The sequence below is a fragment of the Methylomonas sp. Uni0011 genome (assembly GCF_056850255.1).
In genome coordinates, this window is record NZ_JBVVNO010000018.1 from 1 (window position 1) to 57,671 (window position 57,671).

The 57,671-nt window shown below is 54.0% G+C and carries 49 protein-coding genes and 2 tRNA genes (1 of these 51 running past the window's edge); 27 read left to right on the forward strand and 24 right to left on the reverse strand.

Annotation, left to right across the window (positions count from 1 at the left end; genetic code table 11):
- The 3 genes from AC0IM9_RS16495 to AC0IM9_RS16505 form a co-directional block, all read right to left on the reverse strand.
- On the reverse strand, positions 1–820 hold an 820-nt coding region (locus AC0IM9_RS16495; protein ID WP_482804722.1), incomplete at its 3' end, for a cysteine peptidase family C39 domain-containing protein.
- Between the two features lie 598 nt (positions 821–1,418).
- Positions 1,419–2,546, reverse strand: coding sequence for a sigma-54 interaction domain-containing protein (locus tag AC0IM9_RS16500; protein WP_482804723.1), 1,128 nt, complete (start codon positions 2,544–2,546; stop codon positions 1,419–1,421).
- Between the two features lie 58 nt (positions 2,547–2,604).
- On the reverse strand, positions 2,605–2,835 hold the full coding sequence (locus AC0IM9_RS16505; protein WP_482804724.1) for a hypothetical protein: 231 nt from the start codon (positions 2,833–2,835) through the stop codon (positions 2,605–2,607).
- A gap of 856 nt (positions 2,836–3,691) precedes the next feature.
- Between AC0IM9_RS16505 and AC0IM9_RS16510 the strand changes: the two genes are divergently transcribed.
- The 3 genes from AC0IM9_RS16510 to AC0IM9_RS16520 are packed head-to-tail and all read left to right on the forward strand — an operon-like array spanning position 3,692 to position 5,392.
- Complete coding sequence (locus AC0IM9_RS16510) at positions 3,692–4,285, forward strand: recombinase family protein (protein ID WP_482804725.1); 594 nt, start codon at positions 3,692–3,694, stop codon at positions 4,283–4,285.
- Positions 4,286–4,342: 57 nt separating this feature from the next.
- Positions 4,343–4,513, forward strand: a complete 171-nt coding sequence (locus tag AC0IM9_RS16515; RefSeq protein ID WP_310750823.1) for a hypothetical protein — start codon at positions 4,343–4,345, stop codon at positions 4,511–4,513.
- 27 nt (positions 4,514–4,540) lie between these two features.
- Entirely contained in the window at positions 4,541–5,392 is an 852-nt protein-coding gene (locus AC0IM9_RS16520) for a ParB/RepB/Spo0J family partition protein (protein WP_482804726.1), read from the forward strand.
- A 160-nt stretch (positions 5,393–5,552) separates the two neighbouring features.
- Here the strand turns inward: AC0IM9_RS16520 and AC0IM9_RS16525 are convergent, their stop codons facing one another.
- From AC0IM9_RS16525 to metG, 5 genes are all read right to left on the reverse strand, one after another.
- Positions 5,553–6,020 (reverse strand): hypothetical protein, encoded by a 468-nt coding sequence (locus AC0IM9_RS16525; RefSeq protein ID WP_482804727.1) that lies wholly within the window; start codon positions 6,018–6,020, stop codon positions 5,553–5,555.
- Positions 6,021–6,638: 618 nt separating this feature from the next.
- Positions 6,639–7,943 carry a DUF6538 domain-containing protein gene (locus AC0IM9_RS16530; protein ID WP_482804728.1) on the reverse strand — a complete coding sequence of 435 codons (1,305 nt, stop codon included), beginning with the start codon at positions 7,941–7,943 and terminating at the stop codon, positions 6,639–6,641.
- Positions 7,944–8,049: 106 nt separating this feature from the next.
- A tRNA-Arg gene (locus tag AC0IM9_RS16535) sits at positions 8,050–8,126 on the reverse strand.
- 183 nt (positions 8,127–8,309) lie between these two features.
- Positions 8,310–8,882 carry an electron transport complex subunit RsxB gene (gene rsxB, locus AC0IM9_RS16540; protein ID WP_482804729.1) on the reverse strand — a complete coding sequence of 191 codons (573 nt, stop codon included), beginning with the start codon at positions 8,880–8,882 and terminating at the stop codon, positions 8,310–8,312.
- 10 nt (positions 8,883–8,892) lie between these two features.
- The gene (metG, locus tag AC0IM9_RS16545; protein WP_482804730.1) at positions 8,893–10,941 is read right to left on the reverse strand and encodes a methionine--tRNA ligase; all 2,049 of its coding nucleotides are present in this window, start codon (positions 10,939–10,941) and stop codon (positions 8,893–8,895) included.
- A 256-nt stretch (positions 10,942–11,197) separates the two neighbouring features.
- Between metG and AC0IM9_RS16550 the strand changes: the two genes are divergently transcribed.
- The 11 genes from AC0IM9_RS16550 (at position 11,198) to AC0IM9_RS16600 (ending at position 25,583) form a co-directional block, all read left to right on the forward strand.
- The gene (locus AC0IM9_RS16550) at positions 11,198–11,599 is read left to right on the forward strand and encodes a hypothetical protein (protein ID WP_482804731.1); all 402 of its coding nucleotides are present in this window, start codon (positions 11,198–11,200) and stop codon (positions 11,597–11,599) included.
- Between the two features lie 206 nt (positions 11,600–11,805).
- Positions 11,806–12,096 carry an EexN family lipoprotein gene (locus AC0IM9_RS16555; RefSeq protein WP_278210097.1) on the forward strand — a complete coding sequence of 97 codons (291 nt, stop codon included), beginning with the start codon at positions 11,806–11,808 and terminating at the stop codon, positions 12,094–12,096.
- Positions 12,097–12,495: 399 nt separating this feature from the next.
- Positions 12,496–12,571 (forward strand) — tRNA-Thr (locus AC0IM9_RS16560).
- A 137-nt stretch (positions 12,572–12,708) separates the two neighbouring features.
- A complete protein-coding gene (locus tag AC0IM9_RS16565) occupies positions 12,709–14,877 on the forward strand; it encodes a type I restriction-modification system subunit M (RefSeq protein WP_482804732.1) in 2,169 nt (722 codons plus the stop codon).
- Positions 14,878–14,882: 5 nt separating this feature from the next.
- Positions 14,883–15,209 (forward strand): RhuM family protein, encoded by a 327-nt coding sequence (gene rhuM, locus AC0IM9_RS16570; protein ID WP_482804768.1) that lies wholly within the window; start codon positions 14,883–14,885, stop codon positions 15,207–15,209.
- Complete coding sequence (locus AC0IM9_RS16575) at positions 15,206–16,579, forward strand: restriction endonuclease subunit S (protein ID WP_482804733.1); 1,374 nt, start codon at positions 15,206–15,208, stop codon at positions 16,577–16,579. Before rhuM ends, AC0IM9_RS16575 begins: the two co-directional genes overlap by 4 nt.
- Positions 16,576–18,045: an ATP-binding protein gene (locus AC0IM9_RS16580; RefSeq protein ID WP_482804734.1), complete on the forward strand. Its 1,470-nt coding sequence runs from the start codon at positions 16,576–16,578 to the stop codon at positions 18,043–18,045. Before AC0IM9_RS16575 ends, AC0IM9_RS16580 begins: the two co-directional genes overlap by 4 nt.
- A gap of 234 nt (positions 18,046–18,279) precedes the next feature.
- The gene (locus tag AC0IM9_RS16585) at positions 18,280–21,525 is read left to right on the forward strand and encodes a type I restriction endonuclease subunit R (protein WP_482804735.1); all 3,246 of its coding nucleotides are present in this window, start codon (positions 18,280–18,282) and stop codon (positions 21,523–21,525) included.
- A 153-nt stretch (positions 21,526–21,678) separates the two neighbouring features.
- Positions 21,679–22,659 (forward strand): ABC transporter ATP-binding protein, encoded by a 981-nt coding sequence (locus AC0IM9_RS16590; protein WP_482804736.1) that lies wholly within the window; start codon positions 21,679–21,681, stop codon positions 22,657–22,659.
- Positions 22,656–23,417 carry an ABC transporter permease gene (locus AC0IM9_RS16595; RefSeq protein WP_140911951.1) on the forward strand — a complete coding sequence of 254 codons (762 nt, stop codon included), beginning with the start codon at positions 22,656–22,658 and terminating at the stop codon, positions 23,415–23,417. The genes AC0IM9_RS16590 and AC0IM9_RS16595 overlap by 4 nt, the downstream gene beginning before the upstream one ends.
- 18 nt (positions 23,418–23,435) lie before the next feature.
- Positions 23,436–25,583 carry a hypothetical protein gene (locus AC0IM9_RS16600; protein WP_482804737.1) on the forward strand — a complete coding sequence of 716 codons (2,148 nt, stop codon included), beginning with the start codon at positions 23,436–23,438 and terminating at the stop codon, positions 25,581–25,583.
- A gap of 45 nt (positions 25,584–25,628) precedes the next feature.
- On the opposite strand, the gene AC0IM9_RS16605 is transcribed toward AC0IM9_RS16600, so the two are convergent.
- Complete coding sequence (locus tag AC0IM9_RS16605) at positions 25,629–27,263, reverse strand: alpha-D-glucose phosphate-specific phosphoglucomutase (protein ID WP_482804738.1); 1,635 nt, start codon at positions 27,261–27,263, stop codon at positions 25,629–25,631.
- 72 nt (positions 27,264–27,335) lie between these two features.
- Here AC0IM9_RS16605 and AC0IM9_RS16610 point away from each other — a divergent pair, with 72 nt between their 5' ends.
- Both AC0IM9_RS16610 and AC0IM9_RS16615 read left to right on the forward strand, forming a co-directional pair.
- A complete protein-coding gene (locus AC0IM9_RS16610) occupies positions 27,336–27,890 on the forward strand; it encodes a L,D-transpeptidase family protein (protein ID WP_313901407.1) in 555 nt (184 codons plus the stop codon).
- Positions 27,891–27,977: 87 nt separating this feature from the next.
- Positions 27,978–28,256, forward strand: a complete 279-nt coding sequence (locus tag AC0IM9_RS16615; protein WP_082409752.1) for an Lpp/OprI family alanine-zipper lipoprotein — start codon at positions 27,978–27,980, stop codon at positions 28,254–28,256.
- A 65-nt stretch (positions 28,257–28,321) separates the two neighbouring features.
- Here AC0IM9_RS16615 and AC0IM9_RS16620 read toward each other — a convergent pair whose 3' ends face one another.
- The 3 genes from AC0IM9_RS16620 to AC0IM9_RS16630 form a co-directional block, all read right to left on the reverse strand.
- Positions 28,322–29,284 (reverse strand): L,D-transpeptidase family protein, encoded by a 963-nt coding sequence (locus AC0IM9_RS16620; RefSeq protein WP_482804739.1) that lies wholly within the window; start codon positions 29,282–29,284, stop codon positions 28,322–28,324.
- Positions 29,284–30,192: a recombination-associated protein RdgC gene (gene rdgC / locus AC0IM9_RS16625; protein WP_140911954.1), complete on the reverse strand. Its 909-nt coding sequence runs from the start codon at positions 30,190–30,192 to the stop codon at positions 29,284–29,286. Before rdgC ends, AC0IM9_RS16620 begins: the two co-directional genes overlap by 1 nt.
- 401 nt (positions 30,193–30,593) lie before the next feature.
- Positions 30,594–31,157 (reverse strand): YceI family protein, encoded by a 564-nt coding sequence (locus AC0IM9_RS16630; protein ID WP_482804740.1) that lies wholly within the window; start codon positions 31,155–31,157, stop codon positions 30,594–30,596.
- Between the two features lie 98 nt (positions 31,158–31,255).
- Here AC0IM9_RS16630 and AC0IM9_RS16635 point away from each other — a divergent pair, with 98 nt between their 5' ends.
- The 5 genes from AC0IM9_RS16635 (at position 31,256) to fdxA (ending at position 36,043) form a co-directional block, all read left to right on the forward strand.
- Positions 31,256–31,600 carry a DUF2069 domain-containing protein gene (locus AC0IM9_RS16635; RefSeq protein WP_140912020.1) on the forward strand — a complete coding sequence of 115 codons (345 nt, stop codon included), beginning with the start codon at positions 31,256–31,258 and terminating at the stop codon, positions 31,598–31,600.
- A 10-nt stretch (positions 31,601–31,610) separates the two neighbouring features.
- Positions 31,611–32,303 (forward strand): DnaA regulatory inactivator Hda, encoded by a 693-nt coding sequence (gene hda / locus AC0IM9_RS16640; protein WP_482804741.1) that lies wholly within the window; start codon positions 31,611–31,613, stop codon positions 32,301–32,303.
- Positions 32,300–33,238 carry a ketopantoate reductase family protein gene (locus AC0IM9_RS16645; protein ID WP_482804742.1) on the forward strand — a complete coding sequence of 313 codons (939 nt, stop codon included), beginning with the start codon at positions 32,300–32,302 and terminating at the stop codon, positions 33,236–33,238. The genes hda and AC0IM9_RS16645 overlap by 4 nt, the downstream gene beginning before the upstream one ends.
- 220 nt (positions 33,239–33,458) lie before the next feature.
- Positions 33,459–35,570: an elongation factor G gene (gene fusA / locus AC0IM9_RS16650; protein WP_140911958.1), complete on the forward strand. Its 2,112-nt coding sequence runs from the start codon at positions 33,459–33,461 to the stop codon at positions 35,568–35,570.
- A gap of 149 nt (positions 35,571–35,719) precedes the next feature.
- Complete coding sequence (gene fdxA, locus AC0IM9_RS16655; RefSeq protein ID WP_140911959.1) at positions 35,720–36,043, forward strand: ferredoxin FdxA; 324 nt, start codon at positions 35,720–35,722, stop codon at positions 36,041–36,043.
- A gap of 125 nt (positions 36,044–36,168) precedes the next feature.
- Here the strand turns inward: fdxA and AC0IM9_RS16660 are convergent, their stop codons facing one another.
- From AC0IM9_RS16660 to AC0IM9_RS16685, 6 genes are all read right to left on the reverse strand, one after another.
- On the reverse strand, positions 36,169–36,876 hold the full coding sequence (locus AC0IM9_RS16660) for a DUF3240 family protein (RefSeq protein ID WP_140911960.1): 708 nt from the start codon (positions 36,874–36,876) through the stop codon (positions 36,169–36,171).
- A gap of 96 nt (positions 36,877–36,972) precedes the next feature.
- Complete coding sequence (locus AC0IM9_RS16665; protein WP_278210080.1) at positions 36,973–37,278, reverse strand: DUF3240 family protein; 306 nt, start codon at positions 37,276–37,278, stop codon at positions 36,973–36,975.
- Positions 37,275–40,337 carry an efflux RND transporter permease subunit gene (locus AC0IM9_RS16670; RefSeq protein ID WP_482804743.1) on the reverse strand — a complete coding sequence of 1,021 codons (3,063 nt, stop codon included), beginning with the start codon at positions 40,335–40,337 and terminating at the stop codon, positions 37,275–37,277. Before AC0IM9_RS16670 ends, AC0IM9_RS16665 begins: the two co-directional genes overlap by 4 nt.
- Positions 40,337–41,422 (reverse strand): efflux RND transporter periplasmic adaptor subunit, encoded by a 1,086-nt coding sequence (locus tag AC0IM9_RS16675; RefSeq protein WP_482804744.1) that lies wholly within the window; start codon positions 41,420–41,422, stop codon positions 40,337–40,339. Before AC0IM9_RS16675 ends, AC0IM9_RS16670 begins: the two co-directional genes overlap by 1 nt.
- Positions 41,423–41,424: 2 nt before the next feature.
- On the reverse strand, positions 41,425–42,729 hold the full coding sequence (locus tag AC0IM9_RS16680; protein ID WP_482804745.1) for a TolC family protein: 1,305 nt from the start codon (positions 42,727–42,729) through the stop codon (positions 41,425–41,427).
- Positions 42,730–42,837: 108 nt separating this feature from the next.
- Positions 42,838–43,230, reverse strand: a complete 393-nt coding sequence (locus tag AC0IM9_RS16685) for a hypothetical protein (RefSeq protein WP_278210076.1) — start codon at positions 43,228–43,230, stop codon at positions 42,838–42,840.
- Between the two features lie 140 nt (positions 43,231–43,370).
- Here AC0IM9_RS16685 and AC0IM9_RS16690 point away from each other — a divergent pair, with 140 nt between their 5' ends.
- The 5 genes from AC0IM9_RS16690 (at position 43,371) to AC0IM9_RS16710 (ending at position 49,365) form a co-directional block, all read left to right on the forward strand.
- Positions 43,371–44,324, forward strand: coding sequence for a Tim44 domain-containing protein (locus AC0IM9_RS16690; RefSeq protein WP_482804746.1), 954 nt, complete (start codon positions 43,371–43,373; stop codon positions 44,322–44,324).
- Positions 44,324–44,947, forward strand: a complete 624-nt coding sequence (locus AC0IM9_RS16695; protein WP_482804747.1) for a class I SAM-dependent methyltransferase — start codon at positions 44,324–44,326, stop codon at positions 44,945–44,947. The genes AC0IM9_RS16690 and AC0IM9_RS16695 overlap by 1 nt, the downstream gene beginning before the upstream one ends.
- Positions 44,948–45,298: 351 nt before the next feature.
- Positions 45,299–47,263, forward strand: a complete 1,965-nt coding sequence (locus tag AC0IM9_RS16700; RefSeq protein WP_482804748.1) for a TOL_0244 family TonB-dependent receptor — start codon at positions 45,299–45,301, stop codon at positions 47,261–47,263.
- A gap of 42 nt (positions 47,264–47,305) precedes the next feature.
- Complete coding sequence (locus tag AC0IM9_RS16705) at positions 47,306–47,836, forward strand: YfiR family protein (RefSeq protein WP_482804749.1); 531 nt, start codon at positions 47,306–47,308, stop codon at positions 47,834–47,836.
- A 2-nt stretch (positions 47,837–47,838) separates the two neighbouring features.
- A complete protein-coding gene (locus AC0IM9_RS16710) occupies positions 47,839–49,365 on the forward strand; it encodes an ATP-binding protein (RefSeq protein WP_482804750.1) in 1,527 nt (508 codons plus the stop codon).
- A 72-nt stretch (positions 49,366–49,437) separates the two neighbouring features.
- On the opposite strand, the gene phoU is transcribed toward AC0IM9_RS16710, so the two are convergent.
- The 6 genes from phoU to AC0IM9_RS16740 form a co-directional block, all read right to left on the reverse strand.
- Positions 49,438–50,157, reverse strand: coding sequence for a phosphate signaling complex protein PhoU (gene phoU / locus AC0IM9_RS16715; protein WP_256609202.1), 720 nt, complete (start codon positions 50,155–50,157; stop codon positions 49,438–49,440).
- Positions 50,158–50,167: 10 nt separating this feature from the next.
- Complete coding sequence (gene pstB, locus AC0IM9_RS16720) at positions 50,168–51,001, reverse strand: phosphate ABC transporter ATP-binding protein PstB (RefSeq protein WP_140911971.1); 834 nt, start codon at positions 50,999–51,001, stop codon at positions 50,168–50,170.
- Positions 51,002–51,030: 29 nt separating this feature from the next.
- On the reverse strand, positions 51,031–52,683 hold the full coding sequence (pstA, locus tag AC0IM9_RS16725; RefSeq protein WP_482804751.1) for a phosphate ABC transporter permease PstA: 1,653 nt from the start codon (positions 52,681–52,683) through the stop codon (positions 51,031–51,033).
- Positions 52,680–54,962 carry an ABC transporter permease subunit gene (locus tag AC0IM9_RS16730; RefSeq protein ID WP_482804752.1) on the reverse strand — a complete coding sequence of 761 codons (2,283 nt, stop codon included), beginning with the start codon at positions 54,960–54,962 and terminating at the stop codon, positions 52,680–52,682. Before AC0IM9_RS16730 ends, pstA begins: the two co-directional genes overlap by 4 nt.
- A gap of 215 nt (positions 54,963–55,177) precedes the next feature.
- Complete coding sequence (locus tag AC0IM9_RS16735; protein WP_482804753.1) at positions 55,178–56,167, reverse strand: PstS family phosphate ABC transporter substrate-binding protein; 990 nt, start codon at positions 56,165–56,167, stop codon at positions 55,178–55,180.
- A gap of 119 nt (positions 56,168–56,286) precedes the next feature.
- Positions 56,287–56,802: a dihydrofolate reductase gene (locus AC0IM9_RS16740; RefSeq protein WP_445372015.1), complete on the reverse strand. Its 516-nt coding sequence runs from the start codon at positions 56,800–56,802 to the stop codon at positions 56,287–56,289.
- Positions 56,803–56,862: 60 nt separating this feature from the next.
- On the opposite strand from AC0IM9_RS16740, the gene AC0IM9_RS16745 reads away from it, so the two are divergent.
- Positions 56,863–57,671: the 5' portion of an asparaginase gene (locus AC0IM9_RS16745; protein ID WP_482804754.1), read on the forward strand. The gene runs 217 nt beyond the window's last position; 809 of the gene's 1,026 nt are visible here — the first part of the coding sequence; its start codon is at positions 56,863–56,865; its stop codon lies beyond the right edge, outside the window.

A 57,671-nucleotide genomic window follows, 5' to 3' on the forward strand; every position in this document is an offset into this window, starting at 1 on the left:
AATAGGCGGTGGGCAAGGCCAACAAATGCTTGAACAAGCGGGCGCCCAACTCCACGTCGATCTTGCTGCTGGTATGAGCGAACACCCAAGTGCGGATACCGGACAAGGCGGCTTCGAACAGCATCGCCCCGATCAGGCCGATCGCGATCACATTCAAGGTCTTCATCGCGTGGTTGACCAGCACCTTGTCCATCACCACCTGAAAAAACAACGGCGTGACCAGGCCGATCAGCTGCAACACCAGCGAAATCAACAAGACTTCGCCGAACAGTTTGCGGTACTTGATCAAGGCGGGAATGAACCAGGTAAAGTCGAACTGGGCCGCCTCGCCGGCATAGCTGGCCTTGGATGTGAAAAACAACAATTCGCCGGTCCAACTCGCCAGCAGTTCGGCCAGGGTCATCACCGCCGGCGGCTCGCCGGGGCGCTGGATCAAGACTTTGCCGGCGGGGTTGGGCAAGCCGCCATGGGTGGGCGGCCCGCCTTGGTCGGGGCCGGCAGGTGCGGGCGGCCCGGCATCGTATTTGGCCAGGATGAAATAACGGCCGTCCTTGCCCAACGCGATCGCCGGCAACGGCGCTAACGCCAAACGTTTCGGATCCTGCCGGCGCGGCTTGGCGGTCAAGCCCAAGCGTTGCGCGGCCAGCTGCAGTGCTCGGTTATCGAAGCGACAGCGCCCTTCGCGATCCGGCACCAACGCCGGCCCGAACTCGTGGCGCAAGGCGGCTTCGTCGGCGGCCACGCCGTGGAAGGCGGCCATCATCAACAACGCGGCCAGACCGGTATCCAGGTCGGCGGAGGATGGGGCGGTGGAGTTCATTTAGAACAGCTGTTCGAAGCTAAAAAGACTTGAGAGTGAAAACAATGTCAACCCACCGTTTAAGCGGGGAAATCGCGAGTCAAGCACGGGCATCCTTGGCAAATGGCGCATAGGAGTATGATTTAGTAAATTCGATTCTCGCTGCTAACGGCAAACGCGATCGGCTAAGAGACCGGGCAAATCTAGCTTGCGATACGGTGTTTGTCCAGCGAAAGCGGTTTGGCGGCAACAAATTTGACGCTTTGAACAACAAAATACGCCACCTGGGATGGGTGATCGGAAGATATTGCGTGTGACTTCATCTGGTACGAGAACTGAAGGTTATCGGATATCTCAAGCCTTTTCCGTTGCTTGAACCGGCAAAAGTCATTGCCCGTTTCGAGTAAATCGCAATGATGATGCATTTGATTAGGTGGCCAATACATGTCGAAAGCCAAAAAGTCGAACGCGCCAGTTGTGCCGAATCTTCTGTTTTGAATTGTTCGTAGTCGAGTTTCTCTTACACTGCTGTGGTACTCCCCTATGGAAATCACTTTTCAATAAATCTTTGACTACTGTTAGCGTATAGCCTAATCAGTGTTGACAATAAATAGTTGCTTCACCGTCTATCCAACTTTACCAAAGAACTACGTTTGGCAAGATTTTGCAGCATGCCGTAATTCTCCAGTTTATGCCGCAATACATTCCTGCTGATATCTAGTAATTTGGCGGTCTGAACTTGGTTGCGCTCGCAAAACTCAAATGCAATACGGATGATCGATTCCTCGATAATCTCATATAACTTCGGTGGCGCACGTTCGCACAAGCGCTGCAAAGCTACTTCTAATGAACTTGTTGATACCGCTGGCAAACTCTCAATTGATCTGACGCCCGATAACTTAAAATCTTCCGGGCGCAATCGATTGCCAGGGCAAACTAACAGTGCCCTATGTATTGCATTCTCCAATTCTCGGATATTACCCGGCCAATCATAGTTCAGCAGTGTCAGTTCAGTGCCTGGTAGTAGCTTTATTTCATCGTGCCCCAGACGCTCTCCATACACTTTGAGAAAATGGCGGGCCAACGGCAAAATATCTCCAGGACGTTCCCGTAGCGGTGCCAAATGCAAAGTAGCAACATTGAACCGGTAATATAAATCCGCCCTAAAATGCTGGGCCGCGACAGCATCTTCCAAGTTGACGTTGGTTGCGGCTATGATTCGCACATCAACCTGCCGTACTTGTCGGGAACCGATTCGGACCACTTCGCGCTCCTGCAAGACTCTCAGCAATTTGGCCTGTAAACCTAATGGCAAGTCGCCCACCTCATCTAGGAACAGACTGCCTTTATCGGCAATCTCAAACCAACCGTCTTTGCTGCTGACTGCACCAGTAAACGCCCCCTTTTCGTGCCCAAACAATTCGCTTTCGATCAGACTTTCGCTCAAGGCGGCACAATTCAAAGCCCCAAATTTTTGCTGGCTACGCTTGCTCAATGCGTGAATGTGCCGTGCTATCAATTCCTTACCGGTACCGGTCTCGCCAATAATCAAGACGGTAGCGTCACTGGGCGCAATTCGTTCAATCTGTTCTAACAAGCGACGTGAGGCGGGATCTTCGAATACCAATGCGGTAGCCTGCATTGAGTTGGATAAGGAACGGGTTTGCAGGTCGTCGAAAGCCAATACTGGCCCCGAAGGTTCTAAGTGATGAAACCCTGCATATTCTCGTTTGAAAACTCTGTCCATATTGACCCTTGTGACTGTGGCAAATGTCTGATCTATGCGGAGCGCGATCGCGACACGATTAGTAGTTTTGCTTATTGTTTACGCTGGAATCCGCAAAGCCCAAAATATTTGATTCGGATAAGAATTGTGAAACAAATCCGCCGCTTCGCGCGGCCACTGTGCTTCGATACATATTCGAAAATCCCATTGAACACAGCACATTTCGTTCCAAAACCGCCACAGCCTTATCGTCGCGCTTACGACAGCCGAAAATCGAGTCGAGAATATCCATTTCTACTAAAAGCTTCATATAGCTGTGTCTCTCAGTAAAAAACCTTCATTGATCAAAATACATGTAATGCTTAAATACTGTCTAGATCGAAACAATGAATGCACGATAGCTGTTGCCACATCACCCCAGCAGCAGTTATTGCCAAAGTCGAACGGATTGATCTGATTGATGCGGTTTCATTAGAAAATGGGATTTTGGTGGGTATCCTCAGCTTGGGGAATATCTAGTTTATTCGAGATGAATTTTCGAATTGATGCCTCATGTCTTATCGGGCTGAATATTCAAAATTTTAAATTTCTACCGATTTGAGGGCGAAGGTCGTTTAGCGTCAATGCGCGTAATGGACTTTAAATGTGTGGCACAGTTAAGGCACATCCAGGGCACAGAGCCAAAAATGCGGTTTGGGGGGAAGATGTCAAAATGGCGCGCCCGAGAAGCACGACATAATGATTTCTATTCAAGCTAGGCGATTGAAAGATAAAGGTATTTTAAACATACCAGCCAGTAAGTCAACGCGCTATGTGTATACCGTTGTGTTACCTTTAAACTAAAGAGGCAACAGCCGAAAGTATCGTAAATTTCCGCGCGGTCTTCTGAATATCGAGGATCGCAGAAAGCCCCCCATAGCCCCGCCCGCGGTCCCACCCAAGATCGAAAGGCTCGATAACGGCACACCAAATCGAGATAAAGCGCCAAGCGCGCCCGATGGAGATACCTTCACCAGCAGCAAGCCGCACCAAGCGTATTCTTTAACGTTCGTTTTTGACTACGTGGATCGGTACACTCAAACCGTGTTCATTAATGGGGTATTGACACAGATACACCGTACCGAGATAATCCACCCCGTTTTCAGTACATAACGGGAGCACCCACTATGCCGACCTTTGCTTATCTCAGGGTATCAACTAAGGACCAGACCACCGAGCAACAATTAACCCAGATCGCCGGAGCCGGCTACACGGTAGAACCGGATCGCGTCTTTACGGAACAAGGCGTGAGCGGCAAAGTCCCAGCTCTGCAACGGGAGCAATTCCAGCGGTTAAACGATAGGCTCAGCGCAGGGGATACGCTGGTAGTCACTAAGCTTGATCGCCTGGGACGGGATATACTGGACGTGATCGCGACCGTTAGGGCCTTGATTGATCGCGGCGTGGTCCTTGTTGTACTCGGCTTGGGTACACTGGATAACTCCGCGCAAGCCAACCTCACACTCAACATGCTCGCCGCCATCTCTGAGTTCGAGCGGCAAATTATCAGCGAGCGCACCAAGGCGAAACTGGCTCAGAAGAAAGCAGACGGCGCTAAGCTGGGGCGCCCTGTGAAGGTGGATAATGCCGAACTAAAAGCCAGAGCCAAGGAGTTACTCGCGTCCGGTTCATCCTGGAGAAACACAGCCAAGGCGCTGGATATTTCGCTATCCACGCTGCAACGAATGATGAAGGCAGCAACCACAGAAACAAAGACTTGAAACGGCTCCTCTAGCAGTAGAATACCTTTTTTTCAATATGTTACATGGAAATGCAGAATGAGCCAGCAACCTAAAATTTATCGAGCCTTTGCGCTACCGCTTGCCGCCTTCGATTACCTGAAGGACTTCCAGCGGGAATACGAAAGGACCCACCGGGTACACCTGAACAACAATCAGTGCCTTACCTTGATACTGGAGCAGCACAAGGCCGGCAACCAAGCCCGATAGTTGGACCAATTGAAGCCACTGAAGCAGATGAACACACATCAAGCCGCAATCGCCAAGCTTAAGGCAGACATTCAAAACGGGAAGTCCCGTCCCGAGAAAGCACCTACATCGTTACCTTTGGACAGCATCGAAACCCGTGAAGACGTGTTTCAGTACCGAATAGCTTTAAATTATTCGAGCCGGTCACATATCGCTCAGCTTAAACAAGTGCTTACAATGGGCGCGCCTAACAAACGTCTAACCAAGATTGCGGTCATGTGGGACGGTCGCGGCTATGTTTGTATTGATGGACACCACAGGCTACAAGCCTACTGCGCCGCCGGGGTTACTACTAAAATCCCGGTTACAGTCCACACAGGGTCAGTAGAGGAAGCACTATTGATCGCGCTACGGACTAACACACGGAACAAGTTAGACATGACAGCCAAGGACCGAACAAGCGCCGCTTGGAGACTAACAGTAACCATGCCGAAGCTATCAAAGGAAGAGGTTAGCGCCAACACCGGGGTGAGTGATCGAACAGTAGGCTACATGCGGAGCACACTAAGACGATTTAAGGAAATGTTCCCCGGTGAGCCGATACCGGAGACGCACCACGAAGCCAACAAGCTACTTGAGGGAAAACCTGTAAACACTGAGCGCTCGCCTGATTGGCTGGAAGTCGAAGCACAAAAAGTCGCTGATAAACTCCATAAGCTTTTCGGTGAAAAACCTCACGAGAGTCCCGCGGTATTCGCTCGGGGCATAGAGCTATACAGTGACCCAGTCGTTAAGTACATCTTGGAGGTATGGGAGTTCCCCGAGCGTGACGAGGAGGAAGACAATACCGAAGACGATACCGAAGACGATACTATCAGCGATTACAATGATGACTTCTGAATGATTGAAGGTAGTTAGCTAATGAAACACACCTGGAAGGCTCAATTCCTTACGGGTATCCAGGTGTGCAATCCATTAGAGGTGCAAATTGCATAGCCGAACACACTTAACAGAATAGCCCCAATCCCGCAGTTTACCTGCCTTCAGGTATCTGTGGGTTTTATTTGTGGTGTGCGAATGAATAAATCGCCAGATAAACCCCGTACAGCAATATCAGGCCAACAACAATTTCAAATAGACAGCCCCCATTTTTGGAGCGTGGGCCACTCTCTGGCTTTTCAGTAACTGTTGATAAGCTTGGGCGCGACGCCGGGGGCAATTCCACGTAAGACTCAGGATAAAGCACCTTATGCGGGCAAAGCCGCTCAGCCTGTAGCCAATTGCTTTTATATTCCGAACGTGCATAAAGCTTATAAGCTACAAACAGGAACAAGGCAAAGCCACCGATCAAACGCGGCACCATCTTCTCTGGCGCATCCATCACCGCAGCAGTAAGGAACACCCCAGCGAGGACACCCCAAGAAACATGGCGAAAGGTCGTCAATCGCTGTGCTGTAGCATGGTAAAGAGAGTCGCTTAACTGCGCCCGTGCCCGTCTTAAACCTTCTATATCTTCCTTTTCCAACATATGCCACCCCATCTAATACGTTAGAAAGTATAGCCAACCAACGCCCCTAATACCCAATGCTTTTTACTGCAAATTTCCGTGTGGTCTTCTGAATACCGACGAAACCGCAAAGCCCCCCATGCGGGGACCGTCGACACCACACGCAGCGGGTCCCATAGTCAGGCGTAGTTGAGAATACATCAGGAAGCCCGAGGAGGCCGGTAGACTACCCAAGGCAGGGCTGAACCTGAACGAACGACAGCGAACAGCCCTGAAGGTTACAGACTATGCGCCGCTTTCCGGCGCCCTTTGTCTAGCGTTGAAAACCGCGTTGTTGCAGTAATGAAGCGTATACCTGCACCAATGGAAGCTGACCTCACCGGGCCGCCCCCGTTCTATTTGAAAGGGCAGGCTGACACCTTCCGTGTGCACAACAAGGTAAAAATCATGGCGGCCAATGATTAACGATCTTGGCTCAACTTCTATAGAAAAATACCACCTCATAGGTCCCCCGGCTAGTTGTTAAAGTGAGATAACAGACTAAGCGATTTAAGGCGGATTCGTCAATTATTATCCTTGTTTTTCAATGACTTATCCCATTTGTGGGAACTATCAAGCGAACACCCCCAACCCCAGGAATCAGCTTAAAATTTCGATCCTCTTTAGCTTGTCTTGTAGCACCCCGAGGAGCGTCATTTCACCGTACCGGCTGGCCTGATCCCCCCGGCTCCAGCCCTGAAGCTCGCGTATGTGATCCATTGAAACGTCCGCAAGACGAAGACGATCCTTTAAGTTATGCCGCAAGCAATGACAAGTAAACCCGAGTGACTTCAAGCGCCCATTCATGGCATTGGAGGCACCATCGTTTTTAACCTCTTCGCGCTTCAGATCGACATACTTGGGAAACAGCCACTCGCCGCCTTGACTAAGTTCAAGCTGACGTTTAATGCCTACCAAGGCGTAACCAATCAAGGGAATTAAGCGTTGGCTTTGTTTGGTCTTCAGCCTTCGCAAAGGGTTACGATGTAATTTAATGTAGGGAATATCGGCTTCTAGGTGTATATCCTCAACCCGCAAGCCCACGCACTCGGAAACACGCATCCCCGTATCGAACAGGATGCGGAGACCATTCAATGTATCGCTGTTTTCCGACTTGCCAAGCAAGGCGAGTAAGGCGGCCTGCTGTTCTGGGGTGAGGCTGGTACGGGAATCTTCATCATCTCTGAGACCTGGGATGGTGTGCTTTTCGAATGGATTTTTAAATGAGTACTCGAAATTGAGGATCGCCTTATTTACCGCTGACTTTATGGAGGATAGGCGCCGGGATACAGTCGCCGTCTTCAGCCCCTCTGATTGAACACCGCTAACCAATCGCTCCTCAATCTCACGGCGCTTATATTGGTCGAGCGGCCTATCACCGAGGTAATCAACGAAGAACGTTAAGGCCTGCTGCACCGACTGCGTAAACTTCCGGTCGTCACGCTTACCGCTGACTTCGATGTAATACGTTACGGCATCCGTTAGAGTGATCGGCCTACCAGCTATAAGGTCGAGTACTTTCTTCTCAGTGTGGGTCAAGTTAGCCGTGGGAGCATCTAACATTCGGGCGGAGCCTTCGTACTCAGCCACTAAAGCAAGCGGCTGCTTTTCAGCTAGGTGATCGATGTAATCGAAAGCCAAACCGGCGTTTTCTTCGGGTGTTGTTAAGGCATCAAAGATGCGCTGAGCCTCAACGATGGGGCTTTCTGGAGGCAGGCGGAGTTTAGCCCACGTTGCTTCGAGATCGCGGTCCAAGCGTTTAGCGGCAAGCTGCGCCTTTATTAAGTCGCTCGTCTTTAGGCTCTGCATCCACAAGCGTTTACCAACCCTCTCGACTAAGTCACCAGGGACACGCTTACGGAAATAATAGACGCCGTTGGGGTGCTTTTGATGAAGGTATTTCATGCGAACAAGCATAGCCAGATGCCGACCTTGTGTCACCTTTTGTGACACCTAGTTGCCTAGCAAGCTACTGAAAAATCAGGAATATCAGTGGGTTAGACTGATAAAATGGCGCGCCCGAGAGGATTCGAACCTCTGGCCTCAGCCTCCGGAGGGCTGCGCTCTATCCAGCTGAGCTACGGGCGCAATGTGATTTGCGGTCTAACGTTACAGTCACTTTGGCAAACGGTCTTGAACGTTCTCTATAACCCTAAACCGGCTGACTGTCGTTTCCGGCGGGCCAGTCCCGATCTAGCAGCGGCTATGGGACCTTGTTTACAGCCGGCAATTATACGGGCAAAAGCCGGCAAAGTCATGGACCGCTTGCGCTTACGCAGAATTTTTTGCCGATCTCAATTTTGCCAGCATCTGTTTTTGCCGAAGTTGACGTTCGGCTTTTTCTGCTTCCAGCCTGGCTACACGCCGGTTGTGGGCTTGATAGCGCAGGCGGGCACGTTCCGCATCTGCTGCCGTCCACTCGGGATTTGCAGCCGGAACCATGGCGATGCAATTCATCGGACACGGAGCAACGCACAATTCGCAGCCGGTACATAAATCGGTGATGACGGTGTGCATATGCTTGTTAGCGCCGAGGATGGCATCGGTCGGACACGGCGGCAGGCATTTGGTACAGCCGATACATTCGGCTTCGTTAATCACTGCTACCAACCGCGGGCGTTCCATGCCAAATGCCGGATTCAACGGCTTGACGTCAACCCCAAGCAAGTCGGCGAGCAGCTGGATGCCCTTGGCCCCGCCGGGCGGACATTGATTGATATCGGCTTCGCCGTTACCGATGGCTTCCGCATACGGCCGGCAACCGGGGTAGCCGCATTTGCCGCATTGGGTTTGCGGCAGAACGGCGTCGATGCGGTCGGCTAGCGTGGTTTCGATTGCCGTCATGCGCTTGGTTTTATTTAATCCGCATGCCCGGTTGCGCGCCTTGATCCGGCGATAGCACGAAGATATCCTTGCCGCCCGGACCAGCCGCCAGCACCATGCCTTCCGAGGTGCCGAAACGCATTTTGCGCGGCGCCAGGTTGGCCACAACCACGGTGAGCTTGCCTTCCAGTTGTTCCGGCGTGTAAGCCGATTTGATGCCGGCGAAGATATTGCGGGTTTCGTTGCCCAAATCGACGGTCAGTTGCAGCAGTTTTTCAGCACCTTCGACCGACTCGGCTTTGACGATTCGAGCGACGCGCAAATCGATTTTGGCGAAGTCGTCGATCTCAATCGGACTGGCGATAGGCTCGATGCCGGCGGCCGGCGCGGAAGATTCGGCTTTTGCCGGCTTGGCTTTGGCCGGTGGCGTTTTTTCCAGGTTTTCCTTGGACGCCTCGACAATGGCGGCGATTTTGTCCGGCTCGACCCGGGTCATCAACGGCGTAAAGGCGTTGATTTTGTGGCCGAGCAACGGTTCGACCTTGTTCGGCCAGGCCTGTGGCGGAATATTCAAAAAGCCCTCGGCGTTGGCGGCCAAGGTTGGAATCACCGGCCGCAGATAAACCACCAACATCCGGAACAGGTTGATGCCCATGCTGCAGGCGGCATGCAACTCGGCGTCTTTGCCTTCTTCCTTGGCGATCACCCAAGGCTTCTTCTCGTCTATGTACTGATTGGCTTTGTCGGCCAGCGCCATGATTTCCCGCATCGCCTTACCGAATTCGCGCCGCTCGTAAAGCTCGGCAATCGCAGAGTTGGCATCGACGAATTGCTGGAACAAAGCCGGTTCGGCGCAGGTGTCGGACAGCACGCCATCGAAACGCTTGTGGATAAAACCGGCGCAGCGGCTGGCGATATTGACCACCTTGCCGACCACGTCGGAATTGACGCGCAGACAGAAATCGTCGAAGTTCAAATCGATGTCGTCGACGCCGGCACCGAGTTTGGCGGCGAAGTAATAACGCAAATATTCAGGATTCAAATGGTCCAAATAGGTGCGAGCTTTGATGAAGGTGCCGCGCGATTTCGACATTTTTTCGCCGTTAACCGTCAGGAAGCCGTGGGCGAAGATAGCGCTCGGAGTGCGGAAATCGGCGCCGGTCAGCATCGCCGGCCAGAACAAGGCATGAAAATAAATGATGTCCTTGCCGATGAAATGGTAAAGCTCGGCGTCGCTGTCCTTTTGCCAAAAGCTGTCGAAGTTCAAGCCCTGCCGGTCGCACAAATGCTTGAAGCTGGCCATGTAACCGATCGGCGCGTCCAGCCAGACGTAAAAATATTTGCCGGGCGCATCGGGTATCTCGAACCCAAAATACGGAGCGTCGCGGGAAATATCCCATTGTTGCAAGCCGTTTTCCAGCCATTCCGCCATTTTGTTGGCGACTTCCGGCTGTAAGTGGCCGGCGGTGGTCCATTCCCGCAACATTTGCTCGAAATGGCCCAATTCGAAGAAGTAATGTTCCGATTCTTTTTCGATCGGCCGTTCGCCGGAAATGGCGGAAACGGCGTTTTTCAGCTCGGTCGGCGAATACGTAGCGCCGCAGGCTTCGCAACTGTCGCCATATTGATCCGGCGCGCCGCATTTAGGGCATTCGCCCTTGATGAAACGGTCCGGCAGAAACATGTTTTTTACCGGGTCATAGGCCTGGGTGATACTGCGTTGGCTAATATGGCCGCCGGCGCGCAGACGCTGGTAAATCAAGGCCGAAAACTCCCGGTTTTCCGGCGAATGAGTGCTGTGGTAATGGTCGAATGCGACGCCGAATTCGGCGAAATCCGCGCGGTGTTGTTTTTCGACGTCGGCGATCAGCTGTTCCGGAGTGATGCCTTCCTTGTCGGCGCGAAGCATTATCGGCGTGCCATGGGTGTCGTCGGCACAGACATAAAAGCAGTCGTGGCCGCGTTGTTTTTGAAAGCGCACCCAAATATCGGTCTGTATGTACTCCACAAGATGGCCGAGATGGATCGGGCCGTTAGCGTAAGGCAGGGCGCTGGTAACTAAGATTTTTCGCTTGGACATGGGGAAAATCGGCCGGAAAAAATGAGGGCGGATTATGGCACAAAACGCCGGGGGTTTCATGGAATGCCCGCCCGCGGCCAGACGGCGTTTCCTGCATCGGCTGCCGCAGCCTGGGTTTTCCAGCTTTTGGTTATGCCAAACCGTGCGGTACAATCGCCAGGGCTTTCCGCTCAAGCGTTGCGCCGGTTTGCTGACCCATGAACCGGTCCGATTGCGCCACAGCTTGAATAATTTTAAAAAGAGATGAGGTTACACCATGAAAAAAGGTTTGATTTTGACCGCCGCTCTACTGGCGTCGGGCTCTGCGTTTGCTGCTACCGACCATTACATCTTGCGCGACGGCAATCATGTTCAACATTTGAAAATCACCAAACTGGGCAACGAATACAGCGTGACCGCCGATGTGGATTTCGAACCGAATCCGGATGAAGTGGGCAAACACGCCTGTTCGGCGCAGATTACAGGTGATGCCAAAGCGGCCGGCGAGAATGAATTGGTGTTGAAAAAGCACATCGAAGGCGAAGCGCGTTCCTGCACCGTCAAAGTTCATCTTACCCCCAACGGTGCCAAACTCGACCAATCCGAAGAGTGCACCTACTTCGCTGCCGGTATTTGCCACTTCTCCAGCGACGGCAAAGAGCTGTTGAAAATCAAATAAGCCCCAGCGCAAAGCGCAATAACCAAGCTTATTGCGCTTCACCCCCTTCGCGCCAAAACTAACGCGAAAACCAAGTCAAAGAGCCCACGATTTTTCCATAAGTGCGTGATATCACGCAGGGTAGAGACATATTGTCGCGCGGCAATAGGCCACATTTTAAACGTTAGGCGTCTTTGCTAGATTATCGCCACCTCATGCAGGTCCGCATGAGCGGAATCATTCCCGATAATCTACACAGCCAAGGAGTCTTTATGAAAAAAACACACGTGATGCTGATAACCGCCGCAGTGGTTCTGCTGGGGTCAACCGCTGCTCTGAACGTGACCGTTGCCAATGAGTCGGGCAAAGACGCAAAATCGGTAGCTTGGTACGTGGCTAATATCCAGGAAGCCAAAGCCCAAAACCAAGCCTGCCACGATAGCCCGAGCAATCAAAGCAGTGAAAATTGCGCGAATGCGCTGCATGCGCTAGAAATCACCTTCAAAGGCGGAAACTAATACGCTCTCCCTCCAGCCTTTCCAGGCCTCGCGAATTCGTGCCTCCCCTACGCGACGACCCGCGACCAAAGGCTGGAGATTTTTTTCGATGCAGTCAGTTACTCAGCCGCTGAAAGCAAACTCCAACTAAATCCTGCGACAACAACAAGTCTAAGAGCATCTGTTTGCCTCCGCTCATGGCGTGACTGACCAACCGCGAACGAAATCAACCGGTTCAGCGACTTCGGGACTTTGCTGAACACGCTAAAATTTAGCGGCGCCAAGCCCGAGCAGCCAACTCAGTGTGCATTACGTTGCGGGATAGACGCTATTTTGATTAAAATTGTCCGGCAGTGCGGGGCAATCAAAACCTCCAACGACATTCCTCCTCCAGAGGGACTCAGCCCCAAACATCCACAAGCCGGCATAGCTCAGCAGGTAGAGCAGCGCACTCGTAACGCGAAGGTCGTAGGTTCGATTCCTATTGCCGGCACCATTTGATTTGCCAATACCCGTTCAATAGCCTATTTTGCCGGCTTCAGCCTGCGTAAGCGCTTGCGGCGGAAAACGCAAGGATTGTCGAATCGGTTTCCAGGCCAACGGCATCCGCCAATCGATCACGGATTAACAAAAATGAACGGCGAAACCCATAGCCAACTGGCCAATTTTATTTGGAGCATTTGCAACCTGCTGCGCGGCCCTTACAAGCGCAACGAATACCGCAAAGTGATTCTGCCGCTGACTGTATTGCGGCGCTTCGATTGCCTGCTGGCGCCCAGCAAGGATGTCGTATTTGTCGAATCCCAAAAGCTACAAGGCAAGCCCGAGCGCGTCATCCAGGCTAGATTGCAATCGCTAACCGGCCACCGCTTCTACAACCTATCGCGGATGCAGTTCGATAAAGACGCCGATCATTCCCTGCTCAACGATCCGAACAATCTGGCGCCCAATCTAAATAGCTACATCAACGGTTTTTCGCCGAATGTGCGCGCCATCATGGAGAAGTTCAAATTCAGCGAGCAAATCGCCCACATGGCGGAAAAGAACATCCTGTTCGAAGTTATCAAAGCCTTTGCCGCCATCGACCTGTCGCCGCAACGGGTCGATAACGTCCAGATGGGTTATGTCTTCGAAGAACTCATCCGTATCGGTGCCGAGCAATCGAACGAAGAAGCCGGAGAGCATTTCACCCCGCGTGAAGTCATCAAATTGATGGTTAACTTATTGTTGGACCCTGAACATGACTTGGCGCAAAGTCATGTGGTTAAAACCATTTACGACCCGGCGTGCGGCACCGGCGGCATGCTATCGGTAGCCGAGGAATACATCCGCAAGCTCAATGCAGATGCGCAGCCAAAACTATTCGGCCAGGATTTTAACGACGAGGCTTGGGCGGTCTGTAAGTCGGACATGCTGATCAAAGGCGAAGACGCCGACAACATAATCCTCGGCGACACCTTCACCCGTGATGGCTTTGATCGCGACAGCGACGGCAACAAATGGACGTTTGATTACATGCTGGCCAACCCGCCGTTTGGTGTGGAATGGAAACAGCAACAGAAAACCATCCAGCAAGAAGCCGATACCTTGGGCTTTGCCGGTCGCTTTGGAGCCGGTACGCCGCGCATCAACGATGGTGCATTCCTGTTTCTGCAACACATGATTGCCAAAATGCGCCCAGTCGCGGCGGGTGGCAGCCGCATCGGCATTGTGTTTAATGGTTCGCCTTTATTTACCGGCGATGCGGGGAGCGGCGAAAGCGAAATCCGTCGCTGGATTATCGAAAACGACTGGCTGGAAGCCATCGTCGCCTTGCCGGAGCAGCTGTTCTACAACACCGGCATTTCCACGTACATCTGGATCATCAGCAACCGCAAGGAGCTGCGGCGCAAAGGCAAAGTGCAATTGATCGACGCCCGCAATTTCTGGGTGCCGATGGAAAAATCCCTGGGCAACAAACGCCGCCGCATTGGCGACCCCAGCGACAAAGCCAAAGACCCAGACCATATCGGCGAAATTACCCGCATTTATGCCAATTTCACCAATGGAGAAACGCGCCGTTTTGTCGTCGATGGCAAAGACAAAGAGCTTGTAGTTAGCAAAGTGTTCGACAACGAAGACTTTGGTTATCACAAGATTACCGTCGAGCGCCCACTTAGGCTCAATTTTCAAGCCAGCGCCGAGCGCATCGCCCGCCTGGAACAGCAAACCGCATTCATTAACCTCGCCAGTAGCAGTAAAAAGAACGAAACCGTCCGCCAGCAGGAAATCGAAGCCGGTCGCGCCCGCCAACAACAAATCCGCGATCTACTGGCCGCCTTTGCCGCACAGCATGGCGACACCCTATTTTTAGACCGCAAACAATTTTTGCTGACACTGCGCGACATCGACCGCGCCCATGACGTGCGCCTGTCTGCCCCGGAACTCAAAGCCGTGTTGGCTGCACTGAGCGAGCGTGACGACGCCGCACAGGGAAGTGCCAGTGTCGCGGGAGGCAGGATGCCGGGAGCGACGGCAAATATCTGCACCGACAAGCAAGGTAACCCGGAGCCGGATGCCGACTTGCGCGACACCGAAACCGTCCCGCTCAAGGAAAGCATCGACGAATATTTTAAGCGCGAAGTGCTGCCGCATGTTCCCGATGCCTGGATTGACCACAGCAAAACCAAAATTGGTTATGAAATCCCGCTGAATCGGCATTTCTACCGCTACGAGCCACCGCGCGAGCTGGAAACCATCGAAGCCGAAATCAAGGCGCTGGAAGGCGAGATTATTGATTTGCTAAGAGAGGTGACGGCGTGACGGATATGCAACCAATCCAAGGACAGGGCGAAGTCATTCTTTACCAAACCGACGATGGGCAAGCCAAAATCAACCTCAAGGCCATTCTTAAAGACGGCGAGTTGGTCGAAGCTTCAGTTGTCAAGGAATCCTTGACAACTGCCGCCGACGGCAAGAACTACAAAACCAAACTATTCAGCCTGCCGATGATACTGGCCATTGGTTACCGGGTTCGCTCGCCAAGAGGTACGCTGCATGTAGGATGGGCTGTTAAGCCCATCAACCGGCGTTTACGATGGGCTTCATTGGCATTTAGCCCATCCTACGTTGGCTTGCGGGAGGCAAGCCGATGAAATACCCGGCTTATCCGCAATACAAGGACAGCGGCGTAGCATGGTTGGGTGAGGTGCCCGTGGATTGGGAGGTAAAAAAGGCGCGATATTTGGCATCTATGAAAGGAGGCTCCACCCCTTTAACAACCGAAAACCAATTCTGGGATGACGGCAATATTCCTTGGGTTTCACCGAAGGATATGAAAATTGGCCGAATTACGGATACTCAAGATCACCTAACCTCAGAAGGAGCTAGTCAATGCGCTAGCGGCATTCTTGCTCCCGGCCATGTATTGATCGTGGTACGTTCCGGCATTCTCCGGCATTCGTTACCGGTAGCCATAAACGACGTACCGGTTACTTTGAATCAGGATATGAGAGCCTTCAAATTGGGCGCGCGTCTTGATGCAGAATACCTAAGGTGGTTTATCGAGGGTAACCAAAAGCTGTTGTTGGAACAGTGGTGCAAGTCCGGCACCACGGTAGAGTCCATCGAAATGAGTTATTTGGCAGACGGTTTGATACCAGTTCCTCCAAGAACCGAACAAACCACCATCGCCGATTTTCTGGACCGGGAAACCGGGCGAATTGATACGCTGGTGGCAAAAAAGCGCAAGCTGGTGGAATTGCTCAAGGAAAAACGCAGCGCGCTGATTTCCCGCACCGTCACCCGCGGCCTGCCCGCCGACGCCGCGCGGGAATTCGGCCTTGAACCGCATACACAGTTCAAAGATTCTGGCACAGAATGGTTAGGCAATGTGCCGGAAATTTGGGCTGTAAAAAAAGTTAAATACGTAGCCAATGTAATGATTGGAATTACTTATTCACCGGAAGATATCGTCGATGAGAATGAAGGCACTTTAGTTCTTAGAGCTTCAAACATTCAAAACGGAAAACTCAGCTTTCATGACAATGTTTATGTCTTGAAGGAAATTAAAACTAAAGAGTTTGTTAAGAACGGGGATATTCTGATTTGCTCACGGAACGGTAGTGAGCATCTAGTCGGGAAATGTGCCTATTTAACCCATCTGCATGTTGGACATACTTTTGGTGCATTTATGTCTATTGTTCGTTCTAAAATGGGACGTTACCTCTATTATTTTTTCAATTCAGAAATATTCAAAGCGCAGTCAGGATTGTTCAAGACAAGCACAATCAATCAATTGACCACCAATACACTCAATAATTTGATGCTTGCAATCCCGTTGCCTGACGAGCAAACAGCCATCTCAATGTACCTTGACCGCGAAACCACTAAAATCGACCGGCTGGTCGAAAAAGTCGAAACCGCAATCGCCCGCTTGCAGGAATACCGTAGCGCATTGATCACCGCCACCGTGACCGGCAAAATCGATGTGCGAGCCTATTCAGCGAAACAGGAAACGGCATGACTTTGGATCGGGATCAACACTATTTGCGCGGCCTGGTCGAGGAATTGCGTAAATTGCCGGATGAAACGACTTGGCTGGAATTCAAGGCCAACAATAGCGACCCCGACGAGATAGGCGAATATCTTTCCGCGTTGTCCAATGCGGCGGCACTGGAAGGCAAAGCCAATGCGTATTTATTGTGGGGTATCGCCGATGACGATCACGCCATTCTCGGTACGGATTTTGCGCCAAGCAAAGCCCGCAAGGGCGGTGAGGAGCTGGAAAGCTGGTTGCTGCGTTTGCTGAGCCCACGTTTGCATTTCCGCTTCTTGCCGGTAGACATTGACGGCAAAGCGGTTGTAGTTTTGGAAATTCCACGCGCCAACGGCAAGCCGACTCAGTTTTCCGGCAAGGAATTGATCCGGGTGGGTTCTTATAAAAAGCCGTTGAAAGATTATCCCGAATTGGAACGCTCGTTATGGCGGGTGTTCGACCAAACGCCTTTCGAAGCGTTGAAGGCCACCGAAAACTTGGCTGCGGCCGATGCGTTGGCATTATTGGATTATCCTGCTTACTTCGATTTGTTAAACCAACCGTTGCCTACCGATCAAGCCGGCATACTGTCTCGTCTTGAAGATGTGGCTTTGTTGGCGCGGAATGTCGCAGGCGGCTGGGACATTACCAATTTGGGCGCAATCTTGTTTGCCAAGGATTTACACCGATTTCGCGGTTTGTCGCGCAAGGCGATGCGGGTGATTGCTTACCAAGGCAAAGGTCGGCATAGCCCCAAGCAACGCGAGCAGGAAGGCCGCAAAGGCTATGCGTCTGGATTCGAAGGTTTGATCGATTACGTCAATGCGCTATTGCCGAATAATGAAGTCATCGGCAAGGCGCTGCGACGGGACGTGCCAATGTACCCAAGTTTGGCGGTACGCGAACTGGTAGCCAATGCTTTAATCCACCAGGATTTTTCGATTACTGGAGCCGGGCCGATGGTGGAAATTTTTTCCGATCGGATGGAAATTACTAATCCCGGTTTGCCGCTGGTCAGAACCGAACGTTTTTTGGATAGCCCGCCGCGCTCCCGGAACGAGGCTTTGGCGTCGTTGATGCGATTGTTCGGTATTTGCGAGGAACGCGGCAGCGGGGTTGATAAAGTGGTGTTCGAAACCGAACTTTACCAATTGCCAGCTCCCAGTTTCGAAACGGCTGAAGAATCAACGCGAGTTGTACTATTTGCCCACAAAGCATACAAACACATGGATAGTCAGGATCGTATCCGCGCCTGTTATTTACATGCTTGCCTGCGTTATGTGCAACGCGATCCAATGACCAATGCCAGCCTTCGCGAGCGTTTTGGCATTGAGCCTGAGAACAGCGCGATGGTTTCCCGAGTCATCAAGGAAACGCTGCTGTCTGAATTGATTAAACCTTTCGATCCAGAACAAGGAAAGCGGCATGCCAAGTACCTGCCGTTTTGGGCTTAGCTCTTATTTGATGGTTATTTGACTAAAACAGACATTTTAGCAAACAACCAATGCTAACCAACTGATTTATAAGTACAGTTTATAGAGTTCTTTTTGACGGCTATTTGACTGGCACGTTTCGTAGCGGATATTAAGCCACCGTAACCAACCAGGAAAAATTGGCAATTAGTTAAGTAAAACGACTTTTCCTTAACTAAGCCTGGAATTAAGTTAAGAAACAACAAGGACACCTGAATGGCGCAAACCACCGAAAAAGCCTTCGAAAGCTACGTCGAGCAAATGTTACTAGCGAAAGGCTGGCAAGCGGGTTCGGTAAAGGACTGGGATAAGGCGCTGGCGTTATTCCCGGCGCAAATTCTCGATTTTATCGCCGCCACCCAAAAGCCACTTTGGGACAGCATGAGCGAGCAACATGGCGCTAATCTGCCAGCCCTGTTAATCAAAGAGCTGGTTAAGGAACTGGCGATTAAAGGCTCGCTGCATGTATTGCGACACGGCTTTAAGTTTTACGGCAAGACCTTTCGGCTGGCCTATTTCAAACCGGCGCACGGCTTGAATACCGAGGTGCTGGCACACTATCAACAAAACCGGCTGACGGTGACGCGGCAGGTGCCTTGCCATCCGGGCGACCACAGTACGCTGGACATGTTGTTCGCAGTCAACGGCTTGCCGGTGGCGACCTGCGAGCTGAAAAACCCTTGGACTGGGCAAAACTGGCGGCATGCGGAGAACCAGTATCGTAATGACCGCAATCCGCGCGCGCCGTTGTTCGAGTTTAAGCAGCGGGCGCTGGTGCATTTTGCCGCCGACCCGGACGAAGTCCACATGACTACCCGACTGGCGGGCAAAAAGACCTTTTTCCTGCCGTTCAATCGTGGCAGTCATCCCGGCGAAGTGGTCTGCGGGGCGGGCAACCCACAGCATCCGTCCGGTTACCGCAGCGGTTATTTCTGGGAAGACGTGCTGGAACGCGAGCAGTTTCTGGACATTCTCGGTAATTTTATTTTCATTGAGCGCAAGGAAGAGAAAGTCGACGATGGCAAGGGTGGTAGTCGCTTGCTGCAAAAAGAAGCGGTGATTTTTCCGCGCTATCACCAGCTCGATGCCACCCGGCGACTGGTCGCTGCCGCACAATTGGAAGGCCCCGGCCGGAATTATCTGATTCAGCATTCAGCCGGCAGCGGTAAGACCAATTCGATTTCCTGGTTGTCACATCGTTTGGCCAGTTTGCATGATGGCAACGACCACAAGGTGTTTGATTGCGTGATTGTAATTACCGATCGGCAAGTGCTGGACAGGCAATTACAAGATGCCATTTATCAAATTGAACACGCGCAAGGGGTGGTGAAGGCGATTGATCAGGATTCCAAGCAGTTGGCGGCGGCGCTGATTGATGGCACCAAGATTGTGATTACTACCTTGCAGAAGTTTCCGTTTGTGTTGCGCGGTTTATTGCATGCTGCTGGCGCTGATAACATCGACGCAGCAGACGAAATGGCAAAAACGCAAGCCAAAGCCTGGGAGCAGGAAATCGGCAAGCGGCGTTATGCGGTGATTGTCGATGAAGCGCACTCGTCGCAAACCGGTGAAACCGCCAGAGAACTCAAATCAATTTTGGGCAGATCGTCTCCTGTTGATCGTTCTGAAATCGATGCAGAAAGCTCCCTCTCCCTCCGGGAGAGGGCTGGGGTGAGGGGAGACAACCAACCAACGTCTAGTTTTATATCCCCTCATCCTAACCTTCTCCCGGAGGGAGAAGGAACCGTCTTGTATGGCTCGGGTAAACGGGAATCAGGTGAAACAGAAGAACCGGATTGGGAAGACCGATTGAATCAGGTCATGGCTTCGCGCGGCCGTCAGCCCAACATCAGCTTTTTTGCCTTTACCGCCACTCCGAAGGGCAAGACCTTGGAGCTGTTCGGTCGTATCGGCCATACCGGCAAGCCTGAGCCATTTCATCTGTACAGCATGCGCCAAGCCATTGAGGAAGGTTTTATTCTGGACGTGTTGCAGAACTACACGACCTACAAAACTTATTTCAAATTGGTCAAAGCCATGGAGGACGACCCGAACCTGCCCAAGAAAAAGGCGGCGCGGGCCTTGGCTAAGTTCTTGGTACTACATCCAACCAACATTTCGCAAAAAATCGAAATCATCGTCGAACATTTTCGCAACCACGTTAAACATCATTTGGGCGGCCAAGCCAAGGCGATGGTGGTGACCGGTTCACGCCTGCACGCCGTCAAATACATGCAGGCGTTTCAGGCTTATATCGAGCAGCATGGTTACCACGATGTACAGCCCTTGGTCGCGTTTAGCGGTACGGTGCTCGATCCCGAAACCGGGCAGGAATATACCGAACCGGGCATGAACGTCGACAGTGTGACCGGTAAAGCGATCAACGAAAAGCAATTGCCGGAGCGTTTTAATTCGCCCGATTATCAAGTACTGCTGGTGGCTAACAAGTACCAAACCGGTTTCGATCAGCCCAAGTTGATGGCGATGTATGTCGATAAGCGTTTGGATGGCGTACAGGCGGTGCAAACTCTGTCGCGCTTGAATCGCATGTTGCCGGGTAAGGAAGCACCTTTCGTGCTGGATTTTGTCAATGAAGCTGATGATATTTACCGCGCATTCAAACCTTATTACGACGCCACCAGTTTGCAGGAAACCTCCGACCCGGCTTTGCTGGAACAGGTCAAGCATGACTTGGACAGTATGCAGGTTTATTACTGGAACGAAGTGGAAGCGTTTGCCCGTATCTTCTACCGATCACCCAATAAGCAAAACCCGGCTGATCACGCCCATTTGCAACGCCATTTACAACCGGCAGTGGACCGCTTCAAGGCGATTCCCGATGAAGAGCAGCGCTCTATGTTTCGGGACAAGTTAAGCGGTTATGTCAATGTGTATGCTTTTTTGAGCCAGATCATGCCCTATGCCGATCCTGATCTGGAAATGCTGTATAGCTTTGGTCGCTTGTTATTACCGCATTTGCCGCTGGACAGAGATAACACCAACGTCAAGCTGGGCGACGAAGTCGATTTGCAATATTACCGGCTGCAACGGGTGTTTTCCGGTGCGATTGATCTGGCGGATGAGCAAGGCGAGTACACGGTTAAAAGTCCGACCGATGTCGGCACCGGCAAAGCCAAGGACGAAAAAGCCCCACTGTCGGAAATCATCGAGATATTAAACAACCGCTTTGGCACCAACTTTACCGAAGAAGACCGCTTGTTCTTCGAACAAATCAGAGAAAAAGCGACCAATTCGCCAGAGGTGATTCGGTTACGGCAAGCGAATCCGTTTGATAAATTTCAGCTAGGTTTACGCCAAGTGTTGGAAGATCTGATGATTCAACGGATGAATGAGAACGACAAGATTGTGACGCGATACATGGATGACAAAGCCTTCGAAGATGCGGCGTTTGCGGTTTTGTCTAAGGTGATTTTCCAGAGCATTCCTTACACTGGAGGATAAACGGGCTTTGCCAAATTTAACGCCTACCCGCGTATGACAGCAAGGGCCCTTCGCCGCCTTAGTACCCTTAATTGCGGCATTTCAGGGCCGGTTGAATAGACGAGAATGGCGAATCCTACTTCCCCCAAACAAGCAACATTCAGGAACACAATCGTGACCACAGACGCCACCTCTGACCGCACGCCGGGAAGCCAAAGCACAACGATTATCTCGGTGCGCGGCGTACACAAAACTTACGCCGGCGGTTTTCAGGCCTTGCGCAATATCGATTTGGAGATCCGGCGCGGCGAGATTTTCGCATTGCTCGGGCCGAACGGTGCCGGCAAGACCACGCTGATCGGCATTATCTGCGGCATCGTCAATCCGTCCTCGGGAACCGTGGTCGCCGCCGGCCATGACATCCGCAAAGATTACCGCGCCGCACGGGCGGCGATCGGTCTGGTGCCGCAGGAGTTGCATACCGACGCGTTCGAATCGGTCTGGGCTACCGTCCGTTTCAGCCGCGGCTTGTTCGGCAAAGCGCCGAATCCGGATTACCTGGAGCGGATTCTGCGGGCTTTGTCGCTGTGGGATAAACGCGACGCCAAAATCATGGCGCTGTCCGGCGGCATGAAACGCCGGCTGCTGATTGCCAAAGCCTTGTCTCACGAACCGGAAATCCTGTTTCTCGACGAACCCAGCGCCGGCGTCGACGTCGAATTGCGCCACGACATGTGGCGGCTGGTGCGCGAACTGCGCGAGCAGGGCACCACCATCATCCTGACCACGCATTACATCGAAGAAGCCGAGGACATGGCCGACCGGATCGGCGTAATCAACAAAGGCGAACTGGTCGTGGTCGAAGACAAAACCGCGTTGATGCGCAAGCTGGGCAAGAAGGAACTGGCCTTGACCTTGCGGCAACCGTTGACCGCATTGCCGGCGGAGCTGAATGCCTGGCCGCTGAACTTGTCCGCCGACGGCCAAACCTTGGTTTACACCTTCGACAGCCAGACCGAGGAAACCGGTATCGCCGAATTGTTGCGAGCCTTGAACCAACAAGGCATCGATTTCAAAGACTTGCGCTCCAGCGAAAGTTCGCTGGAAGACATCTTCGTCAGCCTGGTACAGCAAGCCAAAGGAGCTAAGCCATGAATTTTTACGGCATCCGCGCCATCTACCATTTCGAAATGGCCCGTACCTTTCGAACGCTGGCGGAAAGCATTGCCGCGCCAGTACTTACCACTTCGTTGTACTTCATCGTCTTCGGCCGCGCCATCGGCTCGCGGATGGGGGAGATCGACAATGTCGGTTACGGCGCCTTCATCATTCCCGGCCTGGTGATGCTGAATCTGCTGAACGAGAGCATCTCCAACGCCTCGTTCGGCATCTACATGCCGAAATGGTCCGGCACGATCTACGAATTGCTGTCGGCACCGGTGTCGTGGATCGAAGTGCTGCTGGGCTACGTCGGCGCGGCCGCCACCAAATCGGTGATGCTGGGTCTGCTGATTCTGGGCACCGCCCGAGTCTTCGTACCCTACCAAATCGCCCACCCCGGCTGGATGGTGGCGTTTTTATTACTGACTGCCGTCAGCTTCAGTCTGTTCGGCTTCATCATCGGCCTGTGGGCGGACAGCTTTCAGAAACTGCAAGTGGTGCCGATGCTGGTGGTGACGCCGCTGACCTTTCTCGGCGGCGCGTTTTATTCGATCAACATGCTGCCGCCGCTGTGGCAGAAAGTCACTTTGTTCAATCCGGTGGTCTACCTGATCAGCGGTTTCCGTTGGAGCTTTTACGGCATTGCCGATGTGGACGTGGCCATGAGCCTGGGGATGACCTTCGGCTTCTTGCTAGCCTGTCTGGCCTTCGTCTGGTGGGCGTTCAGAACCGGTTATAAGATCAGAAACTGACGCCGATCGGCCGCGAAGATGAGCAGGGTTTCCGGTTTGGCTGCGCTGGTTTCGGTCATCGCGTCGATACGCCGAGTTCTCGACCGATCTTTTCGCAGCCGCTGTTGTTTCGACGCCGGCGCGGCGATTTTATTTTTCGGCGCGCTGGCGCAGCAGCCGGCGCTGCAAAGCGATGCTTATCAAGCAATCCAGGAGCTGGCGGCACTCGGCTACCGTATCCCCAGCGCGGAGGCGCCGTTAAGAGTGTTCCCGGCATTGACCGACACCGAGTTCAGCGGGCGCCATGCCGGGGCTTGGCGGCCCGGCAGCATCTATTTACGCGACCGAACCCAGCCCGATTTCCCCGCACGGGCGTACCTGCGCCACGAGCTGTTTCACGAAGCCAGTTATCGCAGCTGTAACGGCCGCCTGCCGGAATGGGCCGAAGAAATGGCTGCGATGCGTTTTAGTGGCGAACTGGCCGGCCGCGAGCAAGAGCCGCAGCCGAACACCACCGAATTGGAAGACCTGATCAGCCACATTCGGCAAAATTCGCCGCTGAACCAGCGCGACCGGGAAATTTTGGGGCGGCTGGCGCTGGATTACCCGTGGCCTGCCGAAATCTGCCAGGTTCCGGAAGCCTTGAGCCGCCTATTGGGCGCGCCTTTTAGTGCAGCCGGCTCCGGTTACGTCTTGGCCAGTCTGGTTTCCGGCCGGATTTTAGAAACCGGCGGCGACATTGCCACGCCAATGCCGCCCGGCTCGTTGTTGAAAATCCCCTATGCGGCGGCGTTGAACCAAGCCAATCCGCAAGTCCTGGCCGACGAACTGGCGGCCAGCGATACCGGCCAATTGTTGTTACGCCGCTCCGCGTTCCGGCCGGAACGTTACCGGCTACTGTTATCCCCGATCAAACAGCAAAGTCTGGCGCAACAAGCACCCGTAACCGAACGGGATTGGCGGGCATACCTCGGCGAACGCGGTGGCGACGGTGGTTTCGCGCTCGAAGCGTCATTGCCGGAACTGGTGTTGACGCTGCGGGCCGCCCTGCTGTCGCAGCCCGATTACTTCACAGGCCTGGTGCGGAACGGCGCCAATCCGAATTCGACGTTGGCCGGCATCAACCCTGCCGACAAACGCACCTTCCGTGAGCTGCAAGCCTTGGCCAAGACCGGCACGGTATCCAGCAGCGACGGCCAACCCTTGATCGGGCATTTAATGCTTGCCTGGCCGGCCGAACATCCGGTGTATCTGGCCGTTTTTCGCCAATCCGGCAGCAGTGGCGCCGCGATTGCTGCGAAAGCCGCTGGCTTACTGCGCGATTGGCAACGGCGGTTTCCGCCGCGCTACGCCGCCGTGCGGGTGCATCTGTTATCGGCAACCGATCCGACCAGTTGGCAGGCACACAGCGATTGTCCGGAACTGGAAACCGGCTCGGCACGTTTCAATCTCTGCGGCACTTTCTATGTTACCTCGACCGCCCGCGGCAGCCGCTCGGAACGGCGGGTAAGCGGCATATTGCATCAGCCCGCGGCGGGCGACGCGAGGGTATTGGAAACCGATGCCGACAGTTACGCCGACGCGGTGCTGGCGGCCGAAGCCCAGCAATTAACAGGAGAGGCGCGCGAGGCGTTGCGAGCGGTGATCGTTTGGAACGGCAGCCGGGGCGGACACCGCCATCCGGAATCCCGCTCGCTCTGCGACACCACGCACTGCATGGTGTTTCTTGGCGAGGATGTGGATGTAAGCAGACCAAGCCGGCGTGGACACACCACCGACCCGAAATTACTCGGTTTATTGGATGAATTGGCCGCTAACCGCGAGTGGTTGCCGTTTGCCAACGGCGGCGCACAACACTGGCAACGCCAAATCCCAATCGCAGAGTTGCAGCGGCTTTTCGCCGAAGCGCACATTTTGGAGATTCGGCGGGAGCGGCGTAAGGACGGCGCCTTATACGTGCGCCTGGTCTATGCCGACAACGACGAAGCCGTTTCCTGCGAAATATTTCGCAACACGCTAAAGCTGCCGTCCTGCCCGGACTCGATTCAAGCCGCAGACAACCAGAGCTGGCTATTTCAAGGCATAGGTGCCGGCCATGGCGAGGGATTGTCCATCGAAACCGCCCGCGAACTGGCTGAAGCCGGCCGCAGCGCGGAACAGATTTTACGGGACGCTTACGCTAAATAAAGCTCGCCGCCAGGCCACCGGCGCCCAGCGGGAAACAGCGGCCAATCAGGTAATCACGTCCGGTTCGGTTCTGCCGGTACGCTGTTTGACTTCGCACAGTTGTTCGGCAATATCGATCAATTCGGCCAATGCTGCCTGGGCATCCTGATCGTGCTTACGAACATCGCGCTCATAGCGCTCCAGGTAGATCCGCAAAGTCGCGCCGACGGTACCGGTGCCGGACAGGCGAAACACGATGCGGGAACCGTTGACGAAGCCGATTCGGATGCCTTGCCGGCTGCTGACGCTGCCGTCGACCGGGTCGGTGTAGCTAAATTCGTCGGCGTATTTCACCTCGTAATCGCCCCAAGTCTTGCCGGGCAGGCTATCGAGCTGGCCGCGCAAATGGTCGACGATGGCATTGGCGATTTCGGTATCGACGGCTTCGTAATCGTGGCGGCAATAGATGTCGCGGCCGTAGGTTTGCCAATGTTCGCGGACGATGTCTTCCACCGATTCGCGTTTGCGGGCGATCAGATTCAGCCAGAACAATACCGCCCACAAACCGTCTTTCTCGCGCACATGGTTGGAACCGGAGCCGAAACTCTCTTCTCCGCATAGCGTGATTTTGTCTGCGTCGAGCAGATTGCCGAAAAACTTCCAGCCGGTCGGGGTTTCGTAGCAAGGCAGGCTGAGTTTGTCGGCGACCCGATCCACGGCCTGGCTGGTCGGCATCGAACGCGCTACCCCGCTGATGCCTTTGGCGTAAGCTGGGACCAATTTGGCGTTGGCGGCCATGATCGCCAGACTGTCGCTGGGCGTGACGAAGATATTGGCGCCCATGATCATGTTGCGGTCGCCGTCGCCGTCGGACGCGGCGCCGAAAGTCGGTGGGTTGGCGCCGAACATGATTTCGGCCAATTCATGGGCGTGCACCAGATTCGGGTCGGGATGACCGCCGCCGAAATCCTCCTGCGGCACCGCATTGAAAACTGAACCGGGCGCCGCGCCGAGCACGTCTTCCAGAATGTGCTTGGCGTAGGGGCCGGTGATCGCGTGCATCGCGTCGAATTTCAGCGTGATGAAGCCGTTCTGGATGCTTTGTTTCAATAGTTCGAAATCGAAAATCTGCGCCATCAATTCCGCATAATCGGCCACCGGATCGATAACGCGGATTTTGACGCCGCCTTTTTCGACCTCGCCGATCGTGTCCAAATCGATATCGCCGAAACGGGCTTTTTTGTAGCCGGTGATGGTTTTGGTATTCTCGTAAAGCTTGTCGGTGAACTTCTCCGGTGCCGGTCCGCCGTTGCCGACATTATACTTAATGCCGAAATCTTCTTCGGGGCCGCCGGGATTGTGACTAGCTGATAGAACAATACCGCCGAAGGCATTGTATTTCCTGATAATATTCGATGCGGCGGGGGTGGACAACAAGCCGCCTTGGCCTATAATGAGTTCACCGAAACCGTTGGCGGCCGCCATCTTGATGATGATTTGAATGGCTTTACGGTTGTAGTAACGGCCGTCGCCGCCAATCACCAAAGTTTGGCCTTGGTAGCCTTCCAGGCTGTCGAAGATGGATTGGACGAAATTTTCCAAATATTTGGGCTGCTGGAAGACTTTGACCTTCTTACGCAAGCCCGATGTGCCGGGCTTTTGATCGTCGTAGGGAGTGGTTTTGGTGATTGTTGTTGTCATATGCTACCCTTTGTAATACCACGTTTCGAAAGGGTTAAAGTACACCAAAATTTTGATTATTTACAGATTGCCATGTTAAAGAAAAAGTTACTAGGCGCTTTGATTGTACTGGGAAGTTCCGCGTCCGTTAACGCTTTCGCAACGGATGAAGTTTGGCTGCTAGTCGATACTCAGAAGCAAAATATGGAAATACGCAAGGGTGAGAAAACCGTTGCCGTACTCGAAAACATCGCCATCGGCCGCAATGGCGCCGGTGAAAAGAGCCACCGCGGCGACGACGTGACGCCGCTCGGCAATTACCGTATCGGCTGGATCAACGAAAAAAGCGCGTTTCGTAAATTTTTCGGCCTGACGTACCCCAACGTCGAACATGCCGACCACGCCCTAAAGCAAGGCAAGATCGACCTCGATACCTATGAGGCTATCGCCAGGGCTCATTCCTACGGGCAAGTACCGCCGCAAAACACCGGCCTGGGCGGGCAAATCGGCATTCATGGCTTGGGCAGCGGCAGTCTGTCCATCCACCGATCCATGAATTGGACACACGGATGTATCGCATTGACCAACGATCAAATCGATCAATTGAGCCAATGGGTAGAAAAAGGGACACTCGTAACCGTGAAATAATGTTGGTAAAATCCAAAAAAATGTTGGACAATTGCCACCGTTTTTCATTCTTTATTTTTTGAAACCACAATCAAGGGGAAATAAACCATGATGAGAGCTATTAAATTATCAGCAGTTGTTGCCGTTGCAGCTTTGGCTACCGGTTGCGCAAGCACTTCTGACCTGGAAGCTTTGGATGCACGCGTTGGCACTTTGGAAGGCAAAGTAGCTACCGCTTCTGCTGACGCTGCTTCTGCAAAAGCTGCTGCTGCTGAAGCTGCTGCTAAAGCCGCTGCTGCTGAAGCTGCTGCTAACCGCGCTGCTCAATATGCTCAAGACACCAACAGCAAATTGGACCGCATGTTCAAAAAATCACAACACAAATAAGCTTTAACGCTGTTGTCGATTTAAAAAGCCCGTGAGCCGCAAGGCCACGGGCTTTTTTATTGCCGTTAGTTTGCTGGCACCGCTTGGCTTTGCACAACCGGCGGAGTTTGAACCGGACGCTCGTAGATCGCGGTCGGTATTCCGGTCGATTTTTCGATAGCTGCTTTCAAAATCGAACCCTTGATGACCGGCATTTTGCCGCCGTTAGCCTGCTCGATTAAATCCAATGCCACATGCAGGCGCTGCTCGAAAGTAGCGGGCGTTTCTTCCATATCCGGATAGGCCTCAAGATAGAGCGTATCGTGATACCAGCCCACCTTGATCGGCTGATTGACGATATTGACCTGAGTACCGACTTTGACCATAGGGAAAAACTGCTCGATGTCGGCCGGATACATGCGGATACAGCCGTGGCTGACACGCATACCGACGCCGTTGGTTTTATTGGTACTGTGGATCAGGTAGCCGGGAATACCCAATTTAAAGGCGTAAAGCCCCAGCGGATTGTCCGGTCCAGGCGGGTAATAAGGCTCCAGCACGTCACCGTCCGCCAAATGCTCGGCAATGATCGACGGCGGCGGCGTCCAGGACGGGTTTTCGGTTTTGCCGGCGATGTGGGTCTTACCCAGCGGCGTCTTCCAATTATCTTCCCGGCCAATGCCGATGGCATAGGTAATCACCTTGCTGGCATCTGGATAGTAATAAATCCGCATCTCCGGCAAGTTCACGACGATGCCTTGCCGGGGCGCATTGGGCAAAATAAAACTGCTGGGAATCCGCACCCGGGTACCTTCGCGCGGCAACCATCTATCGACGTAAGGATTGGCCAGCACGATTTCATCCTGGCCAAGCCTGAAATTGACTGCAATATCGATCAGCGTGTCTTCCTGCTTGGCGGCTACGTACTTGACCTCGTGCGGCGGATTACCGACCAGGCTGTCACCCGGACGATCCGGCGCCGGCAACGTTAATGCCGACACACTGGCACTCACGGCCCACAACAAGCTGGTGATTAAACGAATTTTCATCAGATAGCGCCCTCGGCGTTAAACAACTCAAGCAGACGCGGCAAAAACTGCGCAAGTTCCGCGGTCATAATGGAAAAATCGGCATCGAATTGCTCGGTCTCGTCAAATGCCTCGATATCGGCCGCTTGCTCCTGAATCAGATCCAGAAACTTCAAGCGTTTGACGGCGAGATTCTCGTCCAACACGAACGATAGACGTTCGGCCCAACTCATCGCTAATTTGATCACTTGCTTGCCGCTATCCAAGTGGTTTTTGATCTCTGGCAGAGCCAAGTCGTGCCGCTTGCAGCGAATAATGGCGCCTTCCTCTTCCGGAGAGCGCAACTCGCACTCGTCTTCGATCAGAATATCCTTGGGTGAGGCATTGTCGGTCAGCCATTGCGTCATCACGCCGGCCGGCTTTGCGGTGGCTGTTAACGGTACGACCGGTAAAGAACCCAGGCATTTCCGTAATTGGCTGAGCAAATCCTCGGCCTTTTTAGCCGACGCGGCATCGACCACCAGCCATCCGCCTTGGCTATCGATGTAGGCGTAGGTTTTTTTGGAAAACGAAAACGCCCGCGGCAACAATTCGAAGACCAATTCATCCTTGAGCCGGCTACGTTCCTTTGCCGGTAATTTACGGGCCTCCCGCTCTTCGATTTCGCTGATGCGCTCTTGCAGCATCTCGTTGATCACCGAACTTGGGACAACTTTTTCCTCTTTTTTGCCGCAAAGCATGAAAAAGCCATTGTTGGCATGCACCAAGGCATCGGCAGCTCTACCCAACGGCGGAGTCCAACCGAAACTGAATTCGTCGTGACTACCGCAAGCACGAAATGGTTGTTGTTGCAGCTTTTGCTCCAACTCCTCGGCTTTCAGTTCGAACGGCTCGGAGAAACGGTAGACGGCCAAATTTTTAAACCACATGAAATCGCTCTTTTTCAAAACCGTCAATTATCTCAAATTTGCCCGGCCGCTTGCACCTGTGTGACTTAAAAAGCCCCGGAACGCCTCGCCTGCGCAGTTATACACACAAAGTCTTAGCCAATCCGCCTCAAATACCGCTTGACAAAATAACTCTTTGAAATAAAACAAAATAAACATAAGACGCTGATTCTTATAGAAAAAATCACTCTGTCCAAATTTTATACAATCTAACAAAAAGCCAGTATTTGCAGGCAACCGCCGCGGCTTTCGACATTCAACGCACAGAGTTATCCACAGACATTGTGATTAACCCAAGACCCATCGGTCACAGAAGCGCTCGCCATCCAACCCGAATTTGCCGACCACCCCAATTCGCTGCAAATCAACATAGACGCTTCGAATCAATCCTTCACCGCCTCGACTTGAATCAACACCTTGACCTGATCGGCTACCGCAGGCACATATTTATCGATACCGAACTCGGAACGCACGATCAGGGCCGAAGCATCGGCACCGCAACTGTACTTCATGCGCAACGGATTGATACCGCAATAAAAATGCTCAATCTCCAATCGTAGCGGCTTGCTGACACCGTGCAACGTCAACACGCCGTCGGCCCCGACCAACTTGTCACCTTGGAAAATCAGCCGATTGGATTTAAAACTCATCAGCGGATATTTTGCGCTGTCTAAAAAGTCCGGTCCGCGCAAATGCGCTTCCAGCTCCTCCAGCCCGGTACTGATCGAGGCGGTACTGACCGAGACATCTATGCTGCCGCTACCGGTCGCAGTATCCAGCAACACTTTGCCGGATGTTTCGTTAAAACGCCCGCGCTGAGTGGAGAAACCCAAATGGTTAATCTCGAAACTCGGAAACGTGTGCCGACTATCGATGGTATAGCTTTCGACAGCCAACGCGGAACCGCCGAATAACGCCAGCGCAATCGCGCCAAATAAACGAGCCATCGCAAACCTCCAAACCCAATAAGACCAAACTGCATTATGGCAAAGAGTTTGTGATAATGAGCGGGTTTACACTCCACAGCTTGGCTCGTGCCACTTTCATGCAAAGAATCCATTACTACAATCTAGCGTTGGCCGGATTTTTCGGTCTATTTTTTTTGTTGATGGCATGGCACACCCTATTGGCGCCATCCAACCGCTTGCCAACGGCATTGATCCTGATTGCCAGCGTCGGCCCGTTGCTCCTACCCTTCAAAGGCTTGCTGAATCGCAACTTGAAAAGCTGCACCTGGATGAGTTACATAAGCCTGCCTTATTTTGCCCATGGTATCGCCGAATCTTACGTCAATCTGAGCCAACGCCCGTACGCACTATTGGAAGTGTTGTTCAGTTTGATGCTGTGTTTCGGCGCCGGTCTCTACGTCTATAAAGCGGAAAAAGCCTGAGCCGACGCCGATGCAAGTCCCGTTACAGTTCGAATTTCAGGCCAACCAGACGTTCAACAGCTATTACCCTGGAAACAACGGCGAAATTCTGGAGCAACTGCAGAAATTAGCTACCGGCGGCTCAGAACAACAAATTTTTCTGTGGGGCGACAACGGTAGCGGCAAGAGCCATTTGCTGCAAGCGTGCTGCCAACTCGCGACTAAGACCAATAAGGAGCCATTTTATTTAGAATTGGCAGCCGGCCGCTTGCCGAATCCGGCCCTGTTGGAAGGCTTGGACCATCTTGAACTGGTATGTTTGGACAACATCCAGTACATTGCCGACCATCCGGATTGGGAACACGCCTTTTTCAATTTCTACAACGCGCACCGGCAAGCGAATCACCAGCTGGTTCTGGCCGCAGACTGCCCCCCCAAATATTTAAGCTTCGAATTGCCGGACCTGAAGACTCGGATGGGCTGGGGACTGACGCTAAAAATTCAGCCATTACGTGAAGACCAATTGATCGACGCCTTGAGCCATAAAGCGCATTTTCTCGGCTTCGACATTCCCCCCGCTGTCGGCCGCTTTCTGCTGAATCACTACGTACACGATGTGGCCGCCCTGTGGTTGTTGCTGGACCGAATCGACCGGGCGACCCTCGCCGCACAACGTAAATTGACCATCCCGTTTTTGAAACAGATTTTGAGCAATAACGCGTGAGCGACAAAATCCTGATCATCGGCACCGGGGCCATAGGCGGCTTTTACGGTGCCTTGTTAGCCCAATCCGGCGCCGAAGTCAGCGTCGTTTGCCGCTCGGATTACGCAACCGTAAGCCGCCAAGGTTTCCAGATCGACAGCCATGCGCTGGGCCGGTGGCGGTTTCAACCGGCGCAAGTCTTGCGCCGGGCGCACGACTATAAAGATTGCGCCGATTATCTGATACTGTGCAGCAAGGTCGTCGCAGACATCGACCGCGTAAATTTGATCCGCGCCGGCCTGTCCGACAAAACCGCGATCGCGTTCATCCAAAACGGCGTCGATATCGAAGCGGAATTGCTCGCCGCCTTCCCGGACAGAGTGTTGATCAGCGGCTTGGCATATATTTGCTGCAACCGGTTAGCGCCCGGCCATATCAAGCATCTGGCCTACGGCAAACTGACCATAGGCGCGCTAACTCCGGACGACGCGGGACTCAGCGAAAGACTGCGAGACTTGTTCATTGCCGGTGGCGGAGACTGCGAAATCAGCCACGACATTATCGCCAGCCGCTGGCAAAAGTGCGTCTGGAATGCACCGTTCAACCCGTTATCAGTACTCTCCGGCGGGCTCGCGACTCAGGCGATCCTGCAGAACCAGGAAAATTTCGTCCGGGAGGTGATGGAAGAGGTATGCCGGATAGCCGCCGCTTGCGGCCACCCCTTGACCGAAGATACCGTCGACGTCAATCTCGAGCGCACCCGCAACATGCCAGCTTACAAAACCAGCATGCTGCTGGATTTCGAACAAGGCCGGCCGATGGAAACGGAAGCCATTCTCGGCAATGCGATTCGCGCAGCGCAACGCCACCGCATCGAATGCCCACGGTTGCAGTCGCTGTATGCATTGATGCAGCTCAGAGAACTGCAAATCCATGAAAATCGGCCCCCAGATTAATTCACACAATTGACATTCCGTTTTTTTTGATTTTTCGGTTAGAATGTGAAGATTTTCATTGACCTTGTCATTGAAGAAGCCGTGTGCATTTCGCCTCATACCTAACAAAGCGAAGAGCGGCCGCATACTTCGCTAGGCTAGCAGCTATGTGATCCACAACGACCGTGGCAATGGTGCTGGGGTTTAAAGAGTTTTTATATTCAATATTTAGAGTAAAACCATGACTGATCTATCGCTTTACAGAAACATCGGTATCTTCGCGCACGTCGATGCCGGTAAAACCACCACGACCGAGCGGATTTTGAAGCTGACCGGAAAAATCCACAAAATCGGCGAAGTTCACGATGGTGCGGCGACTACAGACTTCATGGTGCAAGAACAAGAGCGCGGCATCACCATTCAGTCTGCGGCGACCACCTGCATGTGGCCGGGCAGCACCAACCAATTTCCGGCGCACCGCTTCAATATCATCGACACCCCGGGCCACGTGGACTTTACGATCGAAGTGTATCGTTCCTTGAAAGTTCTGGACGGCGGTATCGGCGTATTCTGCGGTTCAGGCGGTGTTGAACCGCAATCCGAAACCAACTGGCGTTACGCGAACGATTCCAAAGTCGCTCGTGTTATCTACGTCAACAAACTGGACCGTCTGGGCGCGAACTTTTACCGCGTCGTCAAGCAAGTCGAAGACGTCCTGGGCGCGAAACCGGTTGTTATGACCTTGCCGATTGGCGAAGAAGAGAACTTCATTGGCGTGATTGACCTGTTGACCCGCAAAGCCTGGGTCTGGGACAACTCCGGCGATCCGTTGAAGTACGAAATCCAAGACGTGCCAGCCGACATGGCCGAGCAAGTCGAAGAATGGCGCGCGAAATTGATCGACCAAGTCGCCGACCAAGACGACGAGATCATGGAGAAATATCTGGAAGGCGAAGAGCCGACCATCGAAGAAATCAAAAAATGCATCCGTAAAGGTACCATCGCGATGGATTTCTTCCCGACCTTCTGCGGCTCTTCGTTCAAAAACAAAGGCGTGCAATTGGTACTGGACGGCGTCATCGAATACCTGCCGAATCCGACCGAAGTCAACCCGCAACCGGAAACCGACATCGAAGGTGTCCCAACCGGCGAACACGCGATCGTCGATCCGGAGCGTCCATTCCGCGGCCTGGTGTTCAAAATCATGGACGACCGCTTCGGCGCGCTGAACTTCGTGCGTATTTATTCCGGCAAATTGAAAAAAGGCGACACCGTTTTGAATACCTATACCGGCAAAACCGAACGGGTAGGCCGAATGGTGGAAATGCACGCCGACGACCGTAACGAGATCGAAACCGCGCAAGCCGGCGATATCGTCGCGCTGATCGGTTTGAAAAACGTTCAGACCGGCCACACGCTGTGCGATCCCGACAAACCGGCCACGCTGGAACCGATGGTATTCCCTGATCCCGTTATCTCGATCGCGATTTCGCCGAAAGACAAAGGCAGCAACGAGAAAATGGGTATCGCGATCGGCAAAATGGTGGCCGAAGACCCGTCTTTCCGCGTCGAAACCGACCAGGAGTCCGGCGAAACCATCATCAAAGGGATGGGCGAGTTGCACTTGGACATTAAAGTGGACATCCTGAAACGGACCCACGGCGTCGATGTTAACGTCGGCAAACCGCAGGTCGCTTACCGCGAAACCATTACCAAACGCGTCGAAGACGAATACGTCCACAAAAAACAATCCGGCGGTTCAGGCCAATACGCGAAAATCAACTACATCATCGAACCCGGCGAACCCGGCAGCGGCTTCCAATTCGAATCGTCCGTGGTTGGTGGTAACGTACCGCGCGAATACTGGCCGGCAGTCGAAAAAGGCTTCAAAGCCAGTATCGATAAAGGCGTGTTGGCGGGCTTCCCTTGCTTGGACTTCAAAGTCAATCTGACCGACGGCGCGTTCCACGCGGTCGACTCGTCATCCATCGCTTTCGAAATCGCCGCCCGCGCCGCGTATCGCCAATCCATCCCGAAAGGCGCACCGCAATTGCTGGAACCGATCATGAAAGTGGACGTGTTTACTCCGGAAGCTCACGTCGGCGACGTGATCGGCGACTTGAACCGCCGCCGCGGCATGATCAAATCACAAGATCCCGGCGTCACCGGCGTTCGCATCAAGGCCGACGTGCCGCTGAGCGACATGTTCGGTTACATCGGCGATTTACGCACCATGACGTCCGGCCGCGGCCAGTTCTCAATGGAGTTCTCGCATTACGCACCTTGTCCGAAAAACGTCGCTGACGAAGTCATCAAAGAAGTCAACGAACGCAACAAAAACAAGGAAAAGTAATTTTGCCGGAACCGGAGGCCTTGGCGCCTCCGGTTCGATTTGGGGTTCCGGCTCGCTAGCCGCCTGATTCACAAACAGGATTATTTTCAACCATAAAGTTTCCGCAACGTACGGAAACTTGTTCCAGTACCTAACCTTGGAAGAACATTATGGCTTTTGTAATTACCGAAAATTGCATTAAATGCAAATTCACCGACTGCGTTGACGTCTGTCCGGTGGATTGCTTTCACGAAGGGCCCAACTTCTTGGTCATCGACCCGGACGAGTGCATCGACTGCACGCTGTGCGAACCGGAATGCCCGGCAAACGCGATCCATGCCGAAGACGAATTGCCGGAAGGCCAAGAACATTTCGCCGCATTGAATGCGGAACTTGCCAAAGTCTGGCCGCTGATTACGGAAGTGAAAGACGCGATGCCTGACGCCGACGAATGGAACGGCAAACCCGGCAAGTTCGCTTTGTTGGAAAAATAAAAAACCGCTAACGCTCTGGAAGCATCCGGACCATTGCCCAAATCGCGGCTTTGGTCCGACTTTGTCGCAGCGACACTGAGCTGCCGCTCGACCAAACCAGCGGTACCATCGTATCCGCCGCAGCCTTAAATCTCGCCTTTCTCCACCACCGGCATGATCCAGTAATGGATGCCTGAGCCGGAAAACTCTTCTTTCAACCTTTCCAGCAAAGCCGATATCGCCATTTTTTCGGCGTAGATTTGGAAGCGCGCCGTTTGCTGTTCGTTCTCATCGGCCGCAGTGAGAAACTTGGTCATCCGGTGTTCACCGAAATTATCCCTATCGATTTCGAAGCCCGACAGACATTCCATCATCGCCACCTCCAAATCCGGAGGTACGATAAAAGATATCGAAAACTGCTGGTGGTTGACCGATTTGAAAAAGTCGTCTTCGCTGTTAAACCGATCAGAAGCGTTCTTGATAACTTGCAAATAGCGGCCGCGGCGGCGATCGCCTTTACGCTTATCGACGATACCGGCCGGTATCTCGGTCTGATTTTGGCGGGGATCGTTGTACCAACTGCGGTGGTAGTAAGGCCTGACCACCACCATACGGCCGTTAAATCGCCGGTTCTTTAAGGCCTTGACGACCCGTTGCACAGTGACTTCCGAATCCAGTGTTACCAAGCCGTGATATTCGATAGTGCCGACCCGAGTATCTTGCAGCGCCAGTATCTCCACATCCACGATTCGTCCCGACTTTCTGAAAAAACCGTTATTCAGCGCTGGCGCCACGAATTCGGAAATTTCTATATGCCGGGTATTGGCGGGAATTCTGCGCAAAAAAATGTTCATAACTCGTAATGTGGCATGAAAATTAGCTCATTTCACAACAATCAATGGCCGTCGAAGAACTTTAGCACTCCCTGCCGGTTTATGCATGCTTTATGCTTAAATTACGCCCTGTTCGATTGCCGGCACCAACCAGTATTGCAATCCGGAGCCGGCAAATTCATGCTTAAGTCTAGCCAACAATGCGGGGGCATGCTGCTTCTCGACATACATTTGAAAGCGGAGCTTGCGCTGGTGCCCGGCGACCTGTTCCGCCAACGACAAACCTCGGGCGTTGTAGTCATGGACATTGGCCGGATAACTGGAAAATCCCTGTTGCCATTCCAACGCCAGCAGACAGTCAACTAAAGCGTCTTCCAAAGTAGGCGGCGCAGTCACGGTCAGAATAAAAGCATCGTGGTTCATGGTTTAAGTTCCGGGTTACGGCCGAATAACTTATAAAGGATCGGCAGCAATATCAGTGTCAACAATGTGGACGACAACAAGCCGCCGGTCACTACAATCGCCAACGGCCGCTGGATTTCCGAGCCGGGGCCGGAGGCGAACAGCAGCGGAATCAAACCGAAGGCGGCGATACTGGCGGTCATTAAGACCGGTCTCAACCGCCGCGCGGAACCCACGACGACGACGCGAGCAATGTCCATACCGGTAGCGCACAGCTGGTTGAAATAACTGACCATAACCACGCCGTTCAATACGGCGATACCCAGCAAGGCAATAAAGCCTACCGAAGCCGGTACCGATAGATATTCGCCGGATAACCACAGGCCGAACACTCCGCCGATCAGGGCCAGCGGGATGTTCGACAACACCAGCACCGCTTGCCGAATCGAACCGAAGGTGGAAAACAGCAATAGAAAGATCAAGCCCAGCGACAGCGGAATCACCAGGCTCAAACGCGCCGATGCTCGCTGCTGATTTTCGAACTGACCGCCGAATTCGACATGGAAACCGTGCGGTAATTTGACCCGTTCCGCGACGGCTTTGCGCGCCTCATCGACAAAGCCGACCAGATCGCGGCCTTCCACGTTGCTGCGAATCACGACGAAACGCTGGCCTTTTTCCCGGTCTATCGAAACCACACCTTCCACCGGCTGAATCTTTGCCACCGCCGTAATCGGCACATGGCCGCCGTCGGGCAAAGTCAGTTGCAGGTTATCGAAATTGGCAGTGTTGCTGGCCCCGCGCAACAACAACGGTGTGCGTTTGACACCTTCCTGGACGATGCCGAGTTGAACACCTTCGATTTGCGCGCGCAATAGGGTTTCGATGCCATCGGTATCCAAACCGAACCGACCGGCAGCCTGCCGGTCGATATTGACCTGCAAAAACTGCATGCCCTCGTTCTTGCGGGTAAACACGTCGCTGGCACCGGGAATGGTCTTCAACACCGCTTCGATTTGCTCCGCCTTGCGGTTCAATGTATCCAAATCGGCGCCGAACAATTTAACCGCTACATCGCCACGGGTGCCGGTCAGCATTTCCGAAACCCGCATTTCGATAGGCTGGGTAAAACCGAACGCAATGCCTGGAGTGTGGACCATGATCTTGCGGATGTCGTCGATCAAAGCCTCTTTGCTGTCCATCCGCCATTCCGACTTCGGCTTCAAGATCAGGAACGTGTCGGTATCGTTCAGACTCATCGGGTCCAGACCCAATTCGTCGGCGCCGACCCGAGACACTACCGTGGCAACCTCGGGAATATGCTCACGAATGTTTTTTTGGACCCGGCCGTCGAGCGCAACCGAATCCTGCAAGGTTATCGACGGCAACTTTTCCAGTTGAACGATGATATCGCCTTCGTCCAACGTCGGCATGAAGGTACTGCCGATTCGGCTAAACGCGATCAAACTTAGCACCAGCATGGCGCCGGCACCGATGAACACTTTTCTGGTGTTACTCAAACACCAGACCAATACCGGCTGATACCACCGCAGCAATTGGCGCGGCAACCAAGGCTCCTCGTGAGAAACTTGCTTCAGCAACAGCGAAGCCAGCACCGGAATTACCGTCAACGACAATACCAGCGAACCGCTCAAAGCAAATACGATAGTCATCGCCACCGGCCCGAATAACTTGCCCTCCAAGCCTTGCAAGGTCAGCAGCGGCAGAAACACGATGACGATGATCAAAATGCCTGAAGTCACCGGTAGCGCCACTTCGCGGCTAGCCCGGTAAATCATATGTAAACGCGGCAGGCGCTCGGCCTTGCGGTGGTCCGCAAGCTGGCTGATGACGTTCTCGACCACGACCACCGCACCGTCGACCAGCATCCCGATCGCAATCGCCAAGCCGCCCAGACTCATCAAATTGGCCGACATGCCGAACACATTCATCATGATGAAGGTCGCCAACGCCGCCAACGGTAGCGCCAAAGCCACGGTCAACGCCGCACGCATATCGCCCAGAAACAAAATCAACAACACGACCACCAGCACGATGGCCTCGGCCAAAGCTTTGGCAACGGTATTTACCGCTTTGGCCACCAATACTCCGCGGTTATAGAACACATTGATATGTACACCCTCGGGCAAACTGGGCTGCAACTGCGCCAGCTTCTGCTCCAATTGTTCGATGGTCAATCTGGCATTGGCTCCGCGCAAGCCCAACACCACCGCGGTGACCACTTCGCCGCTGCCGTCCTTACTGACCGCGCCGTATCGGGTCAACGCTCCAATCCGCACCTCGGCAATATCTTCCACCCGCACCGGCATGCCGTCATGCTGTTCCACGACGATCGATTTCACATCCTGTTCGTTTTTGATGCGGCCGTCGGCGCGGACGATCAGCGCTTCTTCACCTTCGGTCAACCTACCGGCGCCATCGTTACGGTTATTTTTTTCCAAAGCCGCCATCAATTGCTCGATGCCGATATTACGCGCCGCCATTCTGACGTTGTCCGGCACCACTTCGAAACTGCGCACCAAGCCGCCCAAGGCATTGACGTCGGCCACGCCTTTGACGGTGCGCAAGGCCGGACGGATGGTCCAATCCAGCAACTCCCGACGCTGCATCAAATCAAGATCGCCGCCTTCGATCGCGAACATGAACATCTCGCCCAACGGCGTCGTCATCGGCGCGATCCCGCCCTGTACCCCGTCCGGCAAATTGCCCCAGATGGCATTCAGGCGTTCCGCCACCTGTTGGCGGGCCCAGTAAATATCGGTGCCTTCCTCGAAGTCCAGGGTGATGTCGGTAATCGCGTATTTAGCCAGCGAACGCAGCATGGTTTGATGCGGAATTCCCAGCAACTCCACCTCGATCGGCGCGGTGATCCGGGCTTCGACCTCTTCCGGCGTCATACCGTTAGCTTTGACAATCACCTTGACCTGAGTCGGCGAGACCTCGGGAAACGCATCGATCGGCAGTTGTTTAAAGGCATAAATGCCACCGCCCATCAACAGCAATACGCCCAATAGCACCAACAAGCGCTGGGTCAGGGCAAAGCGAATCAATGCCGCCATTATTCATCGCTCCCCAAACCCAACCAATTGGCTTTCAACGCCACCGCGCCTTTGACGGCGATTTGTTCGTTGCCGGTCAGCGCGCCGCTGATCAGTGACTCGTCACCTTGCTTGCCATTGACGTTGACCTCGGTCACAGCAAAGCCGTCATCGTTACGCACGAACACGTAACTACGGCCCTCATTTTGCGACAAGGCCGAATTCGGCACAGTAAAGCCGGTCGTCGCACCGTGTTGTAGGATTTGTACATTGACGTTTTGCCCAAGCCGCAAACTTTGCGGCTTGCCGTCCACCACGGCCCGCGCCGATACCGTTTGATTGTCCGCGTTAACGCTTTGCCCCAACAAGCTGATGGTTGCCGACACATCGCTCGGCTCCAACCGAACCCGATCGCCCACCTTGACCGCGCTCAGGCGTTCCTGCGGGATACTGATTTCCAGCCATAATTCGGATAGATCGGCGATGCGGAACAGGGGGGCCTGGATATCCAGCCGCGCGCCCAGATTGACCATACGCTGCAATACCACGCCTTCGATCGGCGCCCGAATCGACAAGCGATCGTCCAGTTTACGTGTGTGCGCCAACGTTTTAATCTCTGCGTCAGACATGCCGGCAAGCACCAACAATTGCTTAGCCTCGTCGGCGCGGGCCACTTTGCTTTGATGCTGGGTTTGTGTCTCCTGCCAGCGCCGTTCGGCGATAACCCCTTCCTGCAACAATTTCTGGTCCCGGTTGCGTTCCAACCCGGACAAATTCAGCTCGCTGGCAGCAGCCAAATATCCCTGTTGCAAGCCGACCAACTCCGGACTGCGCAATTGGGCCAGAACCTGGCCCTTGCGTACGCTGTCGCCGATATTCGCCGCCAATTGCGTCACCAGACCGGGCTGGCTGCTGCTGACCAGCGCTTCGCGGTCGGCCGGCGTTACGACTTTTCCGGGCGCGTAAAATAACGGCACGCTGGAACTAGCAACCAACGGCGCGGTTTTGATATCCAGATTCTCGATCTGTTGCCGACTCATCCGAATTTGCGCATCCTGCGCCAAGGCGGAGGCAGCCAACAGCGATAACAACATTGTGGCCGGCATTCTCACGGCTGCACTCCGAGCGCTTGGTTATAAAACGCGATATTGCGCTGCAACTTCACTTCCTGCAATTTGGCATTGCGTACCGCTTCCAGGCTCCGGGCCTGAATTTTGATCAGATCCAGCAAGTTGATTTCGCCGGCCGAAAAGCTGACTTCGGTCATTTTCAAATGGGTTTCGGCGATTTGCTTCAATTCGTTGGCAATCGCCAATTCCGCCCGCGTCACCTCCAGCGCATGTTCGGCCTCGTGCAGATTCTTTTCCAGCTGGCGGTATAAATGTTCGCGCTGCGCCATGGCGTTGTTCAGTTCCAGATTGGCCTTGGCGATCTCCGGCGCATTATAGGCGTCGCCGCCGAACAACATCACCACGCCGACACCGGCACTTTCGATATTCTGGCCGTCGCGGCCATCCCGGGTACTCTTGGCGCCGATATTCAACTTCGGCTGATTGATCGGATCCGTAGTTTTGATCCATTCCACCTCGGCGCGTTTACGTTCGATCACGGCATTAACCGCTTCCAGGACCGGGTGGCTCGGCATAATGCTTTTCAGCTCGCTTTGCCGTTCCAGATAATTGGCCGGAACCCGTGCCAGCGTTGTCAGGCTGGAATAGGCCTTACGGCTGTGCATGACTTCCGCTTCGGCCTGGGTCACCAGTCCGCGGTTCTGCAAATACTCACCTTTGGCCAGTAACAGATCGGCGCGGGGCAAATCGCCCAGCTCAACCCGCCGCTCGACTTTTTTCATCAATTGCTCGGATACCGACAAAGCGTTCTGTGCCTGTTGCAAGCCGATGTTGGCGACCTCCATATTCCACAATGCTTCCCGCACCAGACGCGTCACCTCCAATTTAACCGCCGCCGACTGCTTTTGCGCCGATAAACCGGCCCGCTCGGCCACGGCTTGGCCGGCGTCGCGCTGACCCCAACTCCAGGTGGTGACTTCGACTTTGGCCGACATCTCGCGCGCGCCGCGGTCAGCCGCAACCCGGTCGTCGAAGTAGTCCAGAGCCAGCGCCGTCGACCCCGCCACCCAGGAGTCGCTGCGCTCGGTCAAAGCATCCGCTTCTTGGGTCAACGCTTCGCTTATCAGGCGGTCCGGATACTTTTCCAAGGTCAGTTCGACCAAGCCGGACAGGCTAAGGGACGGATCCGTGTCGATCGGGTCCATATGTTCGACAATCAGCTTGTCCGCCGCCATTGCACTGAGTGGCGCCGACCGGCTTTCACTCTCTTCGGTTTGCGCTACGCAAGGCAGGGCAGCTAACAACAAAACAGGTAATCCATAAATATGACGGTATACGGTCATATCTCGCTCCAAAAAATTGATAGATGGCAAATCTGTCGCCGGCATTGACGCAGCGGCAGGTCGAGCGGTACAGGCAAAGGCTGACGGTTTACGCCTGGTTTCCCCGCCTCAGCAGCCAGGGGGAGCGCGGGAAGCGTTATCGGCGAGAAGGGGCGCTGTGGGCGGTGGCGAAATGAGAGATCGGTAAAAAGGTGCTCGGACTGGCGGGTAAAATTTTGGCTCGGCAACAGACGGCAACAGGAATCCAAGCGGCACCAACCGTTCGCGCATCATTTGCAGTTTGATGGCGGAACCGACACTGACAACGGCCGCTTGCTGATGCAATTCATGCCGGTTGTCTGGCAAGCTCCACTGATCCGGCTCGCTCTGCAAACTCTCCAGTCCATGCAGATGGATGCCGCAGTCCCCGGCGTCACCGCCGACATGGGCATGCACCAACGGCGCGGCTGTCTGCAGCAGCACCAGTAGCACGACCAGAAATTGACGCAGATATGCAACCATTTACGTTCTAAGAATGTCTGTGAACTCGCGCGTTCGGCCAAACCGCGGTTGTACCGGGCCGTGCGAAACGCTATTCTACTTGAAAAGCGCGATTCTACCCTGAATATAAGCAAACATTTACTCACATTAGGCGAAAAGCTATGAACAGAAAAATTGGCATTTTGGCAACGATATTCATTGCATTGGCCTTGACCCTGGGCGGCATCCAAGAAGCCCAAGCCAAACGCATGGGCGGCGGCAAATCCTTCGGCAGCCGTCCGAGCTACAGCGCTCCGTACCAACGTTCTACAACGCCGAACGACTTGGGCAACCAAACCGCGCGTTCGGCCAGCCAAACGCAGGCAGCCGCGCAAAACCAGGCCGCGCGCCAAAGTTGGGCCGGCCGCGGCGGTATGATGGGTATGCTCGGCGGCTTGGCCCTGGGGGGGCTGTTAGGCTCGCTGTTTTTTGGCGGCGCGTTTGAAGGCTTGAACCTGATGGATATGCTGGTATTCGCCGGCATCGCATTTCTGTTGTATCGCTTGTTTGCCGCCAAGGCCGGCCAGCAGACTGCAGCCAGCGGCGCTTTCAGCCAAGCCGATAGCCGGCGGGAGCCTCAGTATTACCGGGAAAATCAAACCGGAAACAACGGTCCGGCCGGTTTCAATACCGACGTGTTGTTCGGTAACAATAAAACGGGCGGCGGCAACGGCTTCCAAACCGCAGCCCCGGCAAGCGCTTTGCCGGCGGGATTCGACCAAGCAGCGTTCCTGAACGGTGCCGAAAAAGCCTATCATTATCTGCAAGCCGCCTGGGACAACCGCGATCTGGCTGAGATTCGGGGCTTGACCACCGATAAAGTCTTCGCCGAAATTCAGCAGCAATTGCAGGCGTCCGGCGAGTCGAACCGAACCGAGATATTGTCGTTGAAGGCGGAGTTGCTTGAAGCGCGCGAAGCCGGTACCGAGCAGGAAGCCGCGGTACTGTTCGAAAGCCTGATCCGCGAAAATGGCGGCCAGCCCGAAAGCGTTCGCGAAGTCTGGCACTTCGTCAAACCCAAAAACAGCAGCCAAACCCGTTGGTTCCTGGACGGTATCCAACAAATCGAGGAGTAATGATGGTTGCGGCGAACAGCGAGCAGATCAAGCGGCGCTACGACAGGCTGGCACCTTGGTTTGACAGCCTGGAAGGCATTCTCGAAGGCTTGCTGTTTCGCCGCCTGCGTAAAAAACTATGGTCGCAGGCCGGCGGCAACCACATATTGGAAGTGGGTGTCGGCACCGGAAAGAATTTTGGGTTTTATCCGGACGGCGCCCGAATCACCGGCATCGACTTCAGCCCGAAGATGCTGGAACAAGCGCAACGCAAGCGCCAACGCAAGCAAATCGCCGTCGATCTGACGCAGATGGATGTCCAGGCGCTGGATTACGCTGACAACAGCTTCGATACGGTGATCGCCAGCTTTGTATTCTGCTCGGTGCCGAAACCTCGCCGCGGCTTAAAAGAACTGTATCGGGTCTGCAAACCGGGCGGGCAGGTTCTGTTACTGGAACACGTACTCAGTTCCAACCGCTACATGGCGTTCATGATGAATCTGCTGAATCCGCTCATCGTCAAAACCCTGGGCGCCAATATCAACCGGGAAACGCTGAAAAACGTGCAAGCCTGCCCGTTTCGGAACGTTTACATCGACCCGACCAGTAGCGACATGATCAAACTGATCCGGGCCGTAAAATAGCTGTCCGGGTTTGGCGCCGGAACATCCAAGCCGCTAGATTCCGCCAAGCTAGCGAAATCGATCAGTCCGCCAAGTGCCAAGTTGCCGGGTTTTTATAACACCCGGATTGCCCAGTTCCCAGCAGACGCTGCCAAATGACGGGTTCGGCCTCCCCAGCTTAAACGTTTCGCGGTTTGGCCCGGCCGGCGCTGCGCTTAGTCGGAGTTGGTCCCGGCAAACGCTTATGCTAAGGCCTCGAATTTGGCAACGGCCGTTGCGAAACCGTCAGGCACGGTTGCGCTTTGAACGTCGCCGTCTAAAATGCGTTTGGGCTTTTAATCGAATTTACCGGCTATGGCGAATTGCGCGAAGATGATTGGGGACATACGCTCGATTCTATTGCTATGTGCCGCCTTTAGCCAAACCCGGCAGGGACACGCCGGCGACGAGTCGCTGGACCGGCTGAAAACCTTATCGCTGCAGGAGTTGACTGCCACCACGGTTTCGCTGGCAGCCAAGAGCCAGCAAACGCTGCAAGAGGCCGCCGCTGCAGCCTACGTAATCAGTAACGAGGAAATCCGGCGCTCCGGTATGCAATCGATTCCTGAAATTCTGCGCAAAGTTCCCGGCCTGGAAGTGGCGCGGGTCGACGCCAACCAGTGGGCCATTACCAGCCGCGGTTTCAATGGGGCTTTCGCCAACAAATTACTGGTCATGGTCGACGGCCGCACCGTTTACGATCCATTCAATTCCGGTGTGTATTGGAACGAACAGGATTATCCTTTAGAGGACATAGATCGCATCGAAGTGATTCGCGGCCCCGGCGCAACGATGTGGGGGTCGAATGCCGTTAACGGCGTGATCAACATCGTGACCCGTACTGCGCAGGAATCGCAGGGAACACTGGTATCTGCCGGCGCCTCGCAGGAAGAGCCGGGGTTCGGCACATTGCGTTACGGCGGCCAACTCAACCCGGATCTGCATTATCGGGTTTACGGCAAATACAACCACCGGGACGACTTTCATTTCAGCGACGGCAGCAAAGCTTCCGACAACTTGGATCTGGGCCGCGCCGGCTTTAGAAGCGACTGGACTCCGAATGCTCAGGAAACCCTGACGTTGCAGGGCGACTATTTCAACGGCACCATGCAACAAACCTTAACTGGCGCCGACGCCGCAATGCCCGACCGGATGCAAAAGCAGGGCGGCAATCTGCTGCTACGCTGGCAACGCAATTTGGCCAACGGTAACCGCGTGCAGATCCGCAGTTATTTCGATCACGCCACCCGCCAACAAATGCGTCTGGATCACCGCCGCGACACCTTCGATTTCGATGTGCAACACAGCTTTCATTGGCATAGCCATGCTACGACCTGGGGAGCCGGCTACCGATTCAACAGCGATCAACTCACGCAAAAACTGGCACTGTTAACATTCGATCAAGCCCGGCGCGACTTACACCTGTTCAACCTCTTCGCCCAAGACGAGTGGCGGCCGTTCGGCGACGCTTGGCGGCTGATTTACGGCGGAAAACTCGAGCATAACGACTTTACCGGCTTCGAACTACAACCGACTGCACGGCTATTATGGAGTCCGGATCAGCAACACAGCGTTTGGGCGGCGGTTTCCCGGGCGGTGAGAGTACCGTCCCGGATTGAGCACGACCTGAACTTGCTTTACAACTTCGCCCCCGGCGTGACAACCAACATCCGTGGCGGCGACAGCTTCAAGTCCGAAACGGCGCTCAGTTACGAACTGGGTTACCGCTTCTTCCCCAACCGTTCGTTCAATCTGGACACGACACTGTTCTACTGCGATTACGCCCGCCTGAGCACCACCGAGCCTCAGACTCCGATCATCGGCGTAGGCGGCGTATTAATCCCGTACCAAATCGCCAATATGGCCCAAGGCGAAACCTACGGCTGGGAAACCGCGCTGAATTGGCGCGCCTCCGAGTTTTGGCGCCTGCAAGGCAGTTATAGCTTGTTCGGTATGGCTATCCACAAAGATCCGCAAAGCTTGGATAGCGCTGCCGCCATCGCCGAAGGCAACAGCCCACGCCAGCGCTTCAATCTGAGCGCTTACATCAATTTGCCCAACCAGTTGGAATTCGACAGTCACTGGTACTATACGGATAGACTCGCCAACGGCGTTCCTGCCTATCATAGGTTGGATTTGCGGCTGGGCTGGCAACCCAGCCTGCATCTGGAACTCGCCGCCGGCGTCCAGAATCTGCTGGACAATCGCCATCTGGAGTTCATTCCGCCGCAGGATAACCCGGTGCTGAGCAGCGAAATGGAACGCAATTATTATCTCAAAGCCACATTGCGCTTCTGAATGCGACTGTCATCAAATCGCCTTATATTGCCGAGCCATCCCGTGACCGCATTCATGCGGCGGATTGCGGTGCTGGTTTTAAGCGCAATCGTCTGCGCATTTTCCACGCCGAGTCCGGCTCAGCAATTCAACGAAACCGAATTGAAGGCCGCATATCTTTATAACTTTGCCTACTTCATTACCTGGCCGGAGCCGGCCGCCCCCGAATTTTTGTTTTGCAGCTATGCCAACACCCCGGTTACCGCAATTCTGTCGCGATTAATCGATGGCGAAAAAGTACATGACCGGCCGATCCGGCTACTGATTGATCCGTTACCCGAACAGTTGCACGAATGCCATATCGTGTTTATTCCGGTGCAACAGGAACGGGTCCTGGCAACCACGTTGGACTATATCCACGCATTTCCAGTTTTGACCGTGAGCGATATTCCCGACTTCGACCAACGCGGCGGCATGGTGCGCCTGACGACAGAAGACCGGAGGATTCAACCGGTCATTCATTTGCAAAACGTTTCGCGCGCCCGGCTCTCGGTCAGTTCCAAGCTGTTGCGCAGTTCCCGGATTGCCGAATAATCATGGCAATCGGCGCCTTGTTCTCCTCCGGCTCCATCCGCCGCAAAATCTTCGCGATCGCCGCGTTCACGGCCTTATTGACGGCATTACTTACGCTGTTGTTGTTTTTGAGTACCGATTACCGCCACCAGAAATTGAAGCTGTTGGAACAAAGCCGGGTACTGTCGAAAATGCTCGCCAGCAATGTGTCGGCAGCGATCGTCTACCGTGATCCGAACACGGCCGAGGAAATTTTGTCGGCACTGAAAGAGAAAACCGACGTTCTGGACGCATACCTGTTTACCGAGGATCGCCAATTGTTCGCCGCCTACCATAACAAGGCCGCAGCGGGCCGGCAGCAAGCGGATTCCGGATTACAGGACCAATTCCGCCGTCAATTCGACCAATATCTGCAGCAAGGCAAAGACCACGCTTTCAGTAGCGACACGCTGGAATTGGTCGTTCCGGTCAGGGTCGACCAGCGCCGGATCGGCTTCGTCGCGCTGCATCTGTCGCTTGCGGCATTGCAACAAAGTTTCCGCTATACCGTGTTAGAAGCATTGGGGGCCATGGCATTGGCGATCTTAATCGCGGTGCTTCAAGCCCGCTGGCTGGGCGCCAAAATCAGCCGGCCCTTGCTGCAACTGACCGCCAACATCGAACAGATCAGCCGCGACAACACGTTCGATGCCCGTCTAAAGGTGGAGAGTAAGGACGAAACCGGGGTTTTGATCAACACCTTTAACTCGATGCTAGACAAACTGGAACGGCAGGAACACAACAAAAACGCGCTAATCGTCAACCTATCCCAGGCAAAATGGGAGGCGGAACGAGCCAGCCGCGCCAAAACCGAATTCCTCTCGCGGATGAGTCACGAATTTCGCACCCCGTTGAATGCAGTAATCGGATTTAGCCAGCTGTTGGCTGGCGATTCCGAACACCCGTTGAACGCCGAACAGCAGGATTCCACTCGCCACATCCTTGATGCCGGGCTACATCTGCTGGACTTGGTCAGCGAATTGCTGGATTTGGCCGCGGTCGAGAGCGGCAAATTGACGCTGAATATTACCAGCGTCGCCTGCCGGCCTTTGGTCGCCGAATGTTTGGACTTAATTCGCCGGCAAGCCGAAGCGCGCGGAATTCAAATTACCAGTCGAGTCCCGGACCAGGAGATTTGGGCTGCGGCCGACCGGGTGCGCTTGAAACAATGTTTGTTGAACCTGCTCTCGAACGCAGTGAAATACAATCGGCCGCAGGGTCAAATTACATTAGGTATGGAACTTGAAAAGCAGCGGCTGCGGATTTGGGTGGCAGACAGCGGAGCAGGCATTGCCCCTGAGCAATTCGACCTGCTGTTTCAACCGTTCAGCCGCTTCCACCACGACCAGGATTTGATCGAAGGTACCGGCATCGGCCTGTTACTGACCAAGCACATGGCCGAATTGATGGGCGGCGAATTGGAAGTGGAAAGCCGACTGGGTCAAGGCAGCAAATTTACGCTGGTATTAAACCGCGCGGCTGAGTTCGGGACTGGGGAACCGGGGCATTAACCAGTGGCTGTGGTCAATCCTCAGTGCTTAACCCTATCGGGCGGCACGATCGCCCGATAGGTCCGGCGAAAATCAACGTACCGCGTTGACGGTCCGCTCCAGTTCTTCCCGGCTCATATGCCGCACATCCTTGCCTTTGACCATGTAGATCACCTGTTCGCAGACGTTGCAAGCGTGATCGCCGATGCGTTCCAGCGCCCGGGCCGCCCATAACATATCCAAGGCGCGGGTGATATTGCGCGGATTTTCCATCATTTGCGTGATCAACTGGCGGGTGATACTGGTGTATTCGCGGTCCACCTTGGCATCCTGCTCGGTAATCGCAATCACTTCTTCGACATCGTTTCTGGCATAAGCGTCCAGCGCACCGTTCAACATGTCTTTGACCAGATTCAGCAAATGCTCGATTTCGTAGTATTTGTCCTGGTAATAGTCGGCCCCTTCCAGACGCATCGTCATTTTGGCGATCCGCGCCGCTTCGTCGCCAATCCGTTCTAAGTCGGTGATGATCTTGATCGTCGCGATCAACATCCGCAAATCGAAGGCGGCCGGCTGGCGTTTGGCCATGATTTCGGTGCATTCGTGGTCGATGTCTTTTTCCATTTCGTTGACTTGATGGTCCTGCTGCACCACCTTTTCGGCATTCTCCATGTCGTAACCCATGAAGGCCTTGGTCGCCAAGTCCACTTGTTGCTCGACTAATCCGCCCATCGACAGGACTTTGTTGCGGATGTCCTCCATCTCCTCATTGAATTGGCGGGAGATGTGTTGTTTGATTTTGCTGTTATCCATTGTTTACCTCCTAACCGTACCTGCCGGTAATGTAATCTTCAGTTTGTTTTTTTGCCGGGTTGGTAAACAACTCGCTGGTTTCGCCAAATTCGATCAATTCGCCCATGTACATGAAGGCCGTGTAATCGGACACCCGCGCCGCCTGTTGCATGTTATGGGTGACGATGACGATCGTGTATTTTTCTTTCAATTCGTTGATCAGTTCTTCGATCTTCAGGGTAGATATGGGATCCAGCGCCGATGCCGGTTCGTCGAGCAGGATCACTTCCGGCTCGATCGCAATGGCACGGGCAATCACCAGCCGCTGCTGCTGGCCGCCGGACATACCCAACGCATTGTCGTTCAACCGGTTTTTCACCTCGTCCCACAACGCCGCGCCGCGCAGGGATTTTTCGACCACCTCGTCGAGAATGTGGCGGTCGTTAATGCCCTGAATCCGTAAGCCGTAGGCCACGTTCTCGTAGATCGTCTTCGGAAACGGGTTCGGCTTTTGAAACACCATGCCGACCCGGCGCCGTAAAGCGGCGACGTTAACCGACTTGTCGTAGATATCTTCCCCGTCCAACAGAATTTTGCCCTGGATGCTGACGCCGTCCACCAAGTCGTTCATTCGGTTGATACAGCGCAGCAGTGTCGATTTGCCGCAGCCGCTAGGACCAATGTAGGCCGTGACTTTCCGGCGCGGCATTTCCATATTGACGCTATGCAAGGCCTGCTTCTGGCCGTAGAACAGATTCAGGTCTTCCACCTTGATACAGGTTTCGGTCTTTTCGGACGCGTTACGGTCGTCTCGATTCAACGCGCTGATATCGATGGCGTGAGTTTTGGTTTGGGCTGTGGTCATAATCCAAGGTTCCGGATAAGCGAGCGATATTAATTTTCCAGCGCACGATATTTTTCGCGCAGGTTATTGCGGATGGTGATGGCGAACATGTTCAGGCCGACGATGACCATCACCAAAAGCAGTGAGGTGGCATACACCAGGGGCCGCGCCGCTTCGACGTTCGGGCTTTGGAAGCCGACGTCGTAGATATGGAAGCCCAAGTGCATGAATTTACGGTCCAGATGCAAATAAGGGAAATTGCCGTCCAGCGGCAAGGTGGGGGCCAGTTTAACGACGCCGACCAGCATCAATGGCGCCACTTCGCCGGCGGCACGGGCTACGGCCAGAATCAAGCCGGTCATGATGGCCGGGCTGGCCATCGGCAATACGGTGCGCCACAAGGTCTCGGCCTTGGTCGCACCCAGTGCCAGACTACCTTCGCGTATCGATTTCGGAATCCGCGACAAACCTTCTTCAGTGGCAACGATGACGACCGGCAAAGTCATCAAGGCCAGCGTCAACGAGGCCCATAGCAGGCCGGGCGTACCGAACACCGGGGCCGGCGCGGCTTCCGGAAAAAACAGGCGGTCGATGTTGCCGCCGATGATGTAAACGAAAAAGCCGAGGCCAAATACGCCGTAAACGATGGACGGCACGCCGGCCAGATTGTTGACGGCGATCCGGATAATCCGGGTCACGAAACCCTGCTTGGCATATTCGCGCAAATAAACCGCGGCGATGACGCCGAACGGCGTCACCACCACCGCCATCAGCAACACCATCAGTACGGTACCGAATATCGCCGGAAATATGCCGCCTTCCGTGTTGGCTTCGCGCGGCTCGTCGCTGACGAAGGTGACGAAGTTGCGGACGTACTCGACCATTTTATCCAGGCCGCTCATCGCATTGGGTTGAGTCAGTTTGACGATGCGGTGCAGCGGCAGATTGATTTCCCGGCCGCCGGCTTCCACCGCGACCAAGCTGGCGCGCTTCATTTCCTTGTTCAGCTTGGCCAACTGGGCCTGAATTTCCTGGTATTGTTGTTGGTAAGCCTGTTTCTGAGCGGCGAACTCTTGGGCGTGGCCGTCGTTCCATTCGCCTTTCAATTCCAGTGCGCGCTGTTTCAAGCGCAAGCGCTCCAGGCCGTAGTTGATCGCACCGACGTCCTTGTCCTGCAACACGTCGATCTGTTCATGCAATTCCAGTGCGGCCGCCAATTTTTCCTGGGCAACAGCCAGCGCGGCTTCACCTTCGGCGATGATGTTGCCGTCTTCCTTGACCGCCTTCAGCCTACCGTAGAAGTTACCCCATTCGCGGCGTTCGACACTAATCAAATCCGCAGGTTCGGCTTTCTGTTTGATGTACTGTTGCTGAATCCAGCGGAAATCGCTGCCCAAAATATCGCGGTTACCGGTTTTAACCAGAAATTGCTCCAGATACTCGGCGCCGTTCAGTACCTGATGACCGGCAGCTTTGGCCTGCGCGGCCGGCAACAGCGAGGTGTCGACCTGTTCGCCGATGATGGTCGAACGGCCGTTTTGGTCCTCGTATTGGTACTCGACGATGTCGGCCGGCCAAAAATGGCCCAAGCCGCGTAACGCAATCAATAACAAGAGCCCCACAACCAACACCAGGTTGATCGTCACCGCGCCGGCAGTCAACCAAATCCAGGGCGAACCGCTTTTAAACCATTCTTTGATCATAGTGAACTGTATTTCTGTCTGAGATTTTGCCGAACCAATTCGGCCAGCGTATTGACGACGAAGGTGAACACGAACAATACCAGCGCCGCTAAAAACAACACCCGGTAATGGGTACTGTTGACTTCCGATTCCGGCATTTCCACCGCAATATTGGCGGACAAGGTGCGCAATCCCTGAAAAATACTCAAATCCATCACCGGCGTGTTCCCGGTCGCCATCAGCACGATCATGGTTTCACCCACTGCCCGGCCGAAGCCGATCATCACCGCGGAGAAAATACCGGGACTTGCGGTCAGCAACACGACTTTGGTCATCGTCTGCCATGGCGTCGCCCCCAAAGCCAGCGAACCGGTGGTCAAATGTTTTGGTACGCTGAAAATAGCGTCCTCGGCGATCGAGAAAATCATCGGAATCACGGCAAAGCCCATGGCCAAGCCGACCACCAACGTATTGCGCTGGTCGTAACCGATACCGAATTCCTCGCGCATCCAGACTCGCAAATCGCCGTGGAAAAACCAGGCTTCGAAGCTGGGCGCCAATTCAAACGCCAACCAGGCGCCGAAGATCACGACCGGTACTAAAACGATGGCGTCCCAACCGTCGGGGATTTTAAGACGAGTCGGTTCCGGAACCTGCTGCCACAGGTAAGCGAATACCATCACCGACAATGGCACCACCATCAACATCGCGAAAATTCCGGCGAGATGGGATTCGACGAACGGCGCCAGCCATAAACCGGCCAGAAAACCCAGAATCACGGTCGGTAATGCACCCATGATTTCGATACCGGGCTTCACGTACTGCCGCACCCGCGGTGCCATGAAATAACCGGTGTAGATCGCGCCGAACAAAGCCAGCGGAATTCCCATCAGCATCGCGTAAAACGAAGCCTTCAAGGTGCCAAACACCAGCGGCGTCAGGCTCATTTTCGGTTCGAAATCATTGCTGGCCGACGAAGATTGCCAAATGTAGTCGGGCTTCGGATAACTTTCGTACCAGACTTTGCCCCAGAGCGATTTCAGCGAAATCTCCGGATGCTCGTTTTCCAGGCGCCAACTCAGCACTTTGCCGCTAGCGTCTTCCACCAAAAAATAATCGGCTTTTGGAGATAAGGCCAACACCTGCGGCGCGGACTGCAATAATTTGGTATTGACTAACTCACGCTCGGCCGTCGAGTTGTATACCGCCAATTGTCCCGCGTTATCGATCGCCAACATGCCACGGCGGCGCTGTTCGGCGCTAACCGCTACGATAGGGTTGTCGGCCAACTTGAAGCTGCGCAGTTTTTGCATGTTGACGTAGTTCTGGTCGTTACGGACCAAGGACCATTGCGCCAGTTCGCCCTTGGAATCGCCAACCAACAACGAGTTTTCGCCGTTCAAGAATTCCATACTGGAAATTTCCTGACCGTTCTCGACCAGATTCAACTTGTGCTTGACCACCGGCGCCGAGGCGTCACTGACATCGACGACGGTGATGCTTTGGCGGCTGGCTAAATACAGATTGCGCTGTTCTTTATCGAGCAGCAGGAATTCGATGTCGTCGCCGGCCACGTCCAATACGGTATCGCTGGCTTCCAACGTCACTTCGTCATCGAACATCGACTCCTTTTTAGTGAGCCGGCTCAACAACACGCGGTTATCGGCCGTTTTCGCCACCAACGTGCTACGGTCGTCTGCTACCGCCAGAGTGATTTTGGCCACAGGCTGGCCGGATTTATCAATAGTCAGCGCTTGGTTGCCCAATGGATAACTGAGCGAAGGCGTAATCAGGCGCTTGCCGTCCGGATAGCTCAATTTATATTCGTGTTTGACCACCACCGCCCTGCCATCCGATAAGCCGTATGCCACCACGCCTTTGTCGATGCTGGCGTGGGCGAAACTGGCTATTTGGCCGTTTTCCGGCAGCGCTACGGCTTCGCTGCTAACGATCGCGCCGCTCTCTATATTGAAAAAAACCGCTTTGCCGGCATCGGTAAATCTGACTGCAAGCTGGTTTTGTTCCTCGATGGCCGCGAACAGCGTTTTGCCCATTTCCACGCCCGGAACGTTATAGCCACCGTTATCGGCGGCCCTGAGCTGTGCCGGCAAAAGCAAAGGAAATACGACATACAACAGGTAAAAGAAAATCAGCACCACCGCCACGATAATACTCAACCCGCCGACCACCACGCCCCGCGCCGCTAATTTGTCTTTAACCAAACGCCAACGCTGGTAACTGTCGCTGGTGGCTGTTTGAAACAGCGTCGGTTTGCTTTGAGTGGTTCGGGATTCAGTCATAACTGGACATCACAAAATTTGCGGGGGAAACGCACCGGAATGCTTACAAAAACAAAAAAGCCGATAATTTACACGCAATTATCGGCTTCGTTATTATACAAGATCAACCGCAATTGATTGGCGGCTACAAATAAGGGCGGCGATTTTTCGCGCCAGTCCTTTGAAGCGTCCCTGCATAAATTGTCCCTGATCAGGCCGGTCCTTGGCTTGATAAATCACTGAATTAAAGTCAAAGCTTTTTCAACTGCTTTGGCCGGCAACGGAATGTAGCCGTCTTTGATCACGACTTGCTGACCGGTTTTGGACAACACCATTTTGATGAACTCTTTCTCCAGCGGCGCCAACGGTTCGTTCGGTTTTTTGTTGACATAGACATAGAGAAAGCGCGACAGCGGATAAGCGCCGGAAGTCGCATTTTCCGGAGTGGCTTCGACAAAGGCTTCGCCATCTTTACGCGCCAGCGCCACGGCTTTCACACCGGAAGTCGAATAGCCGATACCCGAATAACCGATACCGTTGGCGGAGGTGGTAACAGATTGCACCACCGATGCGGAACCGGGTTGCTCGTTAACGTTGCTTTTGAAATCGCCTTTACACAATGCTTCGTCCTTGAAGAAACCGTAAGTACCGGAAACCGAGTTACGGCCGTACAACTGAATCGGCCGGCTGGCCCAGGCGCCGGTCAATCCGGCTTGGCCCCAAGTCGTAATATCGTTGGCGCCGCCGCATTTACGGGTTGACGACATGATCGCGTCGACTTGCGGAATGCTTAAGCCTTTGACTGGGTTGTCCTTGTTGACGAATACGGCTAACGCGTCGATCGCAACCGGAATCGCGGTCGGTTTATAGCCGTATTTGCTTTCGAAATCGTCGATTTCGTTGTCTTTCATTTTCCGGCTCATCGGACCCAGGTTGGATGTGCCTTCGGTCAGAGCCGGCGGCGCGGTTGAAGAACCCGCCGCTTGAATTTGGATGTTGACGTTGGGGTAAATTTTGCCGAATTCTTCGGCCCACAAGGTCATCAGGTTCGCCAAAGTATCAGAGCCGACGCTGGACAGGTTGCCGGAAATACCGCTCGCTGCAGAATATTCCGGAAGAGCCGCATCCAAAGTTGCGGGGGCAGCCGCGGCCTCGCCGGCCAACAATGCGGCGGAGGCGATACCCAATCCCATAACCAGCGATTTCAGCTTGAATGTTTTATTCATATATTTTCTCGAAAATGTTTAAAACCAAGATCAGTGTGCCAAAGTGACATGACAATACTATGAAGCAAATATGACAGTTTTGTGACAAAACTTAAGGAATTGTAAGCGCAACCGAGGTTTTAACCAAAAACCCGATCCGGGTCGGCCGTATCGACACGACGCAATTTCAAAAAACGGTAACTGAAGTCCACCTGACTGTCGTTTTCGATCTCTTCCCGACTGAGTTCCTGCCATTGGCGCCGATCGATATCCGGAAAAAAGGTATCGCCGCTAAAGCTGCGCTCAATCTCGGTCAAATAAAGGTAATCGGCAACCGGCAGCAAGGCTTGGTACAAGGTGGCGCCGCCAATCACGAATACCTCGTCCCGATCAGCCAAGTCTCTGAGCGCAGCCTCGATATCGGTAAACACCCGACATTGCGGTGCTTCATACTCGGCACTGCGGCTGATGACGATATTTTCCCGGCCCGGCAAAGCTTTACCGATGGCCTCGAAGGTCTTGCGTCCCATCAACACCGGCGAGCCCATCGTGATTTGTTTGAAGCGTTTCAAATCAGCGGAGAGATGCCAAGGCATCCGGCCGTTCAGACCAATGGCGTTGTTGCTGGCCTTTGCCACAATTAGTGATAATTTCATGCCAAATACTTAAGATGCGGATTCAATCCGTAACCCAACATGATACTAGAAACGCCGAATATGAATAAAAACATCCTGCTGGTGTTCACCGGCGGCACCATAGGTTCGCAAGTGACGGGCAGCATCGTCGACACGTCGGCCGCCGCCGGTTTCAAACTGCTGGCATTGTTCGCCGACCACTACCCCGAGGCAGGTTCGATAACGTTCAAGTCTCAGCAACCTTTGCGAATCCTCAGCGAAAACCTGCATACCCAACACTGGTCGCAGATCATTGCGGCAATCGAAGCCGAGGACCTAAATCAATTCGACGGCATTATCGTTACCCACGGTACCGATACCCTGGCATTTAGCGCCGCGGCATTGGGACTGTATTTCCATAAGTTACCGATTCCGCTGTTGCTGGTCTCGAGCGATTTGCCACTGGACAATCCGCAGGCCAACGGTCTAGCCAATTTTTGCTGCGCGATAGAGTTCATCCGGCGCGGTAGTCAACCTGGGGTATACGTACCGTACCGCAATCCCGGACAGGATCAGCAAGTCCATCTGGCAACCCGGCTCTCGTCCTGCCTGCCGTTAAGTAGCGACTTCATCAGCATCCAATCGCAGCCGTTTATGCGCTTCAGTGGCGGACGGTTCGAAACGCTGGCGCAGCCGGATAGCTCAAGCCGTCAATCGGCCAACTTGAAACCCGATTTTTCGGCGCGAATTCTGTTGGTAAGGCCCTATCCGGGTCTCGACTACACCGCGTTCAATCCCGAAGGATTCGATGTGGTGCTGCACGACCTATACCATTCCGGCACGGCCTGCGCATCCAATAGCGCTGGCGACCGATTCAGCTTGGTCGCATTTATCCGCAAATGCCGGGAAAA

Bases quoted from the DNA above. Each gene is read 5' to 3' on its own strand.
- fusA (WP_140911958.1), top strand. From the start codon at position 33,459: ATGACTGATCTATCGCTTTACAGAAACATCGGTATCTTCGCGCACGTC.
- rdgC (WP_140911954.1), bottom strand. From the start codon at position 30,192: ATGTGGTTTAAAAATTTGGCCGTCTACCGTTTCTCCGAGCCGTTCGAA.
- AC0IM9_RS16550 (WP_482804731.1), top strand. From the start codon at position 11,198: ATGAAAAAAGGTTTGATTTTGACCGCCGCTCTACTGGCGTCGGGCTCT.
- AC0IM9_RS16695 (WP_482804747.1), top strand. From the start codon at position 44,324: ATGATGGTTGCGGCGAACAGCGAGCAGATCAAGCGGCGCTACGACAGG.
- AC0IM9_RS16740 (WP_445372015.1), bottom strand. From the start codon at position 56,802: ATGAAATTATCACTAATTGTGGCAAAGGCCAGCAACAACGCCATTGGT.
- AC0IM9_RS16635 (WP_140912020.1), top strand. From the start codon at position 31,256: ATGCAAAGAATCCATTACTACAATCTAGCGTTGGCCGGATTTTTCGGT.
- AC0IM9_RS16530 (WP_482804728.1), bottom strand. From the start codon at position 7,943: ATGAAATACCTTCATCAAAAGCACCCCAACGGCGTCTATTATTTCCGT.
- AC0IM9_RS16690 (WP_482804746.1), top strand. From the start codon at position 43,371: ATGAACAGAAAAATTGGCATTTTGGCAACGATATTCATTGCATTGGCC.
- phoU (WP_256609202.1), bottom strand. From the start codon at position 50,157: ATGGATAACAGCAAAATCAAACAACACATCTCCCGCCAATTCAATGAG.
- AC0IM9_RS16575 (WP_482804733.1), top strand. From the start codon at position 15,206: ATGAAATACCCGGCTTATCCGCAATACAAGGACAGCGGCGTAGCATGG.
- metG (WP_482804730.1), bottom strand. From the start codon at position 10,941: ATGTCCAAGCGAAAAATCTTAGTTACCAGCGCCCTGCCTTACGCTAAC.
- AC0IM9_RS16620 (WP_482804739.1), bottom strand. From the start codon at position 29,284: ATGAAAATTCGTTTAATCACCAGCTTGTTGTGGGCCGTGAGTGCCAGT.
- AC0IM9_RS16675 (WP_482804744.1), bottom strand. From the start codon at position 41,422: ATGCCGGCCACAATGTTGTTATCGCTGTTGGCTGCCTCCGCCTTGGCG.
- AC0IM9_RS16605 (WP_482804738.1), bottom strand. From the start codon at position 27,263: ATGACAACAACAATCACCAAAACCACTCCCTACGACGATCAAAAGCCC.
- AC0IM9_RS16680 (WP_482804745.1), bottom strand. From the start codon at position 42,729: ATGACCGTATACCGTCATATTTATGGATTACCTGTTTTGTTGTTAGCT.
- AC0IM9_RS16525 (WP_482804727.1), bottom strand. From the start codon at position 6,020: ATGTTGGAAAAGGAAGATATAGAAGGTTTAAGACGGGCACGGGCGCAG.
- AC0IM9_RS16520 (WP_482804726.1), top strand. From the start codon at position 4,541: ATGAACACACATCAAGCCGCAATCGCCAAGCTTAAGGCAGACATTCAA.
- fdxA (WP_140911959.1), top strand. From the start codon at position 35,720: ATGGCTTTTGTAATTACCGAAAATTGCATTAAATGCAAATTCACCGAC.
- AC0IM9_RS16600 (WP_482804737.1), top strand. From the start codon at position 23,436: ATGAGCAGGGTTTCCGGTTTGGCTGCGCTGGTTTCGGTCATCGCGTCG.
- rhuM (WP_482804768.1), top strand. From the start codon at position 14,883: ATGCAACCAATCCAAGGACAGGGCGAAGTCATTCTTTACCAAACCGAC.
- AC0IM9_RS16660 (WP_140911960.1), bottom strand. From the start codon at position 36,876: ATGAACATTTTTTTGCGCAGAATTCCCGCCAATACCCGGCATATAGAA.
- AC0IM9_RS16505 (WP_482804724.1), bottom strand. From the start codon at position 2,835: ATGAAGCTTTTAGTAGAAATGGATATTCTCGACTCGATTTTCGGCTGT.
- AC0IM9_RS16580 (WP_482804734.1), top strand. From the start codon at position 16,576: ATGACTTTGGATCGGGATCAACACTATTTGCGCGGCCTGGTCGAGGAA.
- pstB (WP_140911971.1), bottom strand. From the start codon at position 51,001: ATGACCACAGCCCAAACCAAAACTCACGCCATCGATATCAGCGCGTTG.
- AC0IM9_RS16670 (WP_482804743.1), bottom strand. From the start codon at position 40,337: ATGGCGGCATTGATTCGCTTTGCCCTGACCCAGCGCTTGTTGGTGCTA.
- pstA (WP_482804751.1), bottom strand. From the start codon at position 52,683: ATGATCAAAGAATGGTTTAAAAGCGGTTCGCCCTGGATTTGGTTGACT.
- AC0IM9_RS16630 (WP_482804740.1), bottom strand. From the start codon at position 31,157: ATGGCTCGTTTATTTGGCGCGATTGCGCTGGCGTTATTCGGCGGTTCC.
- AC0IM9_RS16700 (WP_482804748.1), top strand. From the start codon at position 45,299: ATGATTGGGGACATACGCTCGATTCTATTGCTATGTGCCGCCTTTAGC.
- AC0IM9_RS16735 (WP_482804753.1), bottom strand. From the start codon at position 56,167: ATGAATAAAACATTCAAGCTGAAATCGCTGGTTATGGGATTGGGTATC.
- AC0IM9_RS16500 (WP_482804723.1), bottom strand. From the start codon at position 2,546: ATGGACAGAGTTTTCAAACGAGAATATGCAGGGTTTCATCACTTAGAA.
- AC0IM9_RS16710 (WP_482804750.1), top strand. From the start codon at position 47,839: ATGGCAATCGGCGCCTTGTTCTCCTCCGGCTCCATCCGCCGCAAAATC.
- AC0IM9_RS16565 (WP_482804732.1), top strand. From the start codon at position 12,709: ATGAACGGCGAAACCCATAGCCAACTGGCCAATTTTATTTGGAGCATT.
- AC0IM9_RS16555 (WP_278210097.1), top strand. From the start codon at position 11,806: ATGAGCGGAATCATTCCCGATAATCTACACAGCCAAGGAGTCTTTATG.
- AC0IM9_RS16685 (WP_278210076.1), bottom strand. From the start codon at position 43,230: ATGGTTGCATATCTGCGTCAATTTCTGGTCGTGCTACTGGTGCTGCTG.
- AC0IM9_RS16730 (WP_482804752.1), bottom strand. From the start codon at position 54,962: ATGACTGAATCCCGAACCACTCAAAGCAAACCGACGCTGTTTCAAACA.
- AC0IM9_RS16665 (WP_278210080.1), bottom strand. From the start codon at position 37,278: ATGAACCACGATGCTTTTATTCTGACCGTGACTGCGCCGCCTACTTTG.
- AC0IM9_RS16515 (WP_310750823.1), top strand. From the start codon at position 4,343: ATGAGCCAGCAACCTAAAATTTATCGAGCCTTTGCGCTACCGCTTGCC.
- hda (WP_482804741.1), top strand. From the start codon at position 31,611: ATGCAAGTCCCGTTACAGTTCGAATTTCAGGCCAACCAGACGTTCAAC.
- AC0IM9_RS16510 (WP_482804725.1), top strand. From the start codon at position 3,692: ATGCCGACCTTTGCTTATCTCAGGGTATCAACTAAGGACCAGACCACC.
- AC0IM9_RS16595 (WP_140911951.1), top strand. From the start codon at position 22,656: ATGAATTTTTACGGCATCCGCGCCATCTACCATTTCGAAATGGCCCGT.
- AC0IM9_RS16610 (WP_313901407.1), top strand. From the start codon at position 27,336: ATGTTAAAGAAAAAGTTACTAGGCGCTTTGATTGTACTGGGAAGTTCC.
- AC0IM9_RS16615 (WP_082409752.1), top strand. From the start codon at position 27,978: ATGATGAGAGCTATTAAATTATCAGCAGTTGTTGCCGTTGCAGCTTTG.
- rsxB (WP_482804729.1), bottom strand. From the start codon at position 8,882: ATGACGGCAATCGAAACCACGCTAGCCGACCGCATCGACGCCGTTCTG.
- AC0IM9_RS16585 (WP_482804735.1), top strand. From the start codon at position 18,280: ATGGCGCAAACCACCGAAAAAGCCTTCGAAAGCTACGTCGAGCAAATG.